Source organism: Paraburkholderia mimosarum LMG 23256 = NBRC 106338 (genome assembly GCF_000739815.1).
GTDB classification, from domain to species: Bacteria; Pseudomonadota; Gammaproteobacteria; order Burkholderiales; family Burkholderiaceae; genus Paraburkholderia; species Paraburkholderia mimosarum.
On sequence record NZ_BBJJ01000001.1, the window covers coordinates 113,102 to 170,772 of the forward strand.

Consider the following 57,671-nt stretch of genomic DNA (forward strand, 5'->3'; position numbering starts at 1 on the left):
CACCGCGACGCCGCCCACGAGCCATTGCCATTGCGGCACGCTGACGAACGAGGCGAACCTGGCGCGCGTGTCGGCCGAGGTGTAGTCGAGCGTGCCTTCGCGCGCTTCGAGCATGCGCGACCAGGGCGCATCGGCGTCGTCGTAGTGCTTGCCGGCGGCGCTCGGGTGAACGAGGAACGTGCCGCGTCCTGGCCCGTTCGACGCGTCCATCACGAAGTAATAGCCGGTCTCGCCGATCTTGAGCTTCGCGATCTCGCTCTTGAGCGCTTCGATCTGCTCGCCCACGTCCACGCCGACGAAAAGCGCGCCGATCACATGGCCGCTCGCGTCGAGAATCGGCTTGTACTGCGTGATGTACTGCTTGCCGAACAGCTGGGCGAGGCCGGTATACGTGCGATTGGCGAGCACCGGTGCGTAGGCGGGGCCCTTGCGGTCGAGCAGCGTGCCGATCGCGCGGGAGCCGTCCTGCTTCTTGAGCGAGGTGGTCACGCGCACGAAGTCGTCGCCGCTGCGCGCGAAAATCGTCGCGATTTCGCCGCTGCGCGCGAGAAACTGGTCCGGTATCGAGAAGTCCAGGTTCAGCACGTGGTCGCCGGACTTGAAGACCGGCGTGGCCTTGCCGCCGATGTCGACGGTTTGCGTGGGGTCGAGCGTGAAGGCGCCGGGCAGGAAGCTCTCGAAGAGCTGCATGGCGCGGTCGACTTCCGCGGTGAGCGCGCCGTCGATGAGCGAAATCGACGAAGCAACCGACTGGTCCTTCTCGGCAATGCGCATGCGCACCTGCTCGCCGACCTGGGTGGCCGCCGACTGCGTGATCGCCCATGTAAAGGCCGCGAAAATGACTGCGACGAATACGCATGAAAGCAAGGCGAGGCGCACGCCGACGCTCGCGCGGCGGGATAAGCGTGAAAGCATGAGATCGGTTCCGAATAAAGCATGCAAGGAGGGAACCTGCGCCAGAGGCGCTGGCATGACGCATTACGGCGTGCGTGGGCGATCCTTTAGGGCGGAACGCCAAAATTCTTACAATTTAATTCGAGAATAGAACGATCATTCCATCGGCTGCCCAAACTGTGGGAAATTTCGATATCCGAACAGTTGAGGGCGCAACGAAGAAGGGCGCGTGATGCGCCCTTTTGATCATTCCGCGCGACATTCCGTACGCGGTCTTAGCGCCGTCCTCGCCAGGTTCTAAGCAAGAGCGCGTTGGTCACGACGCTCACGCTGGAGAACGCCATCGCCGCGCCCGCGAGCAAGGGATTGAGCAGCCCGAACGCCGCGAGCGGAATGCCGATCAGGTTGTAGATGAACGCCCAGAACAGGTTCTGCTGGATCTTGCGCCACGTGCGCCGCGAAATGTCGATTGCGGCTGCTACGAGCGCCGGGTCGCCGCGCATGAGCGTGATGCCCGCTGCGTGCATGGCGACGTCGGTGCCCGTGGCCATGGCGATGCCGATGTCGGCGGCGGCGAGCGCCGGGGCGTCGTTGATGCCGTCGCCGGCCATCGCGACGATCCCGCCGCTCTTGATCTTGAGGTCGCGGATCGTGCGCGCCTTGTCGTCGGGCAGCACCTGGGCGTGGAATTCGTCGATGCCTAGCTGCGCCGCCACGGCCGCCGCGCTGCCCGCGTTGTCGCCGGTCACGAGCACGCTGCGGATGCCCATCGCCTTGAGGCTCGCAATCGCCTCGCGCGCCGTGGGCTTCACCGTGTCGCCGAACGCGAGGAGCGCGAGAACGGCTTCTCCTTGCGCTTCCCCTTGGAGTGCGAACAGCCACGATACGGTGTTGCCCGCCGCTTCGAGCGAACGCGCGCGCGCCGCGAGCGCGGGCGGAACGGCCAGTGCAAGCTCGTCGAGCCAGCGTCCGCTGCCGATCGCGAGGCGACGGCCATCCACTTCGGCCTCGACGCCGCGTCCCGGCACCGCTCGCGCATGGGCAGCGGTGGGCATTGCCTGTTCTTGTGCGCGAGCTTGAGCCGCCTGCACCACGGCCTTCGCGAGCGGGTGGTCGCTTTGCCGCTGCACGGCGGCGGCGAGCGCAAGCGCCGCGTCGCGATCGAGGCCCTCGGCCGCTTCGAACGCGGTGAGCGAGGGCTGGCCGAGCGTGAGCGTGCCGGTCTTGTCGAAGGCGACCACGCTCACGTGGTGGGCGGTCTCCAACGCTTCGGCATCCTTGATGAGTACGCCGTGGCGTGCTGCCACGCCCGTGCCCGCCATGATCGCGGCAGGCGTGGCGAGGCCGAGCGCGCACGGGCAGGCGATCACGAGCACGGCCACGGCGTTGAGGATCGCCGTCTCGGCACTCGCGCCTGCGAACAGCCAGCCGCCCAGCGTGATGGCCGCGATTACGAGAATCGCGGGCACGAACATCGCGCTCACGCGATCGACGAGACGCTGGATCGGCGCTTTCTCGGCCTGCGCGCTCTCCACGAGCCGGATGATGCGCGCGAGCGTGGTCTCCGCGCCGATGGCCGTGGTGCGCACGGCCATCGCACCTTCGCCGTTGATCGAGCCCGCCGTGACGGGATCATCGGGCGCCTTCGGCACCGGCAGGCTCTCGCCCGTGATGAGCGATTCGTCGACATGGCTGCGGCCTTCGATCACGACGCCGTCCACCGGCAGGCGCTCGCCGGGGCGCACGACCACCAGCGTGCCCACGCGCACCTGGGCGAGCGGCACTTCGCGTTCCTCCGCGTCGGCGCCGTTTGCGCCGTCGACGCGGATGCGTGCCCGGTCAGGCCGCAGCGCGTTGAGGGCGCGGATGGCGTCGGTGGTCTGGCGCTTCGCGCGCGCTTCGAGCCACTTGCCGAAGCGCACGAGCGTGATGACCACGGCCGAAGCCTCGAAGTACAGATGCGCCATATCGCCGGGATGCACGAGCATCGCATAGACGCTCACGCCATACGCGGCCGAGGTGCCGAGCGCCACGAGCAGGTCCATGTTGCCGGCGCCCGCGCGCACGGCCTTCCATGCGGCGCGGTAGAAGCGCGCGCCGAACGCGAACTGCACGACGCTGGCGAGCGCGAGCTGCGCCACGGCGGGCAGCATCCAGTCGAAACCGAGCCAGTGGCCGAGCATCGGCAGCACGAGCGGGACCGTGAGCACGGCCGAGGTCAGCACGGCGCGCCATTCGCGGCGCGCCGCGTCGCTTGCGGCGGTGCTTTTCGCCGGGGAAGGGATCTCAGCTTCGGCGGCGAGCGGCGACGCCTCGTAGCCGGCCTTCTTCACGGCGGCGACGAGCTGGTCCTGCAGCTCGCCGGTGAGCGGCGCGCGCAGATTGACGGTTGCCTGCTCGGTGGCGAGGTTCACGCTTGCCCCGGCCACGCCGGGCACGCGCGAAAGCGCTTTCTCGACACGATTCGCGCAGGACGCACAGGTCATCCCGCCGATGGCGAGCGTGGCGGTTTCCGTGGCGACGGGCACGGCTTCGTAGCCGGCCTTTTCGACGGCGGCGACGAGCGTTGCGCGCGCAACGCTGCTGCTCGCTTCGACGGTGGCCTTTTCCGTAGCGAGGTTGACCGAGGCGCGAGTGACGCCCGGCACCCGGGCAAGCGCCTTCTCAACGCGCGTGGCGCAGGAGGCACAGGTCATGCCGTGGATCTCGAGTTCGGCCACGGCTTCGGCGCGCTCCGCTACAAGGGGTTCGTTCATGAGGATGGTGTGAACGCTGGTGTTATCGACGTTACGCAGTATCTACGTTCCCATCATGGGAAGGTCAAGTGCCGGAAGCGGCCATGGGTCACTTTTGTGTCAGATTGGACTGTGTGCGCAAGCGCGCGCCTGTGAGGCAATATTGAGCGCTGCAGTCTTTTCAGGCCCATGCGCGAGCGATACGATACCTACCGGCGGCATTGGCGCCACGCCACGCGCATGTCACGGCGGCCCTGGGGGGGCCCGCGCGGAGGGCTGGTGGCCGGTCGACGTCACTTCATGGACCGCCCGCATCGCACACAACGAACAAATGACAACAATACATCGAGAATTCTCCCGGTACCGTAGCGGTTTCGGGCTTGCCTGCCTTGCCCTGATCGCCGGCTGCGCCTCGGCGCCGGACGGCGTGGCGCCGAAGAGCAACGGGTGGATGAAGGACGAAGTCGCCGACTCTTATGTATTCGGCTATCCGCTCGTGCTGATGGACGTGTCGCGCGAAGCCGCCACGGGCAGCGGGCCCGGGCAGGCCGCGCCGAACACGCTGCGCCACGCGCAGTCGCTGCCGCCCGTCGGGGCCTCGAGCCCGCCCGAACCCAATCTCGACACGCTTGCCTCGAGTGGCTGGCTCGACCTCTCCCGCGAGCCCGTGCTGGTGACGCTACCCGACACGCATGGCCGCTATATGGATGCGCGCGCGCTCGACATGTGGACCAACGTGGTCTGGTCGACCGGTGCCGCGCAAGCCGGCGATCATGTCAGCGGTCCGAAGGCGCAAACGATTGCATTCGTTCCCGTCGGCTGGAAAGGCACGCTGCCCGCGCGCGTGAAGCGCGTGGAAGTGACGACGCGCTATGTGTGGTTCCTCGCGCGTATTCAGACGCGCGGCGGCGGCGACCTCGCGGCCGTGCGGCGGCTGCAGCGCGGTTTGCAGGTCACGCCGCTTTCCGCATGGGACGATCACGGCGCGCATGGCAAAGGCAGCGCCCACGGTGGCGAGCCGGCCGGCGCGACGCAGAGCGGCGATCCGGTCGCGCCGGGCACGCCGTCCGCTCAGGTCGCGGCCCTCGACGCGAACGGCTTCTTCAATCGCCTCGCGCTGGCGCTGGAGGACAATCCGCCCGTGCCCGACGACGCGCATGCGCTCAAGATTCTCGGCGACATCGGCGTGCATCCGGGCGATCCGGCGCAGTTGCCCTCGGGGGCGAAGGACGCCGCGGTCGTGAAGGCGGGCCTCGCGGACGGCCGCGCGCGCGCCGCGGCGCCGCCGTCCAATCTGCTGGCCGGCAACGGCTGGCTCTGGGTGGGCGACGACGCGGGCAACTACGGCCCCGACTACACGCTGCGCGCCTACGCGGCCTATACCTCGCCGGGCCTCGCCACCAGCCGCGACGAAGTGCGCGCGCGCGTGAGCAAGGACAGCGACGGTCATGCGCTCAACGGCGCAAACCGCTACACGATCCATTTCACGGCGAAGCAGTTGCCGCCGGTGCGCGGCTTCTGGTCGATCACGGCTTATACGGCCGACGGTGCGCTCGACGCCGACGCGCCCGTGCGAGTCGCGTTCGGCGACCGCAGCGGCGCGCGGCGCAATCGAGACGGATCGCTCGACGTGCACGTGAGCGCCGAACGGCCGCGCGGCGGCGCGAACTGGGTGCCGGCGCCGCATGGCGACTTCCGTCTCGTGATGCGGCTCTACGCGCCGAAACCGCAAGCGACCGACGGCAGCTGGCAGCCGCCCGCCATCGAGCGCCAGTGACAGGCGGTCAGACAAGCGTTCAGTAACGACCCATAGCGGCGGCGCGCGCCTCCGGCGTTGCGCCTCCGCGTTTCGTTCGCCGCAACGGCGTGCGAAGGCGCCGTGAAGTGCGCCGTGAAACGCGCCGCCCGAACCCGCTTCCGGATCCGCGCGAGCCGTGCACTTCATGCATGGCGCAACACGCGCGACAGCCATTGCAAAGCCGTTTCCGTTCGTTACCAATTTCTATGCCTGGCGCGGCGTTTTCGCGTCGTCAGGCCTGGTATCGGACCTATACTTTCGCCTGTCGGCATCCCCCGGACATCCGACACCAGACCCACATCCCGCGGCGGGCCTGTCGCCGCATCACCCGCAAGCAAGCATGGCAAGCCTCAATAAAGCGTCGCTCAACTCTTCCTTGCAATCGGTGCGCGCCGTGGCGCGCGCGCCCCGCACGCGGCACATCCTCACGGGCGTCCTTATCTTCCTCGTGGTGTTCGGCCTGCTCGGGTTCTTCGCTGCGCCGCCCCTCATTCGCCATGTCGCCGAACAACAGTTGAGCAAGCAGCTCGAGCGCCCGGTCAGCATTGGCCGTATCGCGCTCAATCCGTACACGCTGCGTCTCGAGGCGGACCGCGTGCGGATCGGCGAACGCGGCGGCAATGGCGACTTCTTCGATGTTTCGCGCGCCGTCGTGCGGGCTTCGTGGTCGTCGATCTTTCGCGGCGCGCCCATCGTCGACGAGCTGCGGCTCGACTCGCCGCGCGCCACGATCGTGCGGCTCGACGCACAGCACTTCAACTTTTCCGACCTCATCGAGAAGTTCTCGACGCCCTCGAAACCCAACAGCAAACCCACGCAGTTCTCGGTGTCGAACATCCGCATCGAGAATGGCCAGATCACGTTCGACGATCGCCTGCTCAACGAAAAGCACGTGATCGATCGCTGGTCGCTCGGCATTCCGTTCATCGCCACGCTGCCTTCCAAGACCGACATCTTCGTCCAGCCGATGCTGCGCGCGCGCATCGACGGCGCGAGCACGCTCGCCATCGACGGCAGGACCAAGCCGTTTTCGGCGTCGCGCGAATCGGAAATCGAACTGCGCCTGACCGACCTCGACGTGCCGAAGCTCCTGACCTACTCGCCCACCAGGCTACCGGTCACGGTCAAGAGCGGCAGGCTCTCGACCAACCTCAAGCTCGATTTCGTGATGTCGGGCGACAAGCCCACGCTGCGCGTGTCGGGCACGACCGACCTGAACGATGTCGATGCCATCGACAACGCCAGCGCGCCGTTCTTCGGCGCGCGCAGCCTGCACGTGGCGGCAGCCTCGCTGGAACCGTTCGCGAACGTCTATCGCTTCGACGACATCCATCTCGACGCGCCGACCTTGTGGGTCGCGCGCGACAAGCAAGGTGTGCTTAGCGTCGAGAAACTGATGGGCGCGCCGGCGGCGCAAAATGCGCCGGCCGCGGGCGCCGGGCCGGCCTCGGGGGCATCGGCTGCCGAGGCCGCGCAAGCGGCGGCCGCCGCAGCAAAGCCCGCGCCGCTCGATCTCTCGATCCGCCAGTTCGCGCTCACGAACGGCACCGTGCACGTGAGGGACGAAGCGGCTTCGAGGCCGGTGGATCTCGACCTCACTCAGGTCTCGACCACGCTCGCGAACTTCTCGACCACGGCGAAAACAGCTTCGGCTTACACGTTCGCGACGAACCTCAGCCAGGGCGGCGCGGTGAAGATGGCGGGCGCGTTGAGCCTCGCCGGCAAGCACGCGGACGCGAACGTCGAAATCCAGCAGATGACGCTGCCGCCGATCCAGCCATATCTCGATAGCATGACCGGGGCGCAGGTCATCGACGGCAAGCTCAACCTGAGTTCGCTCCTCAAGGCGGACTGGGCACAGTCGCCCACCGCCGTGCAGATCGGCGAAAGCACGCTGGGGCTCCAATCGCTGAAGCTCGCCACGCGCGGTGCCAAGGAGCCGGCCGTCACGCTTGCCGAGGGCAAGGTGCGCTTGAGTGGCGCCGACGTCACTGCGCGCAAGGCGCAGATCACCTCGATCGACGCGACCGGTCTCGCCGTGAATGTCGAGCGGCAGAAGAACGGCAGGATCGCCCTCATGGAATTCGCCTCGGGCGGAGAAGCGCTGCCCGAGCGCACGGCGATCCACGCGGCGCGCAAGGCGGTGAAGGAAGGGCCGGCCTGGCGCTACACGATCGACGCGCTCACGCTCAACAACGGCACGGTCAACTTCACGGACAGCTCGACGCCGCGCCCGGTGAAGCTCGCCATCGCGCCGCTCGATCTGAAGATCCAGCAGATCAGCGACGACATGAGGCATCCGCTGCCGCTCGACCTGAAGGCGACCGTCAACCGCAAGGGGACGCTCGCGCTGAGCGGCAAGGTGAACCCCGCGCCGCTCACGGCGCAGCTGAAGATCGACGCGAACCGGCTCGACGCCGCCGCGCTCGAGCCTTACTTCGGCGAGCAGCTCAACGCGGTGGTCGCGAGCGCGCTGCTCAACATGACGGGGCAGCTTTCCGTCGAGCAGGGCAAGGCGCTCAAGGCGAACTATCGCGGCGACGCGGCGCTCGTGGACGTGCGCATGCTCGACAAGGTCACGTCCGGCCCGTTCGCGGGCTGGCGCTCGCTCGCGCTCACGAACCTGAAGGCGAATTACGACGACGCGCGCGGCACCGACGTGGACGCGAGCCGCGTGACCTTCTCGGGCTTCTACGGGCGCGTGCTGCTCGACGCGCAAGGCAAGCTCAACCTCAAGGACGTGGTCGCGCATCAAACCGGGCCGGCGCAGTCGCTCACGCAGGACGCGAACGCGGGCAAGCGCGACGGCCGCGAGCCGGTGCCGCTCACGCCGCAGGCAGCCAGCGCGCCGGTGCGGGCGGTTTCCGCACCCGCTCCCGCGCCGGCCGCGGTGCAGGCCGCGCAGGCGCCGAAGCATCCCGTGCGCCTGCACTTCGGCGAGCTCGTGCTGCAGGACGGCCGAGTGAACTACACCGACAACTTCATCAAGCCGAACTACAGCGCCGACCTCGTGCAGATCCAGGGCAAGGTGGGCGCGTTCGGCACCGAATCGACGACGCCCGCTCCTGTGGACGTTTCCGCGAAGCTCGCGGCGAACGGGCCGATTGCGATCAAGGGTACGGTGAACCCGCTGATCGAGAAGCCTTCGCTCGACCTCACGGCGAGCGCGCACGACGTCGAGCTCACGAACCTCACGCCTTACTCCGCCAAGTACGCGGGCTATCCGATCACGAAGGGCAAGCTCAACGTCGACCTGCATTACCAGCTCGCGAACGACGAGCTCACGGCAAACAACCACCTCTTCATCGACCAGCTCACGTTCGGCGACCACGTGGAGAACGACACGGCCACGAAGCTGCCGGTGCGTCTCGCTATCTCGCTGCTCAAGAACCGCAAGGGCGAGATCGACGTGAACATTCCGGTATCGGGCTCGCTCTCGAACCCCGAGTTCAGCCTGGGCGGCCTGATCTGGAAGGCGGTGCTCAACCTCATCGCCAAAGCGGTGACCGCGCCGTTCGCGCTGCTCGCCAACGCATTCGGCGGCGGGGGAGAAGAGCTGGGCTACGTGGAGTTCACGCCGGGCACGGCGACGCTCGACGAAGCCGACCAGAAGAAGCTCGACACGATCGCCAAGGCGCTGGACGACAAGCCGTCGATCAAGATCGACCTGATCGGCCGCGTCGATCCCGCCGTGGACACGCCCGCGCTGCGCCAGCAGTACGTGGAGCACCTCGTGCGGCTGGAGAAAGTGAAGGACACGGTGGGCAACGGCGAGAGCGTCGATACTTCGCAGGTCAAGGTGGACGACAAGGAATACGAAAAATACCTCACCAAAGCCTATAAGGACGCGGACTTCAAGAAACCGCGCAACATGGTCGGCTTGACGAAGACGCTGCCCGTGGACGACATGAAGCAGGCACTGGCCGACCACGCGCCCGTTGACGACGCCGCCTTGCGCAACCTCGCGCAGGAGCGCGCGCAAGCGGTGCAGCAGTACTTCGAGGGCAAGGTCGATCCGAGCCGCGTGTTCGTCGTCGCGCCGAAGCTCGACGCGAAAGGCATCGACGACAAGGGGGCGACCACGCGCGTCGATTTCGGGCTGAAATGAGCCGGTGATTCGCGTTTTCGGCACGCTGGCGGCGCGCCCTCGTCTAACCGGTGCGCCGCAGCTTTTGCGGCTTCGCAAACGCGTGTTCCTCGATCACCCGCGCGAGCGTCGCAAACGCCGGTTCGATTTGCTCGTGCGGCACGCACGCGTAGCCCGTCAGCAATCCTTTACGCTCCTGGCGAACGCTGTAGTAGGCCGCAAGCGGCCGCACGATCACGCCCGCGTCGTAGGCGGCGGACGCGATGGCACGGTCGTCGGCGGTGTCAGGCAGGCCGAGCACGAAGTGCAGGCCCGCTTCGTCGCCCATGACCGGCAGCGCGTCGCCGAAATGGCGCGTGACGGCGTCGATCAGCAACTGGCGGCGCTCGCCGTAGAGCGTGCGCATGCGGCGCACATGCGAGGTGAGGTAGCCGTCCATGATGAACTCGGCGAGCACGGCCTGCTGCATGAGCTGGCCTTCGCGGTACAGCTCCGCCACACCCGTGCGGAAGGTGGCCGCTAGCCGCTCGGGCACGACCATGTAGCCGATGCGCAGGCCCGGAAACAGCAGCTTGCCGAGGCTCCCCACGTAAATCACGCGGTCGGATTCGTCGAGCCCCTGGAGCGAGGCCAGCGGGCGGCTGCCGTAGCGGAACTCGCTGTCGTAGTCGTCCTCGATGATCCATACCTTGTGCTGGCGCGCGTATTCGAGCAGCGTTCGGCGGCGCGCGAGGCTCATCACCATGCCGAGCGGATATTGGTGCGAGGGCGTGACGAGCGCGATGCGCGGCGGCTCGCGCAGGTCCTGCTCGCGCGGGTTGAGGCCTTCTTCATCGACAGGAACAGGAGCGAGCTTCAATCCCGAGGATTGCAGGACGCTGCGCGCGCCCCAGTAGCACGGCTCCTCCACCCACGCGCGGTCGCCCACGTCAGCGAGCAGGCGTACCGAGAGATCGATCGACTGGTGAATGCCCGTCGTGATGATGATCTGGTCCGGCGTGCAGCGCACCGAGCGCGCCACGCGCAGGTAGTCCGAGAGCGCGCGCCGCAGCGGCCGGTAGCCGCCGCCGGGCGCGTAGGTCAGCAAGCCATGATTGGCCGACTTCCACAGCCGTGCCTGCAGGCGGCTCCACGTGCGGGCCGGAAACTCGGCCACGTCGGGCACGCCCGGCATGAACGCCCCCCACTGCTTGGCGGAAACGCCCGCTTCCTCGATGAGACGCTGGCCGCGAGTCGACATGTCGCCGCGCGGGGAGGAGCCGGTCGCGTCGTTTTCGTCGTCGGGGGAGCGCGCCGGCGAGGGCTTGTTCGTGGGCGTACTCACGGCGGCCGAGTCGGGGCGCGTGTCGGCGACATAGGTGCCGCTGCCCGTGGTGGAGATCACGTAGCCTTCGGCGCTCAACTGGTCGTACACGTGCAGCACGGTGTTGCGGGCCACGCCGAGGTCGGCCGCGAGCAGGCGCGAACTGGGCAGCTTGGTGCCGGGCGCGAGCCGTCCTGTCAGAATAGCTTGCTGCATGAGCTGTAACAGCTGACGATAGGCGGGTTCGGCGCTCTCCTTGTCGAGCTGCGCCGCGAGCCATTCGGACAGGATGACCATGGCGAAGTGGTTCCATCAGGAATAATGAAATGGCTCCATGAGATAGAGCCGGGACCATCTATAGTAATTCGCACGTCAGTTCCGGTTAATGCCTGCGGCATAATTATTTAATCGCGTCAGATTGCGCGGGCGGACCGGCGAAAAGCAAGCAAAGGAGACAGGGCGAATGAAGACCTCGGATGTGATCGTCAGCTTTCGCGGCGTACGCAAGACCTATGACGGCGAAACGCTGGTTGTCAAACAACTTGACCTCGATATCTATCAAGGCGAGTTTCTGACACTGCTCGGGCCGTCCGGCTCCGGCAAGACTACCTGCCTCATGATGCTCGCCGGCTTCGAGTTTCCCACCGGCGGCGAAATCCGCCTGGAGGGCAAGCTGCTCAACAACGTGCCGCCGCACAAGCGCGACATCGGCATGGTGTTCCAGAATTACGCGCTCTTTCCGCATCTCACGGTCGAGCAGAACGTCGCCTACCCGCTCGGCGTGCGCAAGGTGCCCACGGCCGAGCGCGCCCAGCGCGTGAACGACGCGCTCAAGATGGTGCGTATGGAAGGCTTCGCGAAGCGCTATCCCGCCCAGCTTTCGGGCGGCCAGCAGCAGCGTATCGCGCTGGCCCGCGCGCTCGTGTTCCAGCCCAAGCTCGTGCTGATGGACGAGCCGCTCGGCGCGCTCGACAAGCAGTTGCGCGAACATATGCAGTACGAACTGAAGTCGCTGCACGAGAAGCTCGGCGTCACGTTCGTCTATGTCACCCACGACCAGGGCGAGGCGCTCACGATGTCGGACCGGGTGGCCGTGTTCGACAAGGGCATCGTGCAGCAGCTCGACAGCGTCGACCGCCTCTACGAATCGCCGTGCAACGAGTTCGTGGCGAACTTCATCGGCGACAGCAACCGGCTGCGCGGCACGATTGCCTCGGTGAATGGCGAGTACTGCGAAATGCATCTCGCCGACGGCACGCGCCTCACCGGCCGCAACGTGGCGGGCGCGCAGGCGGGAGCCGCGGCCATCGCCTGCATACGCCCCGAGCGCATGAAGCTGGCGGCGAACGGCGCGGCCCGCAATGGTTCGAACGCGCTGTCGGGCGAGGCACGCGGCCTCATCTATTTCGGCGACCACGTGCGCATGCGCTGCGGTCTGCCCCAGCAGGACGAATGCTTCGTGAAAGTGCCGCTCGGCACCGAGGCGCTCGACGGCTTCGCGCCCGGCCAGCCGGTCGCACTCGAGTTCGCGCCGGAGCATCTGCGCGTGTTCGCATGACGCTGGCGGGCGCGGCGCGCGACATCGTGCGCCGTGTTTCGCGAAACGTCTCGACGATCGGGCCACGTTTCTCGCATCGAAGGGCCCGGCAAGACAAACCACCAAGGAGAAGGGACTCAACCATGAAGCAGATCGGCACCATGCGCGTTGCAGCGGTCGCGGCCGCACTCGCACTCTCGTTCGGCGCGGCGCATGCCGCGGACCTGACCGTCGTGAACTTCGGCGGCGCCAATGGCAATGCGCAAAAGGCGGCATTCAACGAGCCGTTCCAGGCGCAGACGGGCAACAAGATCACCGCTGTGGAATACAACGGCGAGCAGGCCAAGGTGAAGGCCATGGTCGACGCGAAGCACGTGGATTGGGACGTGGTGGAAGTCGAAACCGGCGACATCGCGCGCGGCTGCGACGAAGGCCTTTACGAGAAGCTCGACTGGGCCAAGCTCGGCAACAAGGGCGACTTCATGAAGGCCGCACAGCAGCCCTGCGGCGCGGGCTTCTTCGTGTGGTCCACGGCGCTCGCCTATAACGCCGACAAGCTCAAGACCGCGCCCACGAGCTGGGCCGACTTCTGGGACGTGAAGAAATTCCCGGGCAAGCGCGGCATGCGCAAGGGTGCACGCTACAACATGGAATTCGCGCTGATGGCCGACGGCGTGGCGCCGCAGGACGTCTACAAGGTGCTCGCGACGAAGGCGGGCCAGGACCGCGCGTTCAAGAAGCTCGATGAACTGAAGCCCAACATCCAGTGGTGGGAGGCAGGCGCCCAGCCGCCGCAGTTCCTCGTGGCGGGCGACGTGGTGATGTCCACGGCGTACAACGGCCGTATCGACGCCGCGCAGCGCGAGGGCAAGAACCTCAAGGTGGTCTGGAACGGCAGCATCTATGACCTCGACTACTGGGCGATCCCGAAGGGCGCACCGAACAAGGCGCTGGCCGAGCAGTACATCGCCTACACGCTCTCGCCGAAGCCGCAGCAGGCCTATGCGCAACACATCGCGTACGGCCCGGTGAACGCCAACGCGATCAAGGCGCTCGACGAGAAGACGCTCGCGAACCTGCCCAACTCGCCGGCCAACGGCAAGAACGCCATTCAGGAGAACCTCACGTTCTGGACCGACCACGGCGACGAACTGGAGCAGCGTTTCTCCTCGTGGGCCGCGAAGTAAGTGTGAGATGGACGCTCCGGCGTGCAAGCGCCGGGGCGTTGTGTAGCAGGGCAGGGGGAGACCAGGTGTGACTACGATGACGACCGTGACCAACGTTGCCGGCGCGGCGCGCGAAGAGACCGCGCGCCTGAAGCGCGAACTGCGCGTGGCGCAAGCGAAGAAGCGGACGATGGCGCTCATGCTGATCGCGCCGCTCGCAATCTTTCTGCTGCTGATTTTCGTCGTGCCGATTGCGGCGCTGCTCACGCGCGCCGTGCAGAACCCCGAAGTGGCGACAGCGCTGCCGCAAACCATCACGGCGCTGCGCGGCTGGGACCGCAAGAGCGCGCCGCCCGATGCGGCCTACACTGCGCTCGCGCAGGATCTCGCCGTCGTTAAGGAAGGGGATGCGATGGGCGCGCTGGCGCGGCGCCTGAATGTGGAAATCCCGGGCTTCCGCTCGCTGGTCGCGAAGACGGCGCGCGCCATGCCGCTCGCCGACGACGACGGCAAGCCGCTCACGCTCACGCCCGCGCAAACGCGCGCGAAAATCGTCGACCTCGACGACCGCTGGGGTGACGTGACCTACTGGCAAGCCATCGCGAAGAACAGCTCGCGCATCTCGCCGTTCTACCTGCTCGCTTCGCTCGATCACCGGCAGGATGCATTCGGCCGCATCGTGGCCGCCGACCCCGATCAGCAGATCTATCTCGACGTGTTCGGGCGCACCTTCGTCATCAGCGTGTTCGTCACGGTGTTCGCGCTGCTGCTCGGCTATCCGCTCGCCTACTGGATCTCGACGCTCTCCGAGCGCCGCGCGAATCTCGTGATGATTCTCGTGCTGATTCCGTTCTGGACGTCGATCCTCGTGCGTGTGGCCGCGTGGATCGTGATCCTGCAGGGCGAGGGTCTCGTCAACAAGGCGCTCATGGGCACGGGTCTCATTTCGCATCCGCTCACGCTGCTGTTCAATCGCGTGGGCGTCTACATCTCGATGACGCACATCCTGTTGCCGTTCATGGTGCTGCCTCTGTACAGCGTCATGAAGTCGATTCCGCCCACGTACCAGCGCGCAGCGGTGTCGCTCGGCAGCCATCCTTTCGCGGCCTTCTGGCGCGTGTACGTGCCGCAGACGTACCCCGGCGTAGGTGCGGGCGTACTGCTCGTGTTCATTCTGTCGATCGGCTACTACATCACGCCGGCGCTGCTCGGCGGCCCGGGCGATCAGATGGTCAGCTACTACGTGGCGTACTTCACCAACGTGTCGATCAACTGGGGCATGGCTTGCGCACTCGGCGCGCTCTTGCTCGCCGCGACCACGGTGCTGTATTTCATCTACGGGCGCTTCACGCGCACGCAACTGAGCCTTGGCTGAGGGAGGCGCGATCATGAAATTTGCCAAGCCGCTTTTTGCGCCGCATACGTCGGCCGTCGAACGCGTGTGGTACTTCGCGTTGCGCGCGCTCGTCGTGCTCACGCTGCTGTATCTGATCCTGCCGGTGCTCGCGATCGTGCCGCTGTCGTTTTCGTCGAGCACGTTCCTCGTCTACCCGATTCCGGGCTGGTCGCTGCGCTGGTACGAGAACCTCGTGATGTCCGACGAATGGCGCATGGCCGCGAAGAACAGCTTCATCGTCGGCCCCTCTGCCACTGTCGTGGCGACCGTACTCGGCACGCTCGCGGCCATCGGCATCACCAAGGCCGATTTTCGCGGCAAGGCGGTGCTCATGGCGGTCCTCATTTCGCCAATGATCGTGCCCGTGGTGGTGGTTGGCGTGGGCATGTATCTGTTCTTCGCGCCGCTCGGTCTCGCCAATACGTACATCGGCCTGATCCTCGCGCATGCGTCGCTGGGCGTGCCGTTCGTCGTGACCACGGTGGCCGCCACGCTGCAGGGCTTCAACCATAATCTCGTGCGTGCGAGCCTCTCGCTCGGTGCGAATCCGGTCACGACGTTCTTCCGCATCACGTTGCCCGTGATCGCGCCGGGCGTGATTTCCGGTGCGCTGTTCGCGTTCGCCACGTCGTTCGACGAAGTCGTCGTGACGCTGTTCCTCGCGGGCGCCGATCAGACCACGTTGCCGCGTCAGATGTTCACGGGCATTCGCGAGAACATCAGCCCGACGATCGCTGCGCTCGCAACGATCCTCATCGTGTTCTCCACGTGCCTGCTGCTCGCGCTCGAATGGCTGCGCGGAAGAAATGCGGCACGCGCGGTGAAGGCCTGACACGATCTGTCGCGTCGATGTGAAAAAAGGCAGCGCCACGGCGCTGCCTTTTTTGCTTCCGCTGCTTACGCGTCGAGCTGCGCGGGCAAGCGCCGCTTGACCCACTGCGTGGCCTGATCGTATGCGTGAGCGAGTTGCAGCACCGAAAGATCGGCACGCGGCTTGCCGATGATCTGCAGACCCATCGGCAAGCCTTGCGCATCGAAGCCCGCAGGCACGCTGATGACGGGCAGCCCCGCGAGACTGCCGCCAATCACGACTTCCATCCAGCGGTGGTACGTATCCATCGCGCGGCCCGCGATCGACTTCGGCCAATGCTCGCTGGCGTCGAACGGGAAGAGTTGAGCGCTTGGCAGCGCGAGGTAGTCGTAATGCTCGAACAGTGCGAGCAGCGTGTTGTACCACTGGCTGCGTGTGACTGTGGCGTTCCACACGTCTTCGGCGGAAAGCTTCAGACCGCCTTCCACCTCCCATTGCGCCTCGGGCTTGAGCAGGCGGTGCTTTTCCGGGTCGCGGTAGAACGCGCCGAGTGTGCCCGCGCACGAAAACTGGCGCAGCGTGAGCCATGCCTGCCACAGTCGCTCCATCGCGAAGTCGGGGCGCGCGGCCTCGACCTTGCAGCCGATCGATTCGAACTCCTTGACTGCCGTCTCGCATAGCGCGAGCACGCCGTCTTCCATCGGCAGATAGCCGCCGTAGTCGCCTAGCCAGCCGATGCGCGCGCAACGAAAATCGCGTTCCAGCGAGCCTGCGAACTGCACGGGATCTTCAGCGAGGGAAAGCGGCGCCCGCGCGTCGTAACCCGCCTGGGTGGAGAGCAGCATGGCGAGGTCGGGCACGTTGCGGCCCATGGGCCCCGCATAGCCGAGCTGATGGAAAAAGAGATCGTGGGCGGGCACGGAGGGCACGCGTCCTTGCGACGGACGAAAACCGAATACGTTGTTCCAGCCCGCGGGATTGCGCAGCGAGCCCATCATGTCGCTGCCGTCCGCCACGGGCAGCATGCGCAGCGCGAGCGCCACGGCCGTGCCGCCGCTGCTGCCGCCCGCGCTGCGCGTGGGGTCGTATGCGTTGAGCGTCGTGCCGAAGACCGTGTTGTAGGTGTTCGAGCCGAGGCCGAACTCCGGCGTGTTCGTCTTGCCGATGAAAATCGCGCCTTGTGCGCGCATGCGTGCGGCCATCAGGGCGTCGGCCTTCGGCACTTCGTTGCGCAACAGCGGCGAGCCTTGCGTCGAGGGAATGCCGGCCGTGGCCGTGAGATCCTTCGGCGCCTGCGGCATGCCGTGCATCCAGCCCAGGTACTCGCCGCGCGCGAGCTGGGCGTCGCGTTCATCGGCTTCGGCCAGCAGCGTGGCGCGTTCGCGCAGCGAGACGATGGCGTTGGCGGGCGTGTTCACACGCTCGATATGATCAAGGAACGCGCTCATCACCTCGCGGCAGGACACCTTGCGCAGGCGGATCCATTCCGAAAGCTCGAGTGCGTCGGCCGCCACCAGATCGTTGAGTGAAAGTTGCGCGGGGGACAGCGATGCCTGATTCATACGTGTCTCTCGTTTGCGGATGGGGCGAGGGGAAGGATCATTGTCGCGCAGCCGCGGCGCAGGCGGAAGGAAACGAATGGTTGCCGTCACAGGGTCGTGGTTGCCGCGCGGCGGGGCAACGTTACCGGGCGGGCGCGGTGTGGTCCGGGGTTTGCTCACTTGCGGCAGGCGGCTCGGCGCCAGGGAGTGCGGCACCGCCCAGGGATTGATAGAGCGCAGCGGTGTCCGCGAGGCGATCGGCCTGCGCGCGCGTGCGGTCCAGCATCGTCTGGAGTGCCTGGCGTTGCGTGTCGATCAGCGCGAATTCGCTCACGCCGCCGGCCTTGTAGCGCGTCCGCGCGATTGCTGCGTTGGCCTGCGCGTCGCGCGCGGCGTCATCGCGCGCTTGCAGCTCGACCGCATCGTTCTGGAGCGCCTGGAGCGAGTCGGCGACCTGCTGCAACGCTTGCAGGACCGTCTGCCGATAGTCGGCGAAAGCGGCTTCATACGCGGCTTGTGACGCGCGTTTCTTCGCGCGCAATTCGCCGCCGTGAAAAAGCGGTTGCGTGAGGCCGAGCCCCACGTTCCAGATGTTCAGCCCGCTGACCACGTCCTCGATATGCGTGCGCTCCGATCCAATACTCGCGGACAGCGAGATCTGCGGAAAGAGATTGGCGGTTGCCACGCCGACGTTCGCGCTTGCCTCGTGCAGCAGTGCTTCGGCGGCGCGTATGTCGGGACGCTCGCGAGCGAGCGTGGAAGGCACGGTGAGCGCAACCGTATCGGGCAGATGCAGCGTATCGAGCGACAGGGTGTCGAGCGGTGCGGCGAACTGCGTGCTGGAAGGCGCGACGCCAAGTAGGATCGCAAGCTGATGATCTGCTGCGTCGCGCTGCGTTTCGAGCGGTGGCAGGGAAGCGCGCGTTTGCGCAACCAGGGTGCGCTGGCTGCGCACGTCGATTTCCGCCACGCCGCCGGCGGCCAGGCGCGCTTGCATGATCGTGAGCTGGCGCGCCTGCGTGTCGGCCACTTGCCGCGTGATTTCAATCTGGCGCTGCAAAGAGGCGCGACGGATGGCGGTGGACACGACGTTGGCGGCTACCGTTAAACGCGCGGCCTCCATTTCGTACGCCTGATAATCGACGTGGGCGAGCGTGGCTTCCAGCGCACGGCGATTGGCGCCGAACAGATCGAACACGTATGAGACGCTGACCGAAGCGTTGTAGAGCGTGAACGGGGGCGGGTTCGGCACCTGCGTGATGCCGAAGGCGGCGAGATCGATCTTCTGGCGCGTGCCGTTTAGCTTCAGATCGACGGCGGGAAAGTTCGTCGCGCCTGCCTGGGCGTTGTAGTTTTCGCGCGCCTCCACGAGCTTCGCGCGCGCGGAATCGAGCGTTGGGCTCGCGCTCAATGCCTGATCGACCAGCGTGTTCAACTCCGCGCTGCCGAACTGTGTCCACCACGCGCGGGGCGCGTGCTCGGCGGTGGCGAAGGTCTGTACGCCGCCGCCCGGGCCTGCCGCGCTCGCGGTCGCCGCCGGCACGGGCTCGCGTGTCCAGCCGGTGGCATCGGGCGCCGAGGGCGTGTGGAAATCGGGGCCGACGGTGCAGCCCGCGAGCAGGAGCCCAAGCAGAAGGATGGAGGAGGCGTCGCGCTTCATCGTCGTGAGCCTCCGGGCTAGTCCAGCGTGCGCCGGTAAAAGCGCAGCGCGATCATCATCACCGCGACCGTGAACACGGCGAGCGGCCACACCGCGGGCCACAGCTCGTTCCAGCCGTTGCCCTTGAGCAGGATGCCGCGCACGAGCCGGTTGAAATACGTGAGCGGCAGCAGATTGCCGAGCCATTGCGCCCAGCGCGGCATGCCGCCGAACGGGAACATGAAGCCGGAGAGCAGCAGGCTAGGCAGGAAATAGAACATCGTCAGCTGCATGGCCTGCAACTGGTTTTGCGCGAGCGACGAGAGCGTGATGCCCACCGTGAGGTTCGCCGCAATGAAAAGCAGGGCCGAAAGATAGAGCGCGACGAGCCCGCCCGCGAACGGCACATGAAACACGTAGCGCGCGGCGAGCACGATGATGGTCGCCTGGACCAGCCCGATGGCGACATAGGGGATGATCTTGCCGGTCATCACCTCGATGGGCAGCGCCGGCGTGGCGAGCAGGTTCTCCATCGTGCCGCGCTCGCGCTCGCGCGTGATCGCGAGGCCCGTCATCATCACCATCGTCATCGTCAGGATCACGCCCATCAGGCCCGGCACGACGTTGTATTGCGTGATGCCCTCGGGGTTGTAAAGCCTGTGCACCTGCACGTCGAAGGCGGCGGGCGTGCCGTTCAGGTGCGCGAGCGGGCCGGTGAGATCTTTCGCGACCACGGGCGCGACCAGTCCGGGTACGGCCGCAAGCGCGGTGGTGATGGCGGTGGGGTCGCTCGCGTCGGCCTCGATGAGGAGCGAAGGGCGTTCGCCGCGCAACAGGCGACGCGAGAAGTCGGTGGGTATGCTCAGCACGAACTGCACCGTGCCGCGCGCGAGCGCGCGGCGCGCCGAGGCCTCGTCGGGCATCGTTTCGATCACGTCGAAGTAGGCCGAATTGCGCATGCCCGCGACGAAGCTGCGCGCGAACACGCTGTCCTCGCCCACCACGATGGCCGTGGGCAGATGCTTGGGGTCGGTGTTGATCGCGTAGCCGAACAGCGTGAGCTGGATGATCGGCAAGCCGACGATCATGGCGAACGTGACGCGGTCGCGCTTGAGCTGGAGAAACTCCTTGAGCACGATACTCCACCAGCGCGCCAGGGAAAACGGGAACGACGCGCTCACTTTGTCACTCCACGGCCGTCACTGCGCTTTTGGTCGCCATTTGCATAGTTATCCTTAACCTGGCTCATCAAGTAGATGAACACATCTTCGAGGCCGGTGTCGATGCGCTCGGCGCGCAACGGCTGCCCTTCCACTGCGCGCGCGACTGCGGCGGCGAGCGCCGCGTGGTCGCGGCCGCTCGCGTGCAGCGCGGAGCCGAACACGACGGTCTGGTCAATGCCTCGCGCGTTGCGCAGCTGCGCGGCGAGGGCGGAGAGACGTTCGCCATGAATGGCCCATGTTTCGAGGTTCTGCCCGGCGATGACCTCGCTGGCCGTGCCCTGCGTGAGCAGCTTGCCGTAAGCGATATAGGCGAGCTTGTGGCAGCGTTCGGCTTCATCCATGTAGTGCGTGCTCACGAGCACCGAGATGCCCCGTGCGGCGAGCCGGTGCAATTCCTCCCAGAAGTCGCGGCGCGCCGTGGGATCGACGCCGGCGGTCGGTTCGTCGAGCAGGAGCAGTTCGGGCTCGTGCAGCATGCAGGCCGCGAGCGCGAGCCGCTGCTTCCATCCGCCCGAGAGCGCACCCGTGAGCTGGTTCGCGCGGCTCGCGAGGCCGAGCGATTCGAGCGCGCGATCGACGGCTTCGCGGCGCTTCGGCATCTGATAGATGCGCGCGACGAAATCGAGGTTCTCGCGGATCGTCAGGTCTTCCCAGTACGAGAAGCGCTGCGTCATGTAGCCGACGTGCCGCTTGATCTGCGCACTTTCGCGCAGGATGTCGTAGCCAAGGCAGGTGCCCGAGCCGGAATCGGGCGTGAGCAGGCCGCACATGAGCCGGATCGACGTGGTCTTGCCGCTGCCGTTCGGGCCGAGAAAGCCGAATATTTCGCCGCGCCCGACACGCAGCGAAACGTCGTTCACCACATGCTTGTTGCCGAAGTGCTTGTTGAGATTGTGCACGTCGATGGCGTAGTCGCCGGTGGGCGGCGTAGAGGTGCTCATTGCAGCGTCACCTCGACTGGCTGGCCCGGATGCAGCTTCACGGCGTCTTGCGCGGCGGGCCGCGCCTCGATCATGAAAACGAGCTTCGCGCGATTTTCGTTGCTGTAGATGACGGGCGGCGTGTATTCGGCGGCGTTCGAAATCCACGTGATGGTGGCGGGAATCCGGGCGGCACAGCCGTCGCAGCGCACGTCGACCTTGCGGCCGGGCGCGAGCGAGCCGACTACCGTTTCGGGCACGAAGAAGCGCACCTTCACGTTTTGTGGCGGCAGCATCTGGACGACGGGGCTCCCCGCCTGCACCCATTCGCCGACGCGAAACAGCGTGTCGTAGACGAGGCCGCCGCTCGGCACGCTCACACGCTTCTGGTCGAGCCGCCACTGCGCTTGTGCGAGCGAAGCGCGCGACGCCTCGACTTCGGCGGCCTGCGCGGCGACTTGCGCGCTGCGACCCGGCAAGTTCGCCACGCGCACCTGGTTTTGCAGCTCGCGTACCTGGGCGGCCGTGGAAGCGGCCTGCGCGCGCGAGTCGTCGAGCTGCGCCTGCGCAATGCCGCCCGCGCGCAACTGCGCCTCGTCGCGCGTGAGCTGGAGCGCGGCCTTGCGCGCGTTGGCCTCGGCCTGCGCGAGCTGCGCTTCGGTCACGCGCACTTCGGGCGGACGCTTGCCGGTTTGCAGGTCGGCGAGCTGCTTTTGCGCGGCCGTGAGGCGATGCTGAGCCTCGTCGCGCGCGGCGGTTTCCTCGATCGAGTCGAGGGCGAAGGCGGCCGCATTGGCGGCCACGGTTTGACCGCGCGTGACGTTGAGATCGGTGAGTGTGCCCGGCTGCGACGAGGAGAGGTAGACATACTCGCCTTCGGCATAGCCTTGCCAGCCTGCCGGGCCGTGCTTCGAGCACGCGGCTAGCGCGAGGGCGGCGGCACACGCGCCCACGATCCTGCGCATCATGAAGCGTCTCCCTTGCTACGCGCGGCGCGGCGCGCGCGAACTTTGCGCGGCGCTGGCCGCAACGCGGCGCTCAACAGGGCGCTCACATGCCGGTGCAGCGCCTCGCGCTCGATTTTCGGGAAGCCGGGCGCGCTGAGCCAGATCTTCGAAGTCGCAAGCGGCAGCATGACGAGCGCGAGGATCGAGATGAAGAGCAGCGGCGCTTCGAGATCGGCGTTGACGCTGCCGTCGCGCTGCGCCTCGCCGATGCGCGCGGCAAAGCGCTGCAACTGCTCGACGGGCAGACGCTCGAGCATGCGCTCGCGCAGCAGGCCACCTTCGTTGACGATCTCGCGCAGCCATAGCGGCGGCAGCCAGGGCAGGCGCGAGGTGACGTCGAAGAGCCGCGCGACCAGTTCCTCGACGAGCGCTTGCGGGTCGCGCGCGGATTCGCGTTCCGCGCTCTCCCATACGAACGCGATCGAGCGCGCGATGCGCTCCTCGACCACGGCGTCGAGCAGCTTCTCGCGGTTCGTGAAGTAGTAGTGGACCATCGCGGACGTCACGCCCGCCGCTTCCGCGATCTGAGCCATGGTGGTGGCCGCGATGCCCTGCTCGCCGAACAGCTGCGTGGCGCTGGCAAGCAGCCGCTCGCGGATGTCGACATCGGGGGCGGCGGGGCGCCGGCCGCGGGGACGCGAAGAAACGGTGGCGGTGCGATTGACCATTGCTGAACTTTAATTCACGCGTTAGTTAAATTCAAACGGCGGGCGCTCGGCGTTAACCCTGCGGTGCGACATCACTGGCGTTTCGGAAATCTCCTATACAAAAACGGCGACGCGTCATTCAGGCTGTGAGCTCCCCTCTGAGAGCTCAAACAAATAAATCATTCCGCCATGGAACAGACAATGAAACGCATCGTTGTAGTCGATGACCATCCGATCGTGCTGAAGATGCTCCACAACGTGCTGAATACGGAGTACGAACTGGTAGGAGAGTGTGGCGACGGGGAAGAGGGCCTGCGCCTCGTGCGGGAACTGAAGCCCGATCTGGTAATTCTCGACCTCGAGTTGCCGAAGCTCGATGGCCTCTCGGTCATCCGCGGCATTCGCACACAGCAGCCCGACGCGCGCATTCTCGTGCTGTCGGCCAAGCCCGAACTCGTCATGGCCAATCACACGCGCGTTGCAGGGGCGAACGGCTACGTCAACAAGAATCGCGGCGTGGCGGAACTGTGCGGCGTGGTGAAAGCGGTGCTGCTCGGTTACGACTGCTTCCCGGCGGGCACTTGCGGCGGCGGCCGTGACGTGGCGCTAGACGGGCTTTCGCCGCGCGAGGTGGAGGTGCTTCAATATCTCGCGCGCGGTATGAGCAACAAGGGCATCGCGGCGCGCCTCGGGCTCTCGGATAAAACCGTGAGCACGTACAAGACGCGCGTGCTCGACAAGCTCGGCCTTTCTTCGCTAGCGGCGTTGATCGAGTTTGCTGCGTTGAACAAGCTGGTCGAATGACGCCACCCACGGAAAAGCCAAAAAAAAAAGCCCGACTTGCGTCGAGCTTCAAATGTGACCGCACCCGTTGTCGGGCGCGGCACCTGCAAAAACTGCGTACTTACGCCGCGAGCAGCGAGCGCAGCACGAACGGCAGAATACCGCCGTGCTTGTAGTAGTCGACTTCGATCGGCGTATCGATGCGCAGCAGCACCTCGACGCGTTCCTCCTTGCCATCCTTGCGGCGGATGACGAGCGTCAGGTCCTGCTGCGGCTTGAAGTCGTCGGTCAGGCCTTCGATGTCGAACGTTTCCTCGCCGGTCAGGCCAAGCGACTGAACGCTGTCCGAACCCTTGAACTGCAGCGGCAGAACGCCCATGCCAACGAGGTTCGAGCGGTGGATGCGCTCGAAGCTGCGTGCGACCACGGCCTTCACGCCCAGCAGTTGCGTGCCCTTGGCTGCCCAGTCGCGCGACGAACCCGTGCCGTACTCTTCGCCGGCGAACACCATGGTCGGCGTGCCGGCGTCGATGTACTTCATGGCGGCGTCGTAGATCGACATCTGTTCGCCGCCCGGCTGGTGAATCGTGAGGCCGCCTTCCACGCGCGTGCCGTCCGCCTTCGCCGGAATCATCAGGTTCTTGATGCGTACGTTCGCGAACGTGCCACGCATCATCACGTCGTGGTTGCCGCGGCGCGAGCCGTAGCTGTTGAAGTCGGCCTTCTGCACGCCGTTCGCCTTCAGCCACTTGCCCGCGGGCGAGTCTTCCTTGATCGAGCCAGCCGGGCTGATGTGGTCGGTCGTGACCGAGTCACCGAAGATGCCCAGTGCGCGCGCGCCCTTGATCTCGGCGACTTCCGACGACGGCGTCATCGAAAAACTGCTGCCGAAGAAAGGCGGCTCGGCAATGTAGGTCGACTTCGGCCAGTCGTAGACCTGGCCTTCTTCGCCTTCGATCTTGCTCCACAGGTCGCCCTTCTTCGTGAGCTGGCTGTAGTTCTTCTGGAACGCGTCCGGATCGAGCGCGAACTTGAGCAGTGCGTTGACTTCCTCGCTCGTCGGCCAGATGTCGCCGAGGTAGATGTCACGGCCGCCGTTGCCCTTGCCCACCGGCTCCGTCATCAGGTCGCGCGTGATATTGCCAGCGATCGCGTAAGCGACGACCAGCGGCGGCGAGGCCAGGAAGTTCGCACGAATGTTCGGGTGAATACGCGCTTCGAAGTTGCGGTTGCCCGACAGCACCGCTGCGGCAACCACGTCGTTCTTCGTGATGGACTCGTTCAGTTCCGCCGTGAGATCGCCGGCGTTGCCGATACAGGTCGTGCAGCCGTATGCCGCGAGTTCGAAGCCGAGCTTCGAGAGATACGGCAGGAGGCCCGTCTTCGTCAGGTATTCCGTGACGATGCGCGATCCCGGAGCCAGCGAGGTCTTGATGTGCGGGGCGACCGTGAGCCCGGCTTCCACCGCCTTCTTCGCCAGCAGGCCGGCGGCCAGCAGCACGCTCGGGTTCGACGTGTTCGTGCACGACGTGATGGCGGCGATCAGCACGTCGCCGTTGTGCAGCTTGACGTCGCCGGTCACGGCGTATTCGGCCGTGAGGTCGTCGGCCTTCTTGCTGAAGCCGTTTTCCGCGACCGGCTTCGAGAACAGATCGATGAAGGTCGACTTCACGTTGCCGATTTCGATGCGGTCCTGCGGGCGCTTCGGGCCGGCCAGCGAAGGCGCGACCGTGCCGAGATCGAGCACGAGCGTCTTCGTGTAGTCGATGTCGCCGGCCTTCGGAATGCCGTAGAGATCCTGCGCCTTGAAGTAGTTCTCGAAGGCCGAGATTTCGGCCTGCGTGCGGCCCGTGCCCTTGAAGTAGTCGATCGTCTTCTCGTCGACCGGGAAGAAGCCCATGGTCGCGCCGTATTCCGGCGCCATGTTGCCGATGGTCGCGCGGTCCGGCACCGAGAGCGATGCCGTGCCTTCGCCGAAGAACTCGACGAACTTGCCGACGACCTTCTCCTTGCGGAGCATTTCGGTGATGGTCAGCACGAGGTCGGTTGCGGTGCAGCCTTCGCGCAGCTTGCCCTTCAGTTCGACGCCCACGACGTCCGGGGTGAGGAAGTACACCGGCTGGCCGAGCATGCCGGCTTCGGCTTCGATGCCGCCCACGCCCCAGCCCACCACGCCGATGCCGTTGATCATCGTGGTGTGGCTGTCGGTGCCGACGAGCGTGTCCGGGTAGTAGACCGTATCGCCGCCTTCCGTCTTCTTGTGCACGCCGCGCGCGAGGTATTCGAGGTTGACCTGGTGGACGATGCCGATGCCCGGCGGCACGACCTTGAACGTGTCGAACGCCTGCATGCCCCACTTCATGAACTGGTAGCGCTCGTTGTTGCGCTGGAATTCCAGCTTCATGTTCAGGTCGAGCGCGTCCTTCTGGCGGAAGTAGTCGATCTGGACCGAATGGTCGACGACGAGGTCGACCGGCACGAGCGGCTCGATGACCTTCGGATCCTTGCCGACCTGCTTCGCGACGCCGCGCATGGCGGCGATGTCGGCGAGCAGCGGCACGCCCGTGAAGTCCTGCAGCACGACGCGGGCGACGACGAACGGGATCTCGTCGACGCGCGAGGCGTTCGGCTTCCAGTTCGCGAGTTGCTCGATATGCTCTTCCGCGATCTTCTTGCCGTCGTAGTTACGCAGCACGGACTCGAGCACGAGACGGATCGAGACCGGCAGGCGATTGATTTTCACGCCGAGCTGCTTGCCGAGTTGCGGCAGCGAGTAGAACTTGCCTTTGCCGGAACCGCTGTCGAATTCCTTGAGCGTTTTGTGGAGGTTGTGAGCCATGGTATTTTCCTTCGTTTAATCGCGGAAATAACGCTTACTGCACGCTTGCTGCTGTTACTGATGCCTGCCGGATTGCTCAGATCACGTACATGTCGACGTACTCGTTGACGGGTAAGCCGAATAGCCGCGCTTCGTCCAGCGAGACATCGAGAATAGCCTGCTGCTGCTTCGCCGGGAAGCGGCGCGCGAGGTTGGTTCGAAATTTCTCGAGCAGCAGCGGAATGCCTTCCTGGCGCCGCCGCTGGTGGCCAATCGGGTACTCCACGACAACCTCGTCGAGCACCGTGCCGTCGTTCAGTTCGACGCTCAGCGCGTTCGCGATCGAGCGCTTCGCGGGGTCGTGATAGTCCTTCGTGAACTGCGGGTCTTCCACGCACACCGTTTTGGCGCGCAACGCGTCGATGCGCGGGTCGCTCGCGACTTCGTCTTCGTAATCGGCGGCGGTGAGACGCCCGAAGACGAGCGGCACGGCGACCATGTACTGGATGCAGTGGTCGCGGTCGGCGGGGTTCGCGAGCGGGCCGCTCTTGTCGATGATGCGGATCGCCGCTTCGTGTGTACGAATGGTGATGCGCTTGATGTCCCCGACCGTCTTGCCCTTTTGGGCGAGCACGCCGTGCAGCGTCATCGCGGCTTCGGCGGCGGTCTGCGCGTGGAATTCGGCGGGGAACGAAATCTTGAACAGCACGTTTTCCATCACGTACGTGCCGTAGGGGCGCTGGAAGCGGAACGGCTGTCCCTTGAACGAGACATCGTAGAAGCCCCACGTTTTCGCCGTGAGCGCCGAGGGGTAGCCCATCTCGCCGGTCTTCGCCATGAGCGCGAGGCGCACGGCGCGCGCGGTGGCGTCGCCCGCGGCCCACGACTTGCGCGAGCCCGTGTTGGGCGCGTGGCGGTAGGTGCGCAGCGCCTGGCCGTCGACCACGGCGAGCGAAACGGCGTTGATGAGCTCTTCGCGCGTGAGCCCGAGCATCTGGCCGACCACGGCCGTCGAGGCGAGCTTCACCAGCAGCACATGGTCGAGGCCGACCTTGTTGAACGAGTTTTCCAGCGCTATGCAGCCCTGGATCTCGTGCGCCTGCACCATGCCTTCGAGCACGTGCTTCATGGTGAGCGGCGGCTTGCCCTGGGAAATGGCCGTGCGCGAAAGCCAGTCGGCGGTCGCGAGGATGCCGCCCAGGTTGTCCGACGGATGGCCCCACTCGGCGGCGAGCCAGGTGTCGTTGAAGTCGAGCCAGCGGATCATCGCGCCGATGTTGAAGGCGGCCTGAACCGGGTCGAGCTGGAACTGCGTGCCTGGCACCTTTGCGCCGTGCGGGACGACCGTGCCCGGCACGATCGGACCCAGCAGCTTGGTGCAGGCGGGGTAGGAGAGCGCCTCGAGTCCGCAGCCGAGCGTGTCGATCAGGCAATGCCGGGCCGTGGTCAGCGCAAGCGCGCTGTCGACACGGAAGTTCAGCACGTAGTCGACGATATCGACCAGTACCTGATCCGGCTGCGGCCTGACGTTGGATGTCGGCGCGGACATCGAGGCGTTCCGCTCGCGCTTACTGGCCCGCTGCGCCGCTCGCTGCCGGTGCAACGTTGCGGTTAAGGGCGTTGGCCTGCGTCGGCGCCGGCGCGCCTTGCTGCATTGCAACGGTCTTGCACTCGTCGGCGAGACGCGAGCTGTCCTTGTCCGAGAACAGCATGGCCTTGGTCGGGATCACGACCAGGTCGAGGCCGGTGGCGGCGTCGTGGAAGCGGTCGGCGCCCGTGGTCGTGGCCTGGCGCGGCAGGTTGTAGTTCTTGTTCGCCCAGTGGACGGTGACGATCTGGTCACGCGCCATGTCGCCCTTCAGGTCGAACTGCATGCCTTCAGCGCAGCTCCAGTGCTCCGAGCCTTCCGGGACCGCGTCGACCTTCGCTTCCTTGGCCGGGTTGGCCTTGCGCTTGATGATCTTGTGCTTCGGAGCCGGCTTCTTGGGCGTGGCGGTGGACGATGTGCCTTGTGCGGCGGCGTCGGTGGCGGCCAGCATCAGCGTCGAGGACAGCGTGCCGATAACAGCGGCGATCAGCAGTTTCTTCATGGAAGTCGAACCTTTATCTATCTAAATCGGTTGATCAGTGCGCGGCTGCGGGGGCAGCCGCCGTTTGCACTGCGTGCGCCCCGAAAGCGCGCAGCGGACGCTATTTTCACCTATTTATCGCCGTGAACTTCAAATTCTCGGGCCCTGTGTTGTTTGAGCCTTGGTTCGCGAGTAACTGGCTGTAACTGCCCTTGTCTGTCTCTGTTGCGCCATGTGGCGCGAAGTCCGCTTCGCTGCCGTGGCGCTATGCGTTGAAAACGTTTTCGCTGCCGGCGTGCCTCGCGCTTCAGGCCTGTTCCCGGGTCAGTTCGCCAGGGGCGAAGAGGGGGGCGGCTTCGGGCGGCACGGCGCGGCCCGTGGTGCGCGCGCGGCGCAGGACGGACCAGTAATAGCGGTAGCTCGCGCGGTCGTGCAGCGTATCGCCGTGGCGCGTCGGACCCCATTGCGCGTGCTGCGCGGCCAGCAGGATTTCGGCGGCCAGCGCGATTTCTTCGTCGCGCGGCGCGAACGCGGCCACGATCGCGGGAATCTGCGCCGGGTGAATGCTCCACATGCGCGTGTAGCCGAACTCGTTGCGCGCGCGGCGCGCGTCGTTCGCCACCACGTCCATGTCGCGCACTTCCGTGCTCACATTATGCGAAGGCACACGGCCGAAGGCGTGGCACGCGGCCGCGATTTCGAGCTTCGCGCGGCGCACGAGCGGGTGATCGAACTGGCCCGGCGAGCGCATGGCCGTGTCGGGAATTGCGCCGTCGTGCGCGGAGACAAAGTCCATCAGCCCAAAGCTCAGCGCCTCGACGCCGCGCAGCGCGGCGAGGTCGAACACGCGCGCGAGCGCGCCATGCGTTTCCACGAGCAGCTGAACGGGAATTGGCTTGTCGATGCCCAACTCGACGCGCGTGGCTTCGATGAACGACGTCATTTCGGCGGCGTCGCCCACGGCGCGTATCTTGGGGAGCGTGATGAACGCCGGCGCGCGCTTCGCGGCGCGCAGGATCAGGCGCACGTCGTCGCGCCAGTGCCGGTGATGGAAATCGTGGATGCGCACGCCCACGCGGCCAAAGCGGTCGTGTTCGCCGCCGATGAGCGAAGCCACGAGCTCCGCGTGCTCGGCCTCGCGGCCGACCTGCGCGCCGTCTTCGCAGTCGAGCGTGATGTCGAAGACCGGGCCGAGCTGCTGCTGCAGCGCCAGCGATTTCAGCATCAGCTTCTCGCTGCCCGCGTAGTGGTCGCATGCGGGCAGGATGGCGGGCGGCGCTTCGCCGTCAAACAGCACTTCCGCTGGGAGGATGGCGCGCATCTTCGGCGTCGGTATTCGAGTGTTGTAAGGGGAGACCGGATTCGGATGCGTCCTGCCGGCAAGCCAGTCTGGGCAAGGCGCATGCGGATCGGGGGCGCGCAGCCCGGGCCGCGCGCATGAAGCGGAACGAGCCTGAATCGCTCGTTCCGTTCGTCCCGGCTGGCTTACTTGCCGAGCAGGTGAGCCACGCCTTCGCGCTCTTCGAGCAGCTCGCCCAGCGTGCCGTCCATCTTCTCGCGCGAGAACGCGTCGATTTCGAGGCCTTCCACGCGCTTGTACTCGCCGTTTTCGCAGGTCACCGGCACGCCGTAGATGATGTCTTCGGGGATGCCGTACGAGCCGTCCGACGGGATGCCCATCGTGACCCACTTGCCGTTCGTGCCGAGGACCCAGTCACGCACGTGGTCGATCGCCGCGTTGGCCGCCGAAGCCGCCGACGAGAGGCCGCGCGCTTCGATGATCGCCGCGCCGCGCTTGCCGACGGTCGGGATGAACGTGTTGCGGTTCCATTCGTCGTCGTTGATCAGCGCGTTGAGGGACTGGCCGTCGACGGTGGCGAAACGGTAATCGGGGTACATCGTCGGCGAGTGGTTGCCCCACACGGCGAGCTTCTCGATCGAAGCGACCGGCTTGCCCGACTTGGCGGCCAGTTGCGAGAGCGCGCGGTTGTGGTCCAGACGCAGCATGGCGGTGAAGTTCTTCTTCGGCAGGTCCGGAGCCGACTTCATGGCGATATAGGCGTTCGTGTTGGCCGGGTTGCCGACGACCAGCACCTTCACGTCGCGGCTGGCGACGTCGTTGAGCGCCTTGCCCTGCACCGTGAAGATTTCGGCGTTGGCCGAGAGCAGATCCTTACGCTCCATGCCCTTCGAACGGGGACGCGCGCCAACCAGCAGGGCGACGTCGGCGTCCTTGAACGCGACCTTCGGGTCGTCGGTGATGACAACGCCCGCGAGCAGCGGGAATGCGCAGTCGTCCAGTTCCATCACGACGCCCTTGACGGCGGCTTGCGCCTGGGGCAGGTCGAGCAGTTGCAGGATGACGGGCTGATCCTTGCCGAGCAGGTCGCCATTCGCGATGCGGAACAGCAGGGAGTAAGCGATCTGACCTGCGGCGCCGGTGACGGCAACGCGCTTTGCGGGCTTAGCCATTGAAAATCTCCAGGAAGGTGCGTTAGACGCCAGGGTAAAACGCCATTCTATATGCGCGATACACGAAGCGTAGGTGAAACAGGCGGTCTTTACAGCTTGCGTGCGCACCTCACCGGACCTGCGCCAACTGCCGAGCCGTGACGCGCGCGCCGCCCGCACGGACCGCCGTGCCGGTAACCATCTGCAACAAGGCAAGAGATGTACGGGGCGCCCTTCGAGGGACGCCGGGCGCTGGCCGCTTCGCGTGTGCCGACTCCAGCAACAAATCGCTCGGGCTCTCCCACAGACGCGCGGCGCGCATTGAGTCACGCTAACCGGCCAGGCGGATCAAACCTCTACTGCGTTTACTGCGTGGGGGACAGCATGGTGCAAGGCGGCCTGCGGCGCATTCGCCACGGGGTGGATGCAGCCGGCGGCTTCTCCGTTTCCAGCCGCTTGCGGGGCCGGAAACCGGTCTGCAGCCCGCCCGCAAACCCTTGCTCGCTCGGCAGTGTAGGAGTCGTCAGGGTCAAAGTCAACAGTATCTTATGTCTTATATAAGACATAACTATTGCGGCCAAAATGCTTGATGCCCAGGGGGCTTTATGTTGAAATGCGCGCCATGAGTGCGAACCCGGCCAGCAACGCAAATTCCACCGCTCCCGAGAGCGGGGCTCAAGCGTCCGCGTCCGCCGTCCCGCCATCCGCGACTTTCAGCCCCCTCTATCAGCAGATCAAGGGGCTGATTACGCAGAGCCTCGAGTCGGGCGAATGGAAGCCCGGCGAAATCATCCCCAGCGAAGTCGAACTGGCCGCCCGCTACAAGGTGAGCCAGGGGACGGTGCGCAAGGCGATCGACGAACTGGCGGCCGACAATCTGCTGGTGCGCCGCCAGGGCAAGGGTACGTTTGTTGCGACGCACAACGAAGAGCGCGCCCAGTTTCGCTTCCTGAGGTTACTCGCTGATGACGGCGCGGAGCACCCGCACGTGAGCAAGCTGCTCGACTGCCGCCGCCTGCGCGCCTCGGCCGAGATCGCGCGCCAGCTCGACCTCAAGCCGTCCGACCCGGTGGTGCTGATCCGGCGTCTTCTGCAGTTCGACGGCGAAAGCACCGTGCTCGACGAGATCTGGCTGCCCGGCGGCGTGTTCCGCGGGCTCACGAGCGAGCGCCTCGCCGAATACAAGGGGCCGCTCTACGCGATGTTCGAGACGGAGTTCGGCACGCGCATGATTCGCGCGACGGAAAAGATCCGCGCGGTGGCCGCCGATCCCGCGGTGGCCGATCTGCTCAAGGTGCCGGCAGGTTTTCCGCTGCTGTCGGTCGAGCGGGTGTCCTATACCTATGGGGACCGGCCGGTCGAAGTGCGCCGCGGATGGTATGTCACAACCGGGTACTACTATCAGAACGATTTGAGTTGACGGGCGGCCGCGCAAAAGGCGCGGAGCCCTTCCCCAGAGTGCCTTTGCTTGCGCGCACCACGAGCCTTGCCCGGCGTGGATTTCGCTGCAGCGCGTTATGAAAAGGCGCTAAAATTGCGAGTTAGTGTTAACACATAGTAGGGGTCTAGCATGGCAGAAGCCGCAAAAAAACCGAGGCCGGAATACCGGAACATCGGGCTTGGGCAGATATTGTTCGCATACCGCCTGCCGCTGGCCGGTCGTGTGTCGATCGGCCACCGCATCAGCGGTGCGTTGTTGTTCCTGTTCCTGCCTTTCATCTTGTTCCTGTTGGACCAGAGCCTCACTTCGGAGCTGAGCTTCGAGGTATTCAAGGGCTTCCTCTCCAACATCATCGTCAAGCTCATCGTGCTGGTCCTCGGGTGGGCGTTCCTGTTTCACTTCTGCGCCGGCGTGCGTCACCTGTGCATGGATTTTAGCCATGACCTCGTGAACAAGGAAAAAGGCAAGACGACCTCCCTCGTCGTCGTGATCATCTCCACGGTCCTCACGATCGCCTTCGCGGCAAAACTCTTCGGAGCGTTCTAAAAAATGTCGGCTAACAACGGTATCGGTCCGAAGCGCCTCGTCGTGGGCGCTCACTACGGCATCCGCGACTGGATCGCACAACGCGCCACCGCCGTGATCATGGCGGTCTACACGATCGTGCTGCTCGTCCTGTTCTTCGGCGCGCACGACTTCTCGTACGAAGGCTGGGCCTCGATCTTCGCCGCGCAGTGGATGAAGCTCGCCACGTTCGTCACCTTCGTCGCGCTGTTCTACCACGCGTGGGTCGGCGTGCGCGACATCTGGATGGACTACATCAAGCCGGTCGGCCTGCGCATCACGCTGGACGTCCTCACGATCGCATGGCTGCTGGGCAGCCTCGGCTACGCCGCTCAGATTCTCTGGAGAGTGTAAAAGAATGGCTGCAATCAAGAATTCTCTGCCGCGTCGCAAGTTCGACGTGGTCATCGTCGGCGCAGGCGGCTCGGGGATGCGCGCTTCGCTGCAACTCGCGCGCGCCGGCCTGTCGGTTTGCGTGCTCTCGAAGGTGTTTCCCACGCGTTCGCACACGGTGGCGGCGCAGGGCGGCATCGGCGCCTCGCTCGGCAACATGAGCGAAGACAACTGGCACTACCACTTCTACGACACGATCAAGGGTTCCGACTGGCTCGGCGACCAGGACGCGATCGAGTTCATGTGCCGTGAAGCGCCGAACGCCGTGTACGAGCTCGAGCACTTCGGCATGCCGTTCGACCGCAACGCCGACGGCACGATCTATCAGCGCCCGTTCGGCGGCCACACGGCCAACTACGGCGAGAAGCCGGTCCAGCGCGCCTGTGCCGCTGCTGACCGTACCGGCCACGCGCTGCTGCACACGCTGTACCAGCAGAACGTCGCGGCGAAGACCACGTTCTTCGTCGAATGGATGGCGCTCGACCTGATCCGCGACGCCGATGGCGACGTGCTCGGCGTGACCGCGCTCGAAATGGAAACGGGCGACGTCTACATCCTCGAAGGCAAGACCACGCTGTTCGCCACGGGCGGCGCGGGCCGCATCTTCGCGGCATCGACCAACGCGTTCATCAACACCGGTGACGGCCTCGGCATGGCGGCCCGCTCGGGCATCGCGCTGCAGGACATGGAGTTCTGGCAGTTCCACCCGACCGGCGTGGCCGGCGCGGGCGTGCTGATCACGGAAGGCGTGCGCGGCGAAGGCGGCATTCTGCGCAACTCGAACGGCGAGCGCTTCATGGAGCGTTACGCGCCGACCCTGAAGGACCTCGCACCGCGCGACTTCGTCTCGCGTTCGATGGACCAGGAAATCAAGGAAGGCCGCGGCGTGGGTCCGAACAAGGATCACGTGCTGCTCGACCTCTCGCACATCGGCGCTGAGACGATCATGAAGCGTCTGCCGTCGATCCGCGAAATCGCGCTGAAGTTCGCGAACGTCGACTGCATCAAGGAGCCGATCCCGGTCGTGCCGACCATCCACTACCAGATGGGCGGCATCCCGACGAACATCCACGGTCAGGTCGTGGGCACGCCGAAGGGCCACGAAGAAGTCGTGAACGGCTTCTACGCCGTGGGCGAGTGCTCGTGCGTTTCCGTGCACGGCGCGAACCGCCTCGGCACGAACTCGCTGCTCGACCTCGTGGTGTTCGGCCGTGCGGCCGGCAACCACATCGTCAAGCACGTCAAGGAACTGCGCGATCACAAGCCGCTGCCGGCCGACGCCGCCGACTTCTCGCTCTCGCGCCTTGCCGAACTCGACAAGTCGACCTCGGGCGAGTACGCGCAAAGCGTCGCGAACGACATCCGCGGCACGATGCAGAAGCACGCTGGCGTGTTCCGCACCTCGAAGCTGCTGGCGGAAGGTGTGCAGGAAATCGCGCAGGTTGCAGAACGCGCGAAGCACATCCACCTGAAGGACAAGTCGAAGGTGTTCAACACGGCGCGCGTGGAAGCGCTCGAAGTGGCGAACCTCATTGAAGTTGCGCGCGCAACGATGGTTTCGGCTGAAGCCCGCAAGGAAAGCCGTGGTGCGCACGCTCAGAGCGACTTCGAACACCGCGACGACGAAAACTGGCTGCGCCATACGCTCTGGTTCAGCGAAGGTGACCGACTCGATTACAAGCCGGTCCACATGCAACCGCTGACCGTCGAGTCCGTGCCGCCGAAGGCGCGTACGTTCTAAGGCACAAGCCAGTCAAAAGGAATCGGAAATGGCCAAACGTATTTTTGAAGTCTACCGCTACGATCCGGACAAGGACGCAGCGCCGCGCATGCAGACGTACGAGCTGGACCTCACGCACGAGCGCATGCTGCTCGACGCGCTGGTGAAGCTCAAGGAAGTGGACGAGACGCTGTCGTTCCGCCGTTCGTGCCGTGAAGGCGTGTGCGGTTCGGACGCCATGAACATCAACGGCAAGAACGGTCTGGCGTGTCTCACGAACCTGAACGACCTGCCCGCGAAGATCGTGCTGCGTCCGCTGCCGGGCCTGCCCGTCGTGCGCGACCTGATCTGCGACTTCACGCAGTTCTTCAACCAGTACCACTCGATCAAGCCGTTCCTGATCAACGACACGCCGCCGCCCGAGAAGGAGCGTCTGCAGTCGCCGGAGCAGCGTGACGAGCTCGATGGTCTGTACGAGTGTATTCTGTGCGCAAGCTGCTCGACCTCGTGCCCGAGCTTCTGGTGGAACCCGGACAAGTTCGTCGGCCCGGCAGGCCTCCTGCAGGCTTACCGCTTCATCGCGGACAGCCGCGACGAGGCGACCGGCGAGCGCCTCGATAACCTCGAGGATCCGTATCGTCTGTTCCGTTGCCATACGATCATGAACTGCGTCGACGTTTGCCCGAAGGGCCTGAACCCGACCAAGGCGATCGGCAAGATCAAGGAACTGATGTTCCGCCGCGCGGTTTGATGCTGCTGTCCGAAAATGGAATCGCACCAGTCTGACCCCCATCGCCGCGCGCGCCTTCGCTGGCGCGCGCGGCGCGGCCTGCTCGAAAACGATCTGATTTTCGAGCGGTTTTTCGAGCGCTATGAGCATGATCTCAGCGACGCCGACGTGGGCGCACTCACGCGCCTGCTGGAGCTGAGCGATAACGACCTGATGGACTTGCTGCTCGCGCGCAAGGAACCAGAAGGCGACCTGGCCGACCCGGACGTGAAGCGGGTGCTGGAGCTGCTTCGGAACGTCTGAGTGCCGTGGCGTCCGCCGCCGCAGTTGTGCCGCAGTTGTCCAGCTGTGCATGAGTGCGGGCGCCGCGCCGGACGTGCAAAACTATCGAATCCCGTGTTTATCTTCGATTGAGGATGTGCTATGACCCCGTCTGATGTAAAAGCCACGCTATCGTTCAGCGACAATTCGCCGAGCGTCGAACTGCCGATCTACCAGGGCTCGATGGGCCCGGATGTGATCGACATCCGCAAACTGTACGGTCAGACCGGCAAGTTCACGTATGACCCGGGCTTCATGTCGACGGCGTCGTGCAACTCGGCGATCACGTACATCGACGGGGACAAGGGCGAGCTGCTCTATCGCGGCTACCCGATCGACAACCTCGCGCAAAACGCCGACTTCCTCGAAACCTGCTACCTGCTGTACCGCGGCGAACTGCCGAACGCGGCGCAGAAGGCGGAGTTCGTGAAGACCGTCACGCAGCACACGATGGTTCACGAGCAGATGCAGTTCTTCTTCCGCGGCTTCCGCCGCGACGCGCACCCGATGGCGATCCTCGTCGCCGCAGTCGGCGCGCTGTCGGCGTTCTACCACGACTCGCTCGACATCAACAACGCGAAGCACCGTGAAGTTTCGGCGATCCGCATGATCGCGAAGCTGCCGACGCTCGTCGCCATGGCGTACAAGTATTCGATCGGCCAGCCGTTCGTGTACCCGCAGAACAACCTGTCGTACAGCGCGAACTTCATGCGCATGATGTTCTCGAACCCGTGCGAAGAGTACAAGGTCAACGACGTGCTCGTGCGCGCGCTCGACCGCATCCTCATCCTGCACGCCGACCACGAGCAGAACGCTTCGACGTCGACGGTTCGTCTCGCGGGTTCGTCGGGTGCGAATCCGTTCGCGTGTATCGCCGCGGGTATCGCGTGTCTGTGGGGCCCGGCGCACGGCGGTGCGAACGAAGCCGCGCTGAACATGCTGGAAGAAATCGGCTCGCCGGACAAGATTCCTGAGTTCATCAAGCAGGTGAAGGACAAGAACTCGGGCGTGAAGCTGATGGGCTTCGGCCACCGCGTGTACAAGAACTACGACCCGCGCGCGAAGCTCATGCGCGAGACGTGCTACGAAGTGCTGAACGAACTCGGCCTGCACGACGATCCGCTGTTCAAGCTCGCCATGCAGCTCGAAAAGATCGCACTCGAAGACGAATATTTCGTGTCGCGCAAGCTCTACCCGAACGTCGACTTCTACTCGGGCATCGTGCAGCGCGCGCTGGGCATCCCGACCTCGATGTTCACCTGCATCTTCGCGATGGCGCGCACCATTGGCTGGATCGCGCAGTGGAACGAAATGATCGGCGACGCCGAGCAGAAGATCGGCCGTCCGCGTCAGCTCTTCATTGGCGAAACGCCGCGCGAAGCCAAGCCGATCGCGCAACGCTAAGCCGCTACTACTGCGGCACGCAGCGCGCGTTTTGCGCGTTGCGCGCCAGCGGGAATAGAAACGCCCCGACGGGTTACGACACGTCGGGGCGTTTTCCTTTTCCTTTTCCTGTCGGGCGCGCCTGTGCGCGTGCTCACGCTGCTTTTCCGCACGCCGGAACCGCGCGATCGCGGCGAGTCCGCATGGCCATTACCTCCGACGTAATCGCCAGCGGGCACCGCATCACGGATCATGGCGCTCACGCACTCAACCCAGGCGCAAGGAGCGACGACCATGGCACGCGACACCCTCAACGCCCGCCAACCGGGCTACATCCGCATCGACGACGACACCGCATTGCACTTTAGCGACTGGGGCGATGGCGCGCCGCTCGTGTTCCTTTCGGGCTGGACGCTCGACGCCGACATGTGGAACTATCAACGCGCGCCGCTCGCGGCCGCGGGCTTTCGCTGCGTGGCGTACGACCGCCGCGGGCACGGCCGTTCGAGCGACCCTGGGCGCGGCTACGACTACGACACGCTCGCCGACGACCTCGAAGCCGTACTCGACGCACGCAGCCTCGCGCGCGTGACGCTGGTCGGCCATTCGTTCGCGAGCGGGGAGATCGTGCGCTATTTGAGCCGCCACGGCTCGCGCCGCGTGGCGGGCATCGTGCTGGTGTCCCCGGCGTCGACGCCATACCTGCTCAAGACCGCCGACAATCCCGCAGGGCTCGATGCGAGCCTCTTCGAAGCCTCGATCGCCGAGATGTGCGCTTCATTCCCCGACTGGATCGAACGACGCGCCGAGGCCTACTTCAGCCCCGGCACTTCGCGCACGGCCATTCAGTGGACAGCAGACATGATGCTGCGCACGTCGTTCTTCGCGGCAATACAGCTACCCCGCGTGCAGATGGCCACCGATTTTCGCCGCGAACTGGCCGCGATCGACGTGCCCGCTCTCGTGTTGCACGGCGATTGCGATGCCTCGGCGCCGCTCGCGATCACCGGGGCTCCCACTGCTGCCGCACTCGCGCGCGCAACGCTGAAAGTCTACGAAGGCGGCACGCATGGCATGTACTTCAACCACGCGGCACGCGTGACCGAAGATATACGCGCGTTCGTCACGCACTGGCAGGCATGAAGCGCCCGGCCGCCGCGCAGCGGCAATACGCGGTAATCGGGGCACGGGCAATGCACCCGCCACGAAAGGAATAGCGCCTCGATGCCCTTCGTTTTGCAGATGACACGCTAGCCGCGCGAACGAACTCGCGCGCGGCGCGTGCAAGGCGTAACGATGGAGTCTTCACGGCCTTGGCGTGCAGCCCGCGCGCCGCGCGGCCGGTCCATCGCGAGGGGCGACATCATGCGCAAACTTCTCGCCTTCAATGTGCTGGCCTGCCTGCTGGGCGCCTGCTCGGTGCCGGTTGCGTCGCAGCAGCCCGCAGACGGGTCTTATTACCCGCCACCCGCATGCCGCACCGTCACCGGCACCGCCGAGATCGACGGCGCGCCGCAACTGATCAGCGGCCTCGCGTGCCTGCAGCCCGACGGCACCTGGCAGATCGTGCAGAGTAACGACGGTACGCTGGTCTACCCGGCGGCATGGACCGACTCGACCACCTGGTACGCCGGACCGTGGTACGGCTGGTGGCCCCCCGTGTTCGTGGGCGGCTCGTTCGTGTTCATCGACCGCTTTCATCATTTTCATCACATGGATCATGTCCATCCCGGCGGCCCTCACATGCATCCGGTTTCGGGCATGCATGGTGGCTTCCACGGCGGGCACGGCGGCGTCTGGAACGGCATGGGCCACGCCGGCGGCATGGGAAGCGGCGGCCCACATCGCTGAAGGCGCCGCATATCCAGTTAGTTCTGTTTTGCGGCAGGCTAGCCGGTTCGCTAGAACTGATAGTTGATCGACACGTCGCAAACGCCGCCCGTCTTCGTCCGGATGACGGGGCTGTTCGTGGCGCTGCCGAGCAGCCGCTTGATGGCGCCGTCGGCGCTCACGAACCAGTGATCGTTGATGAAGTAGACCATCGTGATGCCGAAGCCGGCCGACTTGAGGCCCGCGCTCGCGTTGTATTGACGGTAGCCCGATGCGGCCGACTGCTGCGGCGTCACGCCGAACCAGCTCTGCATGTAGTTCGAGTCGGCGAACGTGACCGAGGGGCCCGCGAACCAGTAGAACGTCTCATTGCTGCCCGGCAGCGGCATGTAGGCGCCGAGGTCGGCAGTCCAGCCGTTCGAGCCGCCAAAACTGCGCGTGAAGGCGGCGCGGAACACGAGCGGAAAGTCCTTCGAAATCACATACTCGCCCGCGATCTTCATTTCGGGCGCCGGGTTGATATTGCCCATGCCGTGCAGCCGCGTCGGATCGTCCTGGCCGCGCCGGCCGAGGTCGTAGGCCGCGGCGACGCTCACGCGCCAGTTCTGTCCCTGCAGCACGTTCACGCCGAAGCCCTCGCCGGTCGAGCCGAACAGGATGTCCTTGTAGCGGATGTCGATGCTCGGCCCGACCATCGTGTGATAACGGTTCGATCCGTCGTAGCGCGGCTGGAAGGCCGCGCCCACGCCGATCTGCGCCTCGAGGTCTGGGCGGTTCGGCTCGAACAGCTTTTCGAGCGGGATGCCTGCGGAGTATTGCCATTCGCCGAGCGGCGAGGGCGTTTGCGCCTCGGCGCGCGGTGCGAGCGCGGCGAGGGCGCACGTTGCCACAGCGAGTGGCGCGCGCCGGGTCGCGAGGAAGGCGATGGGCGAGGCCCGCGAGCGGCGCGACGCCGTTGCGTTCGTTCTTCTTGTTCGCGTGTGCGCGGTGCGGATTGCGAGTGGCATGGAGCCTCCGTGTTTGCCGGGTCGGCCGCGGCGTTGTTCGTTAGTGTTATGGAACCACAAAGTGGAACTTCCTGTGGCCGAGCCTGCCACGCAAACCTTATGCCTGTTTTTTCAGTGGTCCACCCAAGCGACGTGGAGGGATCTGTCGCGCAAGGCAGGGAATCGGCGAGAAATAGTCAGTATGACTATGTAATAACGTTGGCCTCCCGCCTTGACTCATGCCGCACCGGCGGCAGTTCGCCGACATCCTTGCCTCGCGGCGCCTCTTTTGGGATTAAACCCTTGCGCCAGATTGCCGTTAGACAGGTATGGACGTCGGTCGAGCGGCCCCCCCTGTGTCGCGAGATTCGAAGCCCATGTCGCTCCGCCACTCACAGCGGTAGTCACCATGCGCCGGTCGCCGTTCGGGCCGGCGCATCTCTTTTTGTCCCGGCGCCCGGTCGCCCGAGCACCCTGGCGGCAAGCTTGCCCGTCTTCGCGCGTAGCGGCATGCCGCTCGACGGGTAACGCTGATACAGGTATCGCGACTACCACCCAACTCCCTGTTTTTTATCGCTTTTTTCTCTGCTGGACCTGTGGTGGCCGGGCTTCGCGTGGCATAATCGGTACACATCTGTATTGCCCCGCAGTCATCCATTTCCCCGCACATCATGGCAAAGACGCTCTACGACAAATTGTGGGACTCGCATGTGGTCCACACGGAAGACGACGGCACGACGCTCCTCTATATCGACCGTCATCTGCTGCACGAAGTCACCAGCCCGCAGGCTTTCGAAGGTCTGAAGCTGCACGAGCGCCCGGTGTGGCGCATCAGCGCGAACCTGGCCGTGTCCGACCACAACGTGCCCACGACCGACCGCAGCCACGGCATCGCCGACCCGGTCTCGAAGCTGCAGGTGGACACGCTCGATTCGAATTGCGACTCCTACGGCATCACGCAGTTCAAGATGAACGACCAGCGCCAGGGCATCGTGCACATCGTCGGCCCGGAACAAGGCGCGACGCTGCCGGGCATGACGATCGTCTGCGGCGACTCGCACACCTCCACGCACGGCGCGTTCGGCGCGCTGGCGCACGGCATCGGCACCTCGGAAGTCGAGCACGTGCTGGCCACGCAAACGCTGCTGCAGAAGAAAAGCAAGAACATGCTCGTGAAGGTCGAGGGCCAGTTGCCGCGCGGCTGCACGGCGAAGGACATCGTGCTCGCCATCATCGGCAAGATCGGCACGGCGGGCGGCACCGGCTACGCCATGGAGTTCGGCGGCTCGATGATCCGCGGCCTCACGATGGAAGGCCGCATGACCGTCTGCAACATGGCGATCGAAGCCGGCGCGCGCGCGGGCATGGTCGCCGTGGACGAGACCACGATCGAGTATCTGAAGGGCCGTCCGTTCTCGCCGCAAGGCGCAGAGTGGGAGCAGGCCGTCGCGTACTGGAAGGAGTTCCGCTCCGACGAAGGCGCGCATTTCGACCGCGTGGTCGAGCTTGGCGCCGCCGACATCGTCCCGCAGGTCACGTGGGGCACGTCGCCGGAAATGGTCACGGCCGTGGACAGCCGCGTGCCCGACCCCGAGCGCGAGAAGGACCCGGTCAAGCGCGACGCGATGGAACGCGCGCTGCAGTACATGGCGCTCGAGCCGAACACGCCGATCGAGTCGATCAAGCCGGACAAGATTTTCATCGGCTCGTGCACGAACGCGCGCATCGAAGACCTGCGCTCCGCCGCTTACGTCGTGAAGAAGCTGGGCCGCCGCGTGGCGCCGAACATCCGCCTCGCGATGGTCGTGCCGGGCTCGGGTCTCGTGAAGGCGCAAGCCGAGCGCGAAGGCCTCGACAAGGTGTTCACCGAAGCGGGCTTCGAATGGCGCGAGCCGGGCTGCTCGATGTGCCTCGCGATGAATGCCGACCGGCTGGAGCCGGGCGAGCGCTGCGCGTCCACGTCGAACCGCAACTTCGAAGGCCGCCAGGGCGCGGGCGGGCGCACGCACCTCGTGAGCCCGGCGATGGCCGCCGCAGCGGCGATCGAGGGCCATTTCGTCGACATTCGCAAGCTGGGGTAAGGCTCAGGATCACGGATCATGGAAAAATTCATCGTACACACCGGCGTCGTGGCGCCGCTCGATCGCGAGAATGTCGATACCGACGCGATCATCCCCAAGCAGTTCCTCAAGTCGATCAAGCGCACCGGCTTCGGCCCGAACGCCTTCGACGAATGGCGTTACCTCGATCACGGCGAGCCGGGCCAGGACAACTCGAAGCGTCCGCTCAATCCGGACTTCGTGCTGAACCAGCCGCGCTACAAGGGCGCATCGGTGCTGCTCACGCGCAAGAACTTCGGCTGCGGCAGCTCGCGCGAGCACGCGCCGTGGGCGCTCGATCAGTACGGGTTCCGCGCGATCATCGCGCCGAGCTTCGCGGACATCTTCTATAACAACTGCTTCAAGAACGGGCTGCTGCCGATCGTGCTTTCCGAGTCGGACGTCGATCACCTGTTCAACGAAACCTACGCGTTCAACGGCTTCCAGCTCACGGTCGATCTGGAAAAGCAGGTCGTGCGCACGATCGATGGCTCGAAGGAATATCCGTTCGAAGTCGCGGCGTTCCGCCGTTACTGCCTGCTGAATGGCTTCGACGACATCGGTCTCACGCTGCGTCACGCCGACAAGATCCGCCAGTACGAAGCCGAGCGCCTCGCGCGCCAGCCGTGGCTCAACAACCGCGTGCTCTGAGCAGCACACTGAAAAGCAAACCGAGCGAGGAATCACAGGATGAAGATTGCAGTGCTGCCGGGCGACGGCATCGGTCCCGAGATCGTCAAGGAAGCCGTGAAGGTGCTCAACGCACTGGGCGAGAAGTTCGAGATGGAAGAGGCGCCCGTTGGCGGCGCGGGCTACGAGGCGAGTGGCCATCCGCTGCCCGAGACGACGCTCGCGCTCGCCAAGGCTGCCGATGCGATCCTCTTCGGCGCCGTGGGCGACTGGAAGTACGACAAGCTCGAGCGCGCGCTGCGCCCCGAGCAGGCCATTCTCGGCCTGCGCAAGCACCTGGAGCTGTTCGCGAACTTCCGCCCGGCGATCTGCTATCCGCAGCTCACGGGCGCCTCGTCGCTCAAGCCGGAAATCGTGTCGGGCCTCGACATCCTGATCGTGCGCGAGTTGAACGGCGACATCTACTTCGGCCAGCCGCGCGGCACGCGCGAAGCGCCAGATGGGCTCTTCAAGGGCGCGCGCGAAGGTTTCGACACGATGCGCTATGCGGAGCCCGAAGTGCGCCGCATTGCGCACGTCGCCTTCCAGGCGGCGCAAAAGCGCCAGAAGAAGCTCACTTCGGTCGACAAGGCCAACGTGCTCGAAACGTCGCAGTTCTGGAAGGACATCATGATCGATGTCTCGAAGGAATATCCGGACGTCGAGCTTTCGCACATGTACGTCGACAACGCCGCGATGCAGCTCGTGAAGGCGCCCAAGGCATTCGACGTGGTCGTGACCGGCAACATGTTCGGCGACATCCTCTCGGACGAAGCCGCGATGCTCACGGGCTCGATCGGCATGCTGCCTTCGGCCTCGCTCGACAAGAACAACAAGGGTCTGTACGAGCCGTCGCACGGCTCGGCGCCCGACATCGCGGGCAAGGGCATTGCCAACCCGCTCGCCACGATTCTTTCGGCGGCCATGATGCTGCGCTATTCGCTGGGTCGTGCTGAACAGGCGGACCGCATCGAGAACGCGGTGAAGAAGGTGCTCGAACAAGGCTATCGCACCGCCGACATCGTCACGCCCGACTGCAAGCAGGTCGGCACGGCGGCCATGGGCGACGCGGTGGTCGCAGCGCTCTAAAGTCGTACAAGGGCACGCTGTCGCAGGCGTGTCCTTTTTTAATTCGCGCGCCTGAAGAACGGGTGCGGCAAATAGCGGAAATGGCGGTTTTTCCCGCGCAATCAGGCTCTTTCGTGTATATTGCACCGATGGCGAAGATCTCCCCGATCACGACTGTTACGAACATCCGCGGCACGGCCCGCGCGATTTCGCTCGCCATCACCACTAAAACCACGAAAACGATTATCAAAACGATCACCATTCGTTGATCGCTCGTCGTGCCCGCCCATCTTCCCCGCGCGGCCACGCCGGGCGAGCGAAGCGGGGAAGTGTCCATCTCAAGGGTTAGTCATGAACGTAGGTCTCGTAGGTTGGCGCGGCATGGTCGGCAGCGTGCTGATGCAGCGCATGCAGGAAGAACGTGATTTCGACCTGATCGAACCGGTGTTTTTCAGCACCAGCAACGCAGGCGGTGCGGCTCCGTCGTTCGCCAAAAACGAGACGAAGCTCAAGGACGCGAACAGCGTCGACGAGCTCAAGAAGTGCGACATCATCATCACGTGCCAGGGCGGCGACTACACCAACGAGGTGTATCCGAAGCTGCGCGCGGCGGGCTGGAACGGCTACTGGATCGACGCCGCCTCGGCGCTGCGCATGAAGGATGACGCGGTCATCGTCCTCGACCCGGTCAACCTCGACGTCATCAAGGATGCGCTCGTCAAGGGCCAGAAGGACTTCATCGGCGGCAACTGCACAGTCAGCCTGATGCTGATGGCGCTGGGCGGCCTGTTCCGCGAGAACCTCGTCGACTGGATGACGGCCATGACGTACCAGGCCGCTTCGGGCGCGGGTGCGCAGAACATGCGCGAACTGCTCTCGCAGATGGGCGCGCTTCACGCGTCGGTGAAGGACGATCTGGCGAATCCGTCGTCGGCCATTCTCGACATCGACCGCAAGGTGCTCGCCACGATGAACAGCGACGCCATGCCCACCGACCACTTCGGCGTGCCGCTCGCGGGCTCGCTCATTCCGTGGATCGACAAGGACCTCGGCAACGGCATGTCGAAGGAAGAGTGGAAGGGCGGCGCGGAAACCAACAAGATTCTCGGCAAGCCGGCCATGGGCCAGCCGGGCTCGATTCCGGTGGACGGCCTGTGCGTGCGTATCGGCGCGATGCGCTGCCACTCGCAGGCGCTCACGATCAAGCTGAAGAAGGACGTGCCGCTCGACGAGATCGACGGCATCCTCGCGTCGGCCAACGACTGGGTCAAGGTCGTGCCGAACCAGCGTGAAGCTTCCATGCGCGATCTGTCGCCGGCCGTGGTCACGGGCACGCTGTCGGTGCCGGTCGGCCGTCTGCGCAAGCTTGCGATGGGCGGCGAATATCTGTCGGCGTTCACGGTCGGCGATCAGCTGCTGTGGGGCGCGGCCGAGCCGTTGCGCCGCATGCTGCGCATTCTGCTGGACAAGTGAATGAATTAAACTACGCGGCTAATGACGCGTAGGCAGGGTGAAAAGCGCCGCGCCAGCCGCGGCGCTTTTTTATTGCATCCGCCGATGCGATCGACCCAAAGCACATTCCTATTTGATCGACAGCCGCAAGAGCGGTATGCCAGGGCAACTGATGATCGTTCGATTTGATTCTGATTCCGCCGCGTTTCGTGCACGGCGCGTCCTGGGGCGGCGCGCGGTTCACGCCACGGTGGCAGCGGCAGCTTTCCTGTTTTGCGGCCTTGCTGCCGCGCAGGGCGGCGCGAGTGCGGCGCAGCCCGCGGCGGCGTCCGCAGCCGCGGCGAGCACAGCCGGGCATTACACCGTGCACCCGGGCCAGTCGCTGCACGACGTGGCCGTCGACCTCACGCAGTCGCATGACAAGGCGACGCTCGCGCGCATGAGCCAGGCGTTGTTCGAAGCGAATCCCGGCGCGTTCATCAAGCAGGATCCCAGCCGCATGCGTGTGGGCGCGACGCTGAACGTGCCCGCCACGCCGGATCTCTCCAGCGAGGCGGCTGGCATGACGGCTGTTTCGGGTGCGGCGGCCACCAGTGCACCCGCCACGGCAGCGACAGCGCCTGCTGCGTCGGCGGCTTCGGAAAGCGCACCTGCCGCAGCTTCGAGCGCTTCTGCGCAGGCCGTATCGGCTGCGTCGTCCCCCACTGCCGCCACGGCTGGCGCAAGCTCGGCCAGCGCGGCGGCGACTGTTGCGGCACCGTCCGCGGCGGTCGCGGCGAGCGCTACGGAAGCGGCCGCACAAGGCGCGTCCGGGGCGGCTGCGGCGGGGGCCAGCGCTGCAGCGCCGGCCTCGGCCGCCAGCGACTCGCACGTCTGGAGCGGGGCGGTCCAGGCGACGCCGGCCAGCGCCGCGTCGGCCCAAGGCGCCAAGGGTGCACCTGTGCCGGTCTCCAGCCTGCAGCAACTCCTCGCTTTGAAGAACCGCGTGCTGATGGCATTGCAACAGCACGGCATCGGCAAGCCAGCGCAGACGGCGGGTGCTGCGTCCGCAGGTTCGGCTGCGTTGCCGGGCGGCGCGCCCGTGCAAAACGGCGGCGCGACTCGCGGTCAACCGGAACTCTCGCCGGTGGCCATGGGCACCGTGGGCGCGATCGTCGTGGCGCTGCTGGCGTTGTTCGTGCGCCTGCTCACGCGCAGGCGCAAGGTTTCGGAGGCCACGTCTGAAACGCAGGAGACTGCGTCAGAAGCGGCGGCCGGGCAGCCTCCGGTATCGCGCGAGCCGATTGCGCACGACGGGGATCACCCGGCTGTGAACGAGGAAGCGCCGCCGGTCGCGGCCGATAAGGACGCCGTATCGATCACCCCGGTGCCGACGCCCGTCGTCTCATCCGCGCCGCTGGAACACGACGAAACGTCCGCACACGCCGCCGCTGCCCCGAGTCACGACGTCGAAGCACTTCCGCCGACGCTCACTGAGACGCTGCATCCGGCACCCGAAGCGCAGGCAACCCGCCCGTCGCACGACGAGGCGTCACACGGTGTTGAAGCGGAGGAGCCGCAGACCGTCGCCGGCGCGACTGAAGCGGCTAGCCTCGCCGCCGCCGCAGAGCTGGGCGCTGAGGCGCTCCCGCCCGAAAGCGTCGCGGCATCGCGCGCAGCCGAAGACGCCGAGGCGCGTGCCCGCGCACTCGAAGAGCCGGTGCAGCAGGCCAAGGAGCCCGCCGCCGCGCCGGCGGACGCGGTGGACTTCGCCGAGAGCGCACCGAAAACGGAGCAAACGGAGCAAACGGAGCAAACACCGCAGGCCGAGCCGCCCATCGCGCAACCTCAGCACGTGGCCGAAGCGTTCGAACGCCCGTCGGTGGGGCGAGTCGCGCCTGAAGTACCCTCAACCACCGCGGTTCCCCCGGCAGACACGAGCTATCCCGAAGTGCCGATCGCATTCCCTCACGATGCGATAGAAGCGCTGGGCGGCATCGACCTGCCCCTGCCGCCGCGTATCGTGGAGCCGGGCGAGCCGGTCGTGCCCATGGCGCCGCTCTCGACCGAGCCGGCCGCCACGCCCGAAGCGTCGGCGCGTCTCTCGTCGCCGTTCTTCGAGCCGCCTCCGCCGCTGGCGGGCGAGGCCATCGAGGCGGGCACGGCGGGCGCAGGCGCGCTCGCGGGCCTCGGCGCGCCGCGCTTTGGCGCGCTCACACTCGACTTCGACCTGAATCTGCCGCCCGATTCCGCCGAGCCGCTGCCCGTCTTCACGCCCGAACAGCTTGCGCGCATCGCGCGCAACAAGCTCGACCTCGCGAAGGAATACATCGCGCTCGGCGACGTGGCCGGTGCGCGCTCGCTCATCAACGAAGTGATCGAGTCGAACGACCACGCCACGCGCAGCGACGCGCAGGCGCTGCTGTCGACGCTCGCGCCGCTCTCGTGACGCCGCTGCCGCAAGCCGTATGCGTATCGCGCTAGGAATCCAGTACGACGGCGCCGCGTTTTGCGGCTGGCAGTCACAGCCGCATGGCAAGACGGTGCAGGACGCGCTCGAGCGCGCGCTGCGCGAGTTCGCCACCGTGCCGCTGCCCACGATCGTCGCGGGCCGTACCGACACGGGCGTGCACGGTCTCGGTCAGGTCGTCCACTTCGACACCGACCTCGATCGCACGCCGTTCTCGTGGGTCCGCGGCACGAATGCGTTCCTGCCGTCCACGGTGGCCGTGCAGTGGGCGAAGCCCATGCCCGATGCGTTCCATGCGCGCTTCGCGGCGTTCGAGCGCACGTATTACTACGTGCTCTACGTGAACGCCGTGCGCTCGCCGATGCTGGCCGCGCGTGCGGGCTGGATCCACACGCCGCTCGACGTCGAGGCCATGCGCGAGGCGGCCGCGCATCTCATCGGCGAGCACGATTTTTCGGCGTTTCGTTCGTCGGAATGCCAGGCGAAGACGCCCGTGAAGCACCTGTACCAGATCGACATCCGGCCGCAGGGCGACTTCATTCACTTCCGGTTTCGGGCCAATGCGTTCCTGCACCACATGGTGCGCAACCTGATGGGTTGCCTCGTCGCAGTGGGGCGCGGGCGCTATCCGGCTGGCTGGCTAGCCGAGGTGCTGGCGGGGCGCGACCGCACCCAGGCCGCGCCGACCTTCATGCCGGACGGCCTCTATCTCGCGCAAGTAGGCTATCCTGACGAGTTCGCGGTCCCCGCGCCGCATACGGCCAGCGTGCCGTGGAGCGCGATCTGGAGCGACGCGCCGGAAGGCAAGGCCTGAAGCTCCGCCAGCCGCTCGAATCAACGAAACGACACCGCATCGAGAACCATGACGTCCGCCGACCAACCCGCCGCCGCGCACCGCACCCGCATCAAGCTGTGCGGACTTTCGACGCCCAGGGCGGTCGCGCACGCCGTTGATCTCGGCGCCGACGCCGTCGGTCTGGTGTTCTATCCGCCCAGCCCGCGTTCGGTGAGCGTGGCGCAGGCGGTCGAACTCACGCACGACCTGCCGCCTTTCGTCTCGGTGGTGGGCCTCTTCGTGAACGCCACGCCCCAGTGGATGAGCGAAGTGGCGAGCAACGTCTCGCTTACCATGCTGCAGTTCCACGGCGACGAAACGCCGGAACAGTGCGAGTCGCTCGCCTCCGTTGCCGGTTTGCCCTGGTTGCGCGCGTTACGGGTGGCGGCCGATACTCAGCAGGCCGATTTGATAGAATCGGCAAATCGTTATTCATCAGCCAGCGGCCTGTTGTTCGACACCCATGTCGAAGGTTACGGCGGCGGCGGAAAGGTCTTCGATTGGTCACTTATTCCCGCAGGTCTCGCGCGTCGGGCCGTTTTGAGTGGTGGCTTGAACGCGCAAAACGTCGGTGATGCGATTCGCCAGGTGCGTCCGTTTGCCGTCGATGTCTCCAGTGGCATCGAGGTTCCGGGCGCAAAGGGCGTGAAGGATCACGCCCGCATGGCGGCGTTCGTGCGCGCAGTGCGCGAAGCGGACGCGGGATGAATCCGGGGCGCATGCCCCTTTGGCCGGCGCGGCCCACGCAACGTGGGCCTCAGAGGACCGGCCCAGTGAGTGACTTATGTACAATCTGCCCGACGAACGAGGCCATTTCGGCCCCTATGGCGGCGTGTTCGCTGCCGAAACCCTCATGCAGGCGATCGACGAACTGCGCGTCGCCTACGCGAAATTCAAGGACGACCCCCACTTCGTCGCCGAATATCGGCGCGAGTTGAAGCATTTCGTCGGCCGTCCGTCGCCGATTTATCACGCCGAACGCTGGAGCGAGCTGCTGGGCGGCGCGCAGATCTATCTGAAGCGCGAAGACCTGAATCACACCGGCGCGCACAAGGTGAACAACGTGATCGGCCAGGCGCTGCTCGCCAAGCGCATGGGCAAGCCGCGCGTGATCGCCGAGACCGGCGCGGGCCAGCACGGCGTGGCCACCGCGACCATCGCCGCGCGTTTCGGCATGGAGTGCGTGGTCTACATGGGCGCCGAGGACGTGCGCCGCCAGGCCGCCAACGTCTATCGCATGAAGCTGCTGGGCGCGACCGTCGTTCCCGTGGAGTCGGGCTCGCGCACGCTCAAGGACGCGCTCAACGAAGCCATGCGCGACTGGGTCACCAACGTCGAAAACACGTTCTACATCATCGGCACCGTCGCAGGGCCGCACCCGTACCCCATGATGGTGCGCGACTTCCAGCGCGTCATCGGCGACGAGTGCCGCGTGCAGATGCCCGAAATGACGGGCCGCCAGCCTGACTCCGTGATCGCCTGCGTGGGCGGCGGATCCAACGCAATGGGCATCTTTTATCCGTACATCGACGATAGTTCGGTGCAGTTGATCGGCGTCGAGCCCGCGGGCGACGGCATGGAGACGGGCCGCCACGCCGCCTCGCTCGCCGCCGGCACCGTTGGCGTGCTGCACGGCAACCGCACCTACCTGCTTCAGGACGAGAACGGCCAGATCATCGAGACGCATTCGATCTCGGCGGGTCTCGACTATCCGGGCGTGGGCCCCGAACACGCGTGGCTCAAGGACAGCGGCCGCGCGCAGTACGTGACGATCGACGACGAGGAGGCGCTCAAGGCCTTCCACGACTGCTGCCGTATCGAAGGCATCATTCCGGCGCTCGAATCGAGCCACGCGCTCGCCTACGCGGCGAAGCTCGCGCCCACGTTGCCCAAGGAGAAGATCCTGCTGGTGAACCTGTCGGGCCGCGGCGACAAGGACATGCACACGGTCGCCGAGCGATCGGGCATCCAGTTCTGAGCGCCGGGAGCGACGCAAGCGATGCGTGACGAGTTCGACGAGCCGGAAGTGCCGGCACCCGTGGGCGAGGTGAACGCCGAAGCGGCTGCGCTGGAAGCCGCCGAAGCGGTTGCCCAGGCCGCTGTCGTTGTGCCCACGGTGCCCGCCACCATCCGGCTCCAGAACCGCGATTTTCTGACCGATGCCGCGAATCTGCCCGACGCCTCGATCGACCTGATCGTCGCCGATCCGCCTTACGGGCTCGGCAAGGACTACGGCAACGACTCCGACATGCGTTCCGGCGAGGACTTCCTCGCCTGGACGTACGCATGGCTCGATCTCGCGATACCGAAGCTCAAACCCACGGGTTCGCTCTACGTGTTCTGCACGTGGCAGTACGCGCCCGAGATCTTCGTCTATCTCAAGTCGAAACTCACGATGATCAACGAGATCGTCTGGGATCGTCGCGTGCCCAGCATGGGCGGCACGACGCGCCGTTTCACGTCGGTACACGACAACATCGGTTTCTTCGCGGTTTCGAAGGATTATTACTTCGATCTCGATCCCGTCCGCATCCCCTACGATGCCGCCACGAAGAAGGCGCGTTCGCGCAAGTTGTTCGAAGGCAGCAAGTGGCTGGAGCTCGGCTACAACCCCAAGGACGTCTGGTCCGTCTCGCGGCTGCATCGCCAGCACGCGGAGCGCGTGGATCATCCCACCCAGAAGCCCCTGGAGATCGTCGAGCGCATGGTGCTCGCGAGTTGCCCGCCGGGCGGCCGCGTGCTGGACCCATTCATGGGCAGCGGCACCACGGCAGTCGCTTGTGCGCGTCAGCAGCGCGAATTCGTCGGCTATGAAATCAACGAAAGTTACTGCGCGATCGCGCGCGAACGCGTGAGCGCGGCCGCGAGCGCCGTCGCGGCCGGCGCCTGATGCGCCGCCGCCGGACTCAAGCGCAGTGACACCCAAGAACTGAGGACCCTGAAATGTCCCGTATCAAGACCACGTTCGAGGCGCTTGCCGCCCAAGGCCGCAAAGGCCTGATCCCGTTCATGACGGCGGGCGACCCCGATCCCGCGCGCACTGTCGAATTCATGCACGCGCTGGCCGCCGGCGGCGCCGATGTCATCGAGCTGGGCGTGCCGTTCTCGGACCCGATGGCAGACGGCCCCGTGATCCAGCAGTCGTCAGAGCGCGCGCTCGAGAAGGGCGTGACGCTCAGGAGCGTGCTCGCCGACGTGAAGCGCTTTCGCGAAACCGACAACAAGACGCCCGTCGTCCTGATGGGCTACGCAAACCCCATCGAGCGCATGGGCGCCGAAGCGTTCGCGCAGGCCGCGCAGGAAGCGGGCGTGGACGGCGTGCTCGTGGTGGACTATCCGCCCGAGGAATCGGTGGATTTCTCCGCAAAGATGAAGGCCGCCGATATCGACCCCATCTTCCTGCTCGCACCGACCTCCACGGACGAGCGCATCGCCGAAGTCGGGCGCGCCGCGAGCGGCTATGTCTATTACGTATCGCTCAAGGGTGTGACGGGCGCGGCCAATCTCGACGTGACGAGCATCGCGAGTAAAATCCCGGCGATCAAGAAGCATGTCTCGCTGCCCGTCGGCGTGGGCTTTGGCATTCGCGATGCGCAAACGGCTGCGGCCGTCGCGCAGGTTTCGGACGCCGTAGTGATCGGCAGCCGCATCGTGCAACTGCTCGAACAGGCGTCGCCGGAAACGGCCGCCGACACGCTGACGCAGTTCATCACCGGCATTCGTGTAGCGTTGGACGAAGTTTCCGTCGGCTGAGGCTGTCGGCCAACGCTGTTGGCTGGAACGAAGAGTGCTGTAAAATCCACTTTTCGCCATGCGCGGCCGGGGTCGGAACCCGCTCGGTTTCAAGAGCTTGAACCGATCCGCCGCGCCCGCGCATCACGATGGTCAAGGAAGGAAAATCAATGAGCTGGCTCGACAAACTGCTGCCGCCCAAGATCAAGCAAACCGATCCGAAAAGCCGCAAGAGCATTCCGGAAGGGTTGTGGATCAAGTGCCCGTCGTGCGAGGCGGTCCTGTATCGCAACGACGTCGAGGCGAATCTCCACGTCTGCCCGAAGTGCGATCACCACATGCGCATCGGCTCACGCGAGCGTCTTGACGGCCTGCTCGATCCGGAAGGCCGCTATGAAATCGGCCAGGAGATCATTCCGGTCGACGCGCTCAAGTTCAAGGACAGCCGCAAGTACCCGGACCGTCTGAAAGAGGCGATGGACGAAACCGGCGAAACCGACGCCATGGTGGTGATGGGCGGCGCGATCCGCACGCTGCCCGTGGTGGTGGCCTGCTTCGAGTTCTCGTTCATGGGCGGCTCGATGGGCTCGGTGGTCGGCGAGCGCTTCGCGCGCGGCGCGCAGAACGCGCTCGAGCAACAGGTGCCGTTCATCTGCGTCACGGCTTCGGGCGGCGCTCGCATGCAGGAAAGCCTGCTTTCGCTCATGCAGATGGCCAAGACCACGGCCATGCTGACCAAGCTGTCCGACGCAAAGCTGCCATTCATCTCCGTGCTGACCGACCCGACCATGGGCGGCGTATCGGCGAGCTTCGCGTTCCTCGGCGATGTGGTGATTGCCGAGCCGAAGGCGCTGATCGGCTTTGCCGGCCCGCGCGTGATCGAGCAGACCGTGCGCGAAAAGCTGCCGGAAGGCTTCCAGCGCGCCGAATTCCTGCTGCAGAAGGGCGCGATCGACATGATCGTCGACCGCCGCAAGCTGCGTGACGAAATCGCACAAATGCTGGCGCTGCTGCAACGCCAGCCTGCTGACGCGGTGGCCTGAGCCCCGCTTCGAGCGATCCGCGGCGCTACCGGTTGCCGTAGGCCGCACCGCTTTACCCCAACGCGCCGCGAGCGAAAGCAAGCGGCGCGTTGTCATTTCCGCGATAATGCCGTTCTTTCCAAGCGGATCGTTCGTGCGAAGTTCACATGGATCCGCGTGAACCGAACGCCCGCTAAGGCGTCTCACGCGCAGCACCTGGCCATTTCTATCCCGATGAGTACCTTTCCCACCCTCGACGCGTGGCTCACGCATCTCGAAACCGCGCATCCGGTCGGCATCGACATGGGGCTCGACCGCATCACCCAGGTGAAGAACGCGCTGAACCTCGAGTTCGCATGTCCGATCTTCACGGTCGGCGGCACGAACGGGAAGGGCTCGACCTGCGCGATCCTCGAAACGATCCTGCTCAAGGCCGGCTATCACGTGGGCTGCCACACGTCGCCGCATCTGCTCGCGTTCAATGAGCGCGCGCGCATCGACGGCCAGCAGGCGAGCGACGCCGAGCTGCTGCCGCACTTCGAGGCCGTGGAAGCCGCGCGCAATTCGCTCGCAAAGCCGGTGACGCTCACCTATTTCGAGTTCACGACGCTCGCGATCATGCATCTGTTCGCTTCGCGCGGGCTCGACGCCGTGATCTTCGAAGTGGGTCTCGGCGGGCGTCTGGACGCCGTCAACGTGCTCGACACCGACTGCGCGATCATCACGAGCATCGACCTCGACCACACGGAATATCTCGGCGACACGCGCGAGAAGATTGCCTTCGAGAAGGCCGGCATCTTCCGCCCTGGCAAGCCGGCCATCTGCGCCGACCCGATGGCGCCGCAATCGCTGATCGATCATGCCGAGGCGATCGGGGCCGAACTGTGGCTCTTCGGCCGCGATTTCCGTTACGAAGGCCAGCCGGGCAGCGAGCGCCAGCAGTGGAGCTACGTGGGCCCGACGATGCGGCGCTCGGCGCTCGCCTATCCCGCGCTGCGCGGCGCGAACCAGCTCATCAACACGTCGGCGGCGCTCGCAGGCCTGGAAGCGCTGCGCGACCGCCTGCCGGTTTCGGCGCAGGACATCCGACTCGGCCTCGCCAACGTCGAGCTGCCGGGCCGCTTCCAGGTGCTGCCGGGCAAGCCTTCGATCATCTTCGACGTCGGCCACAACCCGCATGCAGCGGCCGTGCTCGCGCAGAACCTCGGCAGCATGGGCTATTTTCCGTACACCTACGCCGTGTTTGGCGCGATGCGCGACAAGGACATCGCGGGCGTGGTCGAACATCTGAAGGGCGAGATCGACCACTGGTGCGTGACCGGTCTGCCGCTGCCGCGCGCCGCCACGGCCGAACAGCTCGAAGCGGTGCTGCGCGACGCGGGCGTGACCGATGGCCCCGACAGCAGCGTGACGCGCTACGAAAACCCCGCTGCCGCGTTTCAAGATGCGCTAAAACGTGCTACTGAAAATGATAGAATCCTGGTCTTTGGAAGTTTCCTGACAGTCGCCGGGGTCATGGCCTGGCGAAAATCGCAGCAGCACTGACCGCCCGGCACCGCACGCCGCCCACGCAAGACAGGCCAGGTAGGCCAACAGCAAGCCATACATGGGAATTTTCTCGTTCGGCAAAAAAGATGATGCGCACGCGCCCCGCCGGCGCGGCGCTGAGTCCGGCCCCAGCCGGCGTAGCAACCCGAGCACGCGCGTGGAACGGCGCAGCCGCCGGCCGGACCGGTCGGGGGACGCCGAGGCAATGCTGCTCGACCCCACGCTCCCTGAAAAGCAACGCGCGCGCCGCCGCCTCGTCGGTGCGATCGCGCTGGTGCTCGCGGCCATCGTGGTCCTGCCGATGGTGCTCGATTCGCACCCGAAGCCCGTCACCGACGATATCGCCATCGACATCCCGAGCCGCCCGGCCGCCAAGGCCGCCGCGCGCCACGACGCCGAAGACACGCAAGCCGGCGTCGCTCCCGACAATCCCGCGCCAGCCGTTGCCACGCCGGGCGCGTCGGGCCTCGCGGCCGCTGCGGCCGCGCAGACCGCCCAGACCGCGCAAGACACCGAAAAGACCCCCGCAGCACCCGCCAAAAAGTCCGCGCAAGGGGCAACCGCTCCGGCTCAATCGACCCAATCGACCCAATCGACCCAATCGACCCAATCGGCCGATGCGGCCCAAGGCGCCACGCAGCCCGCGCACGCCGGCAAGCCCGCCGCTCAGCAGGCGGCTTCGGCTGGCACGGCTGTCGCCGCGCACGGCAAGACGCAGAGCACCGCCGCGGCCGAGAGCGCGGACACCGGCGACGCGAACGGCGCGAAAGCCGACTCAGGAACGCCGGCGGCGCCGCCGGGCGCGCGTTTCGCGGTGCAGCTCGGCGCCTTTTCGAACGAGACGACGGCGCGCAACTGGGTCACGAAGTTGAAAGCGGCGGGCGTGCCCGCATATGTAGAGCAGCGAAAGGCAGCAGACGGCACGACGCGCACGCTCCTGCGCGCCGGCCCGTTCCCGGACCGCGCGTCGGCCACCGCGGCGATCGCGAAAGTGCGCGGCGCCGGCCTGATGGCGGGTTCGAACGGCAACGCGGAATAACCCGCCGATGTTCACCGCATTCGACTACGCTGTAATGGCGGTGATAGGTCTGTCGGCGCTGCGGGGCGCGTGGCGGGGCTTCATCGGCGAGATTTTTGGATTGATCGGCTGGATCGCGGCGTTGCTCGTGGCCTGCCGCTACGTGGACCATGTGGTGCCCTGGATTCCGGCGAACTGGCCGGGTGGGGCGCTCACCCAGTGGCTGATCGCCTTCGCGCTGATCGTCATTGCCGTGGTGCTCGTGGCCGGCGTGGGCAACGCACTGATCGGCCGTCTGGTGCAGGTGAGCGGATTGTCCGGCGTGGACCGTTCGCTCGGGATGATGTTCGGCGTCGTGCGAGGCGTCGTGCTGGTGCTGATCCTCGTCGTCCTCGGCGGGCTGACCGAGCTGCCCCAGCAGGACTTCTGGCGCCACGCGCTGCTGCGGCCCTATGCCGTGCAGGGCGTGCTCGAACTGAAACCGCTGTTGCCCGAGGCGCTCGCGACCTACGTTCACGTCTGATCAGAAACTGATCGGCGCGATGCAGGTGGCGTTTGCCGGTAACACTGCCCCATTTGCGGCGTCCGGCCGGTGTTGAAGAACCCGGGCGAGCCGCTACCGATTTCGCTTTTTTGAAGGACCTGCCATGTGCGGCATCGTAGGCGTAGTTTCCCGCTCTCCCGTCAACCAGCTCCTCTATGACGCGCTGCTGCTGCTCCAGCACCGCGGTCAGGACGCGGCCGGCATCGCCACCGCGAACGGCAGCACGTTCCATATGCACAAGGCCAACGGCATGGTGCGCGACGTGTTCCGCACGCGCAACATGCGCAGCCTCCCCGGCACCAGCGGCATCGGCCAGGTGCGCTACCCGACGGCCGGCTCGGCGTCGAGCGAAGAAGAAGCCCAGCCGTTCTACGTGAACGCGCCGTTCGGCATCGTCCTCGCTCACAACGGCAATCTCACGAACTGGCAACAGTTGAAGGACGAGATGTTCCGTGTGGACCGCCGCCACATCAACACACATTCCGATACCGAAGTGCTGCTCAACGTGCTCGCGCACGAAGTGCAGCTCGCGACCTCGGGCCTCGAACTCGATCCATCGGCGCTCTTCAAGGCGGTTGCGGGCGTGCACCGCCGCCTGCGCGGCTCCTACGCCATCGTCTCGCTGATCGCCGGCTACGGCCTGCTCGCGTTCCGCGACCCGTTCGGCATTCGCCCGCTGTGCGTCGGCAAGATCGAGACGCCGGAAGGCACCGAGTGGATGGTTGCATCGGAGTCGGTGGCGCTCGAAGGCATCGGCTTCGAATTCGTGCGCGACGTGCGCCCCGGTGAAGCGGTGTTCATCGACTTCGAAGGGAACTTCCACTCGCAGCAGTGCGCCACGGCGCCGACGCTGAATCCCTGCATCTTCGAACTCGTGTACCTCGCGCGTCCGGACTCGGTGCTCGACGGCGTGCCCGTGTACAACGCGCGCCTGCGCATGGGCGACTATCTCGCCGAGAAGATCAAGCGCGAGCTGCCCGACGTGAAGATCGACGTGGTCATGCCGATTCCCGATTCGTCGCGCCCCGCGGCGATGCAGGTG

At 65.7% G+C, this 57,671-nt stretch carries 47 protein-coding genes (2 of these 47 running past the window's edge); 32 read left to right on the forward strand and 15 right to left on the reverse strand.

Annotated features, from left to right (window positions below; translation table 11 throughout):
- Both BMI01S_RS00520 and BMI01S_RS00525 read right to left on the reverse strand, forming a co-directional pair.
- Window positions 1-915, reverse strand: the 5' portion of a protein-coding gene (locus tag BMI01S_RS00520; RefSeq protein ID WP_028229777.1) for a methyl-accepting chemotaxis protein. The gene continues 1,080 nt to the left of window position 1, outside the view; 915 of the gene's 1,995 nt are visible here — the first part of the coding sequence; its start codon is at window positions 913-915; the stop codon falls past the left edge of the window.
- Window positions 916-1,169: 254 nt separating this feature from the next.
- A complete protein-coding gene (locus BMI01S_RS00525; protein ID WP_028229778.1) occupies window positions 1,170-3,650 on the reverse strand; it encodes a heavy metal translocating P-type ATPase in 2,481 nt (826 codons plus the stop codon).
- Between the two features lie 310 nt (window positions 3,651-3,960).
- On the opposite strand from BMI01S_RS00525, the gene BMI01S_RS00530 reads away from it, so the two are divergent.
- Both BMI01S_RS00530 and BMI01S_RS00535 read left to right on the forward strand, forming a co-directional pair.
- Complete coding sequence (locus tag BMI01S_RS00530) at window positions 3,961-5,406, forward strand: DUF1254 domain-containing protein (protein WP_028229779.1); 1,446 nt, start codon at window positions 3,961-3,963, stop codon at window positions 5,404-5,406.
- A 361-nt stretch (window positions 5,407-5,767) separates the two neighbouring features.
- On the forward strand, window positions 5,768-9,535 hold the full coding sequence (locus BMI01S_RS00535) for a DUF748 domain-containing protein (protein ID WP_028229780.1): 3,768 nt from the start codon (window positions 5,768-5,770) through the stop codon (window positions 9,533-9,535).
- Between the two features lie 43 nt (window positions 9,536-9,578).
- On the opposite strand, the gene pdxR is transcribed toward BMI01S_RS00535, so the two are convergent.
- Entirely contained in the window at window positions 9,579-11,114 is a 1,536-nt protein-coding gene (pdxR, locus tag BMI01S_RS00540; protein WP_028229781.1) for a MocR-like pyridoxine biosynthesis transcription factor PdxR, read from the reverse strand.
- A 166-nt stretch (window positions 11,115-11,280) separates the two neighbouring features.
- Here pdxR and BMI01S_RS00545 point away from each other — a divergent pair, with 166 nt between their 5' ends.
- The 4 genes from BMI01S_RS00545 to BMI01S_RS00560 all read left to right on the forward strand — a co-directional run bounded on the left by BMI01S_RS00545 (window position 11,281) and on the right by BMI01S_RS00560 (window position 15,748).
- Window positions 11,281-12,375, forward strand: a complete 1,095-nt coding sequence (locus BMI01S_RS00545; RefSeq protein WP_028211113.1) for an ABC transporter ATP-binding protein — start codon at window positions 11,281-11,283, stop codon at window positions 12,373-12,375.
- A 122-nt stretch (window positions 12,376-12,497) separates the two neighbouring features.
- A complete protein-coding gene (locus tag BMI01S_RS00550) occupies window positions 12,498-13,541 on the forward strand; it encodes an ABC transporter substrate-binding protein (protein ID WP_028211112.1) in 1,044 nt (347 codons plus the stop codon).
- A 76-nt stretch (window positions 13,542-13,617) separates the two neighbouring features.
- Window positions 13,618-14,895 carry an ABC transporter permease gene (locus tag BMI01S_RS00555; protein ID WP_036018524.1) on the forward strand — a complete coding sequence of 426 codons (1,278 nt, stop codon included), beginning with the start codon at window positions 13,618-13,620 and terminating at the stop codon, window positions 14,893-14,895.
- Window positions 14,896-14,908: 13 nt separating this feature from the next.
- A complete protein-coding gene (locus BMI01S_RS00560; RefSeq protein ID WP_028211110.1) occupies window positions 14,909-15,748 on the forward strand; it encodes an ABC transporter permease in 840 nt (279 codons plus the stop codon).
- Between the two features lie 65 nt (window positions 15,749-15,813).
- Here BMI01S_RS00560 and BMI01S_RS00565 read toward each other — a convergent pair whose 3' ends face one another.
- The 6 genes from BMI01S_RS00565 to BMI01S_RS00590 all read right to left on the reverse strand — a co-directional run bounded on the left by BMI01S_RS00565 (window position 15,814) and on the right by BMI01S_RS00590 (window position 22,725).
- On the reverse strand, window positions 15,814-17,289 hold the full coding sequence (locus tag BMI01S_RS00565) for an amidase (protein WP_042287927.1): 1,476 nt from the start codon (window positions 17,287-17,289) through the stop codon (window positions 15,814-15,816).
- Between the two features lie 121 nt (window positions 17,290-17,410).
- Window positions 17,411-18,928 carry an efflux transporter outer membrane subunit gene (locus BMI01S_RS00570; protein WP_028229783.1) on the reverse strand — a complete coding sequence of 506 codons (1,518 nt, stop codon included), beginning with the start codon at window positions 18,926-18,928 and terminating at the stop codon, window positions 17,411-17,413.
- 17 nt (window positions 18,929-18,945) lie between these two features.
- Entirely contained in the window at window positions 18,946-20,088 is a 1,143-nt protein-coding gene (locus tag BMI01S_RS00575; protein WP_028211107.1) for an ABC transporter permease, read from the reverse strand.
- Window positions 20,085-21,071: an ABC transporter ATP-binding protein gene (locus BMI01S_RS00580; RefSeq protein WP_042287931.1), complete on the reverse strand. Its 987-nt coding sequence runs from the start codon at window positions 21,069-21,071 to the stop codon at window positions 20,085-20,087. The genes BMI01S_RS00575 and BMI01S_RS00580 overlap by 4 nt, the downstream gene beginning before the upstream one ends.
- Window positions 21,068-22,018 carry an HlyD family secretion protein gene (locus tag BMI01S_RS00585; RefSeq protein WP_154671111.1) on the reverse strand — a complete coding sequence of 317 codons (951 nt, stop codon included), beginning with the start codon at window positions 22,016-22,018 and terminating at the stop codon, window positions 21,068-21,070. The genes BMI01S_RS00580 and BMI01S_RS00585 overlap by 4 nt, the downstream gene beginning before the upstream one ends.
- Window positions 22,015-22,725, reverse strand: coding sequence for a TetR/AcrR family transcriptional regulator (locus tag BMI01S_RS00590; protein ID WP_028211105.1), 711 nt, complete (start codon window positions 22,723-22,725; stop codon window positions 22,015-22,017). The genes BMI01S_RS00585 and BMI01S_RS00590 overlap by 4 nt, the downstream gene beginning before the upstream one ends.
- A 180-nt stretch (window positions 22,726-22,905) precedes the next feature.
- Here BMI01S_RS00590 and BMI01S_RS00595 point away from each other — a divergent pair, with 180 nt between their 5' ends.
- Complete coding sequence (locus BMI01S_RS00595) at window positions 22,906-23,508, forward strand: response regulator transcription factor (RefSeq protein ID WP_028211104.1); 603 nt, start codon at window positions 22,906-22,908, stop codon at window positions 23,506-23,508.
- A gap of 100 nt (window positions 23,509-23,608) precedes the next feature.
- On the opposite strand, the gene acnA is transcribed toward BMI01S_RS00595, so the two are convergent.
- The 5 genes from acnA to BMI01S_RS00620 all read right to left on the reverse strand — a co-directional run bounded on the left by acnA (window position 23,609) and on the right by BMI01S_RS00620 (window position 30,846).
- Window positions 23,609-26,326 (reverse strand): aconitate hydratase AcnA, encoded by a 2,718-nt coding sequence (gene acnA, locus BMI01S_RS00600; protein WP_028211103.1) that lies wholly within the window; start codon window positions 26,324-26,326, stop codon window positions 23,609-23,611.
- 76 nt (window positions 26,327-26,402) lie between these two features.
- Window positions 26,403-27,854 (reverse strand): bifunctional 2-methylcitrate dehydratase/aconitate hydratase, encoded by a 1,452-nt coding sequence (locus BMI01S_RS00605; protein ID WP_028229784.1) that lies wholly within the window; start codon window positions 27,852-27,854, stop codon window positions 26,403-26,405.
- 19 nt (window positions 27,855-27,873) lie between these two features.
- Window positions 27,874-28,395: a hypothetical protein gene (locus BMI01S_RS00610; protein WP_028211101.1), complete on the reverse strand. Its 522-nt coding sequence runs from the start codon at window positions 28,393-28,395 to the stop codon at window positions 27,874-27,876.
- Window positions 28,396-28,681: 286 nt separating this feature from the next.
- Complete coding sequence (locus BMI01S_RS00615; RefSeq protein ID WP_028229785.1) at window positions 28,682-29,695, reverse strand: HpcH/HpaI aldolase/citrate lyase family protein; 1,014 nt, start codon at window positions 29,693-29,695, stop codon at window positions 28,682-28,684.
- Window positions 29,696-29,859: 164 nt separating this feature from the next.
- On the reverse strand, window positions 29,860-30,846 hold the full coding sequence (locus BMI01S_RS00620) for a malate dehydrogenase (protein ID WP_028211099.1): 987 nt from the start codon (window positions 30,844-30,846) through the stop codon (window positions 29,860-29,862).
- A 601-nt stretch (window positions 30,847-31,447) separates the two neighbouring features.
- Between BMI01S_RS00620 and BMI01S_RS00625 the strand changes: the two genes are divergently transcribed.
- The 9 genes from BMI01S_RS00625 (at window position 31,448) to BMI01S_RS00665 (ending at window position 39,228) form a co-directional block, all read left to right on the forward strand.
- A complete protein-coding gene (locus BMI01S_RS00625) occupies window positions 31,448-32,245 on the forward strand; it encodes a GntR family transcriptional regulator (protein WP_062880697.1) in 798 nt (265 codons plus the stop codon).
- A 150-nt stretch (window positions 32,246-32,395) separates the two neighbouring features.
- The gene (sdhC, locus tag BMI01S_RS00630; RefSeq protein ID WP_028229786.1) at window positions 32,396-32,812 is read left to right on the forward strand and encodes a succinate dehydrogenase, cytochrome b556 subunit; all 417 of its coding nucleotides are present in this window, start codon (window positions 32,396-32,398) and stop codon (window positions 32,810-32,812) included.
- 3 nt (window positions 32,813-32,815) lie between these two features.
- A complete protein-coding gene (gene sdhD / locus BMI01S_RS00635; protein WP_028211096.1) occupies window positions 32,816-33,184 on the forward strand; it encodes a succinate dehydrogenase, hydrophobic membrane anchor protein in 369 nt (122 codons plus the stop codon).
- A gap of 4 nt (window positions 33,185-33,188) precedes the next feature.
- Complete coding sequence (gene sdhA, locus BMI01S_RS00640; RefSeq protein ID WP_028211095.1) at window positions 33,189-34,964, forward strand: succinate dehydrogenase flavoprotein subunit; 1,776 nt, start codon at window positions 33,189-33,191, stop codon at window positions 34,962-34,964.
- A gap of 28 nt (window positions 34,965-34,992) precedes the next feature.
- Window positions 34,993-35,694, forward strand: coding sequence for a succinate dehydrogenase iron-sulfur subunit (locus tag BMI01S_RS00645; RefSeq protein ID WP_028211094.1), 702 nt, complete (start codon window positions 34,993-34,995; stop codon window positions 35,692-35,694).
- Window positions 35,695-35,709: 15 nt separating this feature from the next.
- Window positions 35,710-35,976 carry an FAD assembly factor SdhE gene (locus BMI01S_RS00650; RefSeq protein ID WP_028211093.1) on the forward strand — a complete coding sequence of 89 codons (267 nt, stop codon included), beginning with the start codon at window positions 35,710-35,712 and terminating at the stop codon, window positions 35,974-35,976.
- 120 nt (window positions 35,977-36,096) lie between these two features.
- Window positions 36,097-37,398, forward strand: a complete 1,302-nt coding sequence (gene gltA, locus BMI01S_RS00655) for a citrate synthase (protein WP_028211092.1) — start codon at window positions 36,097-36,099, stop codon at window positions 37,396-37,398.
- Window positions 37,399-37,671: 273 nt separating this feature from the next.
- A complete protein-coding gene (locus BMI01S_RS00660) occupies window positions 37,672-38,520 on the forward strand; it encodes an alpha/beta fold hydrolase (protein ID WP_042287936.1) in 849 nt (282 codons plus the stop codon).
- A gap of 222 nt (window positions 38,521-38,742) precedes the next feature.
- Window positions 38,743-39,228, forward strand: coding sequence for a hypothetical protein (locus tag BMI01S_RS00665; protein ID WP_028229788.1), 486 nt, complete (start codon window positions 38,743-38,745; stop codon window positions 39,226-39,228).
- Window positions 39,229-39,278: 50 nt separating this feature from the next.
- Here BMI01S_RS00665 and BMI01S_RS00670 read toward each other — a convergent pair whose 3' ends face one another.
- On the reverse strand, window positions 39,279-40,214 hold the full coding sequence (locus BMI01S_RS00670; RefSeq protein ID WP_028211091.1) for a MipA/OmpV family protein: 936 nt from the start codon (window positions 40,212-40,214) through the stop codon (window positions 39,279-39,281).
- 650 nt (window positions 40,215-40,864) lie between these two features.
- Between BMI01S_RS00670 and leuC the strand changes: the two genes are divergently transcribed.
- From leuC to purF, 16 genes are all read left to right on the forward strand, one after another.
- Window positions 40,865-42,274 (forward strand): 3-isopropylmalate dehydratase large subunit, encoded by a 1,410-nt coding sequence (gene leuC, locus BMI01S_RS00675; RefSeq protein WP_028229789.1) that lies wholly within the window; start codon window positions 40,865-40,867, stop codon window positions 42,272-42,274.
- 18 nt (window positions 42,275-42,292) lie between these two features.
- Window positions 42,293-42,943 (forward strand): 3-isopropylmalate dehydratase small subunit, encoded by a 651-nt coding sequence (gene leuD / locus BMI01S_RS00680; RefSeq protein WP_028229790.1) that lies wholly within the window; start codon window positions 42,293-42,295, stop codon window positions 42,941-42,943.
- A gap of 39 nt (window positions 42,944-42,982) precedes the next feature.
- Entirely contained in the window at window positions 42,983-44,050 is a 1,068-nt protein-coding gene (gene leuB / locus BMI01S_RS00685) for a 3-isopropylmalate dehydrogenase (RefSeq protein WP_028229791.1), read from the forward strand.
- An 80-nt stretch (window positions 44,051-44,130) separates the two neighbouring features.
- A complete protein-coding gene (locus tag BMI01S_RS40560; protein WP_154671112.1) occupies window positions 44,131-44,298 on the forward strand; it encodes a hypothetical protein in 168 nt (55 codons plus the stop codon).
- 82 nt (window positions 44,299-44,380) lie between these two features.
- Entirely contained in the window at window positions 44,381-45,502 is a 1,122-nt protein-coding gene (gene asd / locus BMI01S_RS00690) for an aspartate-semialdehyde dehydrogenase (RefSeq protein WP_028211087.1), read from the forward strand.
- Between the two features lie 229 nt (window positions 45,503-45,731).
- Entirely contained in the window at window positions 45,732-47,909 is a 2,178-nt protein-coding gene (locus BMI01S_RS40570) for a FimV/HubP family polar landmark protein (protein WP_161635511.1), read from the forward strand.
- Between the two features lie 19 nt (window positions 47,910-47,928).
- On the forward strand, window positions 47,929-48,744 hold the full coding sequence (gene truA, locus BMI01S_RS00700; protein WP_028211085.1) for a tRNA pseudouridine(38-40) synthase TruA: 816 nt from the start codon (window positions 47,929-47,931) through the stop codon (window positions 48,742-48,744).
- 48 nt (window positions 48,745-48,792) lie between these two features.
- Window positions 48,793-49,473, forward strand: coding sequence for a phosphoribosylanthranilate isomerase (locus tag BMI01S_RS00705; protein ID WP_028211084.1), 681 nt, complete (start codon window positions 48,793-48,795; stop codon window positions 49,471-49,473).
- A gap of 76 nt (window positions 49,474-49,549) precedes the next feature.
- A complete protein-coding gene (gene trpB / locus BMI01S_RS00710) occupies window positions 49,550-50,743 on the forward strand; it encodes a tryptophan synthase subunit beta (RefSeq protein ID WP_028229793.1) in 1,194 nt (397 codons plus the stop codon).
- 21 nt (window positions 50,744-50,764) lie between these two features.
- A complete protein-coding gene (locus tag BMI01S_RS00715; protein ID WP_028211082.1) occupies window positions 50,765-51,655 on the forward strand; it encodes a DNA-methyltransferase in 891 nt (296 codons plus the stop codon).
- Between the two features lie 53 nt (window positions 51,656-51,708).
- Window positions 51,709-52,518: a tryptophan synthase subunit alpha gene (gene trpA, locus BMI01S_RS00720; RefSeq protein ID WP_028211081.1), complete on the forward strand. Its 810-nt coding sequence runs from the start codon at window positions 51,709-51,711 to the stop codon at window positions 52,516-52,518.
- Between the two features lie 149 nt (window positions 52,519-52,667).
- A complete protein-coding gene (accD, locus tag BMI01S_RS00725) occupies window positions 52,668-53,540 on the forward strand; it encodes an acetyl-CoA carboxylase, carboxyltransferase subunit beta (protein WP_028211080.1) in 873 nt (290 codons plus the stop codon).
- A 213-nt stretch (window positions 53,541-53,753) separates the two neighbouring features.
- Window positions 53,754-55,064, forward strand: a complete 1,311-nt coding sequence (gene folC, locus BMI01S_RS00730; RefSeq protein WP_028229794.1) for a bifunctional tetrahydrofolate synthase/dihydrofolate synthase — start codon at window positions 53,754-53,756, stop codon at window positions 55,062-55,064.
- A 61-nt stretch (window positions 55,065-55,125) separates the two neighbouring features.
- On the forward strand, window positions 55,126-56,106 hold the full coding sequence (locus tag BMI01S_RS00735) for an SPOR domain-containing protein (RefSeq protein WP_028229795.1): 981 nt from the start codon (window positions 55,126-55,128) through the stop codon (window positions 56,104-56,106).
- Window positions 56,107-56,113: 7 nt separating this feature from the next.
- The gene (locus tag BMI01S_RS00740) at window positions 56,114-56,608 is read left to right on the forward strand and encodes a CvpA family protein (RefSeq protein ID WP_028211077.1); all 495 of its coding nucleotides are present in this window, start codon (window positions 56,114-56,116) and stop codon (window positions 56,606-56,608) included.
- 124 nt (window positions 56,609-56,732) lie between these two features.
- Window positions 56,733-57,671, forward strand: the 5' portion of a protein-coding gene (gene purF, locus BMI01S_RS00745; protein WP_028211076.1) for an amidophosphoribosyltransferase. It continues 606 nt past the right edge of the window; 939 of the gene's 1,545 nt are visible here — the first part of the coding sequence; the start codon lies at window positions 56,733-56,735; the stop codon falls past the right edge of the window.

Coding starts and splice junctions, on each gene's coding strand:
- accD (WP_028211080.1), top strand. CDS start 52,668: ATGAGCTGGCTCGACAAACTGCTGCCGCCCAAGATCAAGCAAACCGAT.
- BMI01S_RS00620 (WP_028211099.1), bottom strand. CDS start 30,846: ATGGCTAAGCCCGCAAAGCGCGTTGCCGTCACCGGCGCCGCAGGTCAG.
- BMI01S_RS00660 (WP_042287936.1), top strand. CDS start 37,672: ATGGCACGCGACACCCTCAACGCCCGCCAACCGGGCTACATCCGCATC.
- pdxR (WP_028229781.1), bottom strand. CDS start 11,114: ATGGTCATCCTGTCCGAATGGCTCGCGGCGCAGCTCGACAAGGAGAGC.
- BMI01S_RS00530 (WP_028229779.1), top strand. CDS start 3,961: ATGACAACAATACATCGAGAATTCTCCCGGTACCGTAGCGGTTTCGGG.
- leuB (WP_028229791.1), top strand. CDS start 42,983: ATGAAGATTGCAGTGCTGCCGGGCGACGGCATCGGTCCCGAGATCGTC.
- BMI01S_RS00560 (WP_028211110.1), top strand. CDS start 14,909: ATGAAATTTGCCAAGCCGCTTTTTGCGCCGCATACGTCGGCCGTCGAA.
- folC (WP_028229794.1), top strand. CDS start 53,754: ATGAGTACCTTTCCCACCCTCGACGCGTGGCTCACGCATCTCGAAACC.
- BMI01S_RS00570 (WP_028229783.1), bottom strand. CDS start 18,928: ATGAAGCGCGACGCCTCCTCCATCCTTCTGCTTGGGCTCCTGCTCGCG.
- BMI01S_RS00715 (WP_028211082.1), top strand. CDS start 50,765: ATGCGTGACGAGTTCGACGAGCCGGAAGTGCCGGCACCCGTGGGCGAG.
- BMI01S_RS00595 (WP_028211104.1), top strand. CDS start 22,906: ATGAAACGCATCGTTGTAGTCGATGACCATCCGATCGTGCTGAAGATG.
- BMI01S_RS00525 (WP_028229778.1), bottom strand. CDS start 3,650: ATGAACGAACCCCTTGTAGCGGAGCGCGCCGAAGCCGTGGCCGAACTC.
- BMI01S_RS00625 (WP_062880697.1), top strand. CDS start 31,448: ATGAGTGCGAACCCGGCCAGCAACGCAAATTCCACCGCTCCCGAGAGC.
- trpA (WP_028211081.1), top strand. CDS start 51,709: ATGTCCCGTATCAAGACCACGTTCGAGGCGCTTGCCGCCCAAGGCCGC.
- acnA (WP_028211103.1), bottom strand. CDS start 26,326: ATGGCTCACAACCTCCACAAAACGCTCAAGGAATTCGACAGCGGTTCC.
- BMI01S_RS00705 (WP_028211084.1), top strand. CDS start 48,793: ATGACGTCCGCCGACCAACCCGCCGCCGCGCACCGCACCCGCATCAAG.
- BMI01S_RS00650 (WP_028211093.1), top strand. CDS start 35,710: ATGGAATCGCACCAGTCTGACCCCCATCGCCGCGCGCGCCTTCGCTGG.
- BMI01S_RS00590 (WP_028211105.1), bottom strand. CDS start 22,725: ATGGTCAATCGCACCGCCACCGTTTCTTCGCGTCCCCGCGGCCGGCGC.
- BMI01S_RS00585 (WP_154671111.1), bottom strand. CDS start 22,018: ATGATGCGCAGGATCGTGGGCGCGTGTGCCGCCGCCCTCGCGCTAGCC.
- BMI01S_RS00555 (WP_036018524.1), top strand. CDS start 13,618: ATGACGACCGTGACCAACGTTGCCGGCGCGGCGCGCGAAGAGACCGCG.
- asd (WP_028211087.1), top strand. CDS start 44,381: ATGAACGTAGGTCTCGTAGGTTGGCGCGGCATGGTCGGCAGCGTGCTG.
- truA (WP_028211085.1), top strand. CDS start 47,929: ATGCGTATCGCGCTAGGAATCCAGTACGACGGCGCCGCGTTTTGCGGC.
- BMI01S_RS00665 (WP_028229788.1), top strand. CDS start 38,743: ATGCGCAAACTTCTCGCCTTCAATGTGCTGGCCTGCCTGCTGGGCGCC.
- BMI01S_RS00735 (WP_028229795.1), top strand. CDS start 55,126: ATGGGAATTTTCTCGTTCGGCAAAAAAGATGATGCGCACGCGCCCCGC.
- leuD (WP_028229790.1), top strand. CDS start 42,293: ATGGAAAAATTCATCGTACACACCGGCGTCGTGGCGCCGCTCGATCGC.
- trpB (WP_028229793.1), top strand. CDS start 49,550: ATGTACAATCTGCCCGACGAACGAGGCCATTTCGGCCCCTATGGCGGC.
- BMI01S_RS40560 (WP_154671112.1), top strand. CDS start 44,131: ATGGCGGTTTTTCCCGCGCAATCAGGCTCTTTCGTGTATATTGCACCG.
- gltA (WP_028211092.1), top strand. CDS start 36,097: ATGACCCCGTCTGATGTAAAAGCCACGCTATCGTTCAGCGACAATTCG.
- sdhC (WP_028229786.1), top strand. CDS start 32,396: ATGGCAGAAGCCGCAAAAAAACCGAGGCCGGAATACCGGAACATCGGG.
- BMI01S_RS00605 (WP_028229784.1), bottom strand. CDS start 27,854: ATGTCCGCGCCGACATCCAACGTCAGGCCGCAGCCGGATCAGGTACTG.
- BMI01S_RS00615 (WP_028229785.1), bottom strand. CDS start 29,695: ATGCGCGCCATCCTCCCAGCGGAAGTGCTGTTTGACGGCGAAGCGCCG.
- sdhD (WP_028211096.1), top strand. CDS start 32,816: ATGTCGGCTAACAACGGTATCGGTCCGAAGCGCCTCGTCGTGGGCGCT.
- sdhA (WP_028211095.1), top strand. CDS start 33,189: ATGGCTGCAATCAAGAATTCTCTGCCGCGTCGCAAGTTCGACGTGGTC.
- BMI01S_RS00535 (WP_028229780.1), top strand. CDS start 5,768: ATGGCAAGCCTCAATAAAGCGTCGCTCAACTCTTCCTTGCAATCGGTG.
- BMI01S_RS00545 (WP_028211113.1), top strand. CDS start 11,281: ATGAAGACCTCGGATGTGATCGTCAGCTTTCGCGGCGTACGCAAGACC.
- BMI01S_RS00550 (WP_028211112.1), top strand. CDS start 12,498: ATGAAGCAGATCGGCACCATGCGCGTTGCAGCGGTCGCGGCCGCACTC.
- BMI01S_RS00565 (WP_042287927.1), bottom strand. CDS start 17,289: ATGAATCAGGCATCGCTGTCCCCCGCGCAACTTTCACTCAACGATCTG.
- BMI01S_RS00645 (WP_028211094.1), top strand. CDS start 34,993: ATGGCCAAACGTATTTTTGAAGTCTACCGCTACGATCCGGACAAGGAC.
- BMI01S_RS00610 (WP_028211101.1), bottom strand. CDS start 28,395: ATGAAGAAACTGCTGATCGCCGCTGTTATCGGCACGCTGTCCTCGACG.
- BMI01S_RS00670 (WP_028211091.1), bottom strand. CDS start 40,214: ATGCCACTCGCAATCCGCACCGCGCACACGCGAACAAGAAGAACGAAC.
- BMI01S_RS00580 (WP_042287931.1), bottom strand. CDS start 21,071: ATGAGCACCTCTACGCCGCCCACCGGCGACTACGCCATCGACGTGCAC.
- BMI01S_RS00740 (WP_028211077.1), top strand. CDS start 56,114: ATGTTCACCGCATTCGACTACGCTGTAATGGCGGTGATAGGTCTGTCG.
- leuC (WP_028229789.1), top strand. CDS start 40,865: ATGGCAAAGACGCTCTACGACAAATTGTGGGACTCGCATGTGGTCCAC.